Annotated in this window: 47 protein-coding genes and 1 pseudogene (1 of these 48 cut by a window edge); 19 read left to right on the top strand and 29 right to left on the bottom strand. The window is 73.4% G+C overall.

All coding sequences use genetic code 11. The features are described 5' to 3' along the window. Positions 1–87, top strand: the final stretch of a protein-coding gene (locus tag ACIP5M_RS18230; RefSeq protein ID WP_401198128.1) for a DUF6325 family protein. Its footprint begins 321 nt before the window's first position; the window shows 87 of its 408 coding nt (coding positions 322–408); its start codon lies beyond the left edge, outside the window; its stop codon occupies positions 85–87. Continuing rightward, positions 87–521, top strand: coding sequence for a hypothetical protein (locus ACIP5M_RS18225; protein WP_401198125.1), 435 nt, complete (start codon positions 87–89; stop codon positions 519–521). Before ACIP5M_RS18230 ends, ACIP5M_RS18225 begins: the two co-directional genes overlap by 1 nt. 34 nt (positions 522–555) lie before the next feature. Here the strand turns inward: ACIP5M_RS18225 and ACIP5M_RS18220 are convergent, their stop codons facing one another. The 5 genes from ACIP5M_RS18220 to ACIP5M_RS18200 all read right to left on the bottom strand — a co-directional run bounded on the left by ACIP5M_RS18220 (position 556) and on the right by ACIP5M_RS18200 (position 5,207). Next, on the bottom strand, positions 556–1,320 hold the full coding sequence (locus ACIP5M_RS18220) for an SDR family NAD(P)-dependent oxidoreductase (RefSeq protein WP_401198122.1): 765 nt from the start codon (positions 1,318–1,320) through the stop codon (positions 556–558). Further along, positions 1,317–2,687, bottom strand: a complete 1,371-nt coding sequence (locus ACIP5M_RS18215) for an MFS transporter (protein ID WP_401198120.1) — start codon at positions 2,685–2,687, stop codon at positions 1,317–1,319. Before ACIP5M_RS18215 ends, ACIP5M_RS18220 begins: the two co-directional genes overlap by 4 nt. Positions 2,688–2,794: 107 nt before the next feature. After that, positions 2,795–3,379 carry a TetR/AcrR family transcriptional regulator gene (locus ACIP5M_RS18210; RefSeq protein ID WP_401198117.1) on the bottom strand — a complete coding sequence of 195 codons (585 nt, stop codon included), beginning with the start codon at positions 3,377–3,379 and terminating at the stop codon, positions 2,795–2,797. Positions 3,380–3,411: 32 nt separating this feature from the next. Further along, positions 3,412–4,083, bottom strand: a complete 672-nt coding sequence (locus tag ACIP5M_RS18205) for a response regulator (RefSeq protein WP_401198114.1) — start codon at positions 4,081–4,083, stop codon at positions 3,412–3,414. Further along, positions 4,080–5,207: a sensor histidine kinase gene (locus tag ACIP5M_RS18200; protein WP_401198111.1), complete on the bottom strand. Its 1,128-nt coding sequence runs from the start codon at positions 5,205–5,207 to the stop codon at positions 4,080–4,082. Before ACIP5M_RS18200 ends, ACIP5M_RS18205 begins: the two co-directional genes overlap by 4 nt. Positions 5,208–5,402: 195 nt before the next feature. Here ACIP5M_RS18200 and ACIP5M_RS18195 point away from each other — a divergent pair, with 195 nt between their 5' ends. From ACIP5M_RS18195 to ACIP5M_RS18180, 4 genes are all read left to right on the top strand, one after another. Next, complete coding sequence (locus tag ACIP5M_RS18195) at positions 5,403–5,786, top strand: DUF6223 family protein (protein WP_401198108.1); 384 nt, start codon at positions 5,403–5,405, stop codon at positions 5,784–5,786. 92 nt (positions 5,787–5,878) lie between these two features. Next, complete coding sequence (locus ACIP5M_RS18190) at positions 5,879–6,472, top strand: TetR/AcrR family transcriptional regulator (RefSeq protein WP_401198106.1); 594 nt, start codon at positions 5,879–5,881, stop codon at positions 6,470–6,472. Beyond that, complete coding sequence (locus ACIP5M_RS18185; RefSeq protein ID WP_401198103.1) at positions 6,469–7,305, top strand: alpha/beta fold hydrolase; 837 nt, start codon at positions 6,469–6,471, stop codon at positions 7,303–7,305. Before ACIP5M_RS18190 ends, ACIP5M_RS18185 begins: the two co-directional genes overlap by 4 nt. 96 nt (positions 7,306–7,401) lie before the next feature. Beyond that, positions 7,402–8,667 (top strand): NlpC/P60 family protein, encoded by a 1,266-nt coding sequence (locus ACIP5M_RS18180; RefSeq protein WP_401198100.1) that lies wholly within the window; start codon positions 7,402–7,404, stop codon positions 8,665–8,667. Here ACIP5M_RS18180 and ACIP5M_RS18175 read toward each other — a convergent pair. The 5 genes from ACIP5M_RS18175 to ACIP5M_RS18155 are packed head-to-tail and all read right to left on the bottom strand — an operon-like array spanning position 8,580 to position 14,362. Further along, complete coding sequence (locus ACIP5M_RS18175; protein WP_401198098.1) at positions 8,580–9,878, bottom strand: styrene monooxygenase/indole monooxygenase family protein; 1,299 nt, start codon at positions 9,876–9,878, stop codon at positions 8,580–8,582. The two genes, ACIP5M_RS18180 and ACIP5M_RS18175, sit on opposite strands and share 88 nt — an antisense overlap. 6 nt (positions 9,879–9,884) lie before the next feature. Continuing rightward, entirely contained in the window at positions 9,885–10,514 is a 630-nt protein-coding gene (locus ACIP5M_RS18170; RefSeq protein WP_401198097.1) for a GTP-binding protein, read from the bottom strand. Next, positions 10,495–10,884 (bottom strand): DUF742 domain-containing protein, encoded by a 390-nt coding sequence (locus ACIP5M_RS18165; RefSeq protein ID WP_401198094.1) that lies wholly within the window; start codon positions 10,882–10,884, stop codon positions 10,495–10,497. The genes ACIP5M_RS18170 and ACIP5M_RS18165 overlap by 20 nt, the downstream gene beginning before the upstream one ends. Then, positions 10,881–11,357, bottom strand: coding sequence for a roadblock/LC7 domain-containing protein (locus ACIP5M_RS18160; protein WP_401198091.1), 477 nt, complete (start codon positions 11,355–11,357; stop codon positions 10,881–10,883). Before ACIP5M_RS18160 ends, ACIP5M_RS18165 begins: the two co-directional genes overlap by 4 nt. Then, positions 11,354–14,362 (bottom strand): nitrate- and nitrite sensing domain-containing protein, encoded by a 3,009-nt coding sequence (locus ACIP5M_RS18155; protein WP_401198090.1) that lies wholly within the window; start codon positions 14,360–14,362, stop codon positions 11,354–11,356. The genes ACIP5M_RS18160 and ACIP5M_RS18155 overlap by 4 nt, the downstream gene beginning before the upstream one ends. A gap of 401 nt (positions 14,363–14,763) precedes the next feature. Between ACIP5M_RS18155 and ACIP5M_RS18150 the strand changes: the two genes are divergently transcribed. Next, the gene (locus ACIP5M_RS18150; RefSeq protein WP_401198087.1) at positions 14,764–15,537 is read left to right on the top strand and encodes a protein phosphatase 2C domain-containing protein; all 774 of its coding nucleotides are present in this window, start codon (positions 14,764–14,766) and stop codon (positions 15,535–15,537) included. Between the two features lie 290 nt (positions 15,538–15,827). Here ACIP5M_RS18150 and ACIP5M_RS18145 read toward each other — a convergent pair whose 3' ends face one another. The 4 genes from ACIP5M_RS18145 to ACIP5M_RS18130 form a co-directional block, all read right to left on the bottom strand. Beyond that, the gene (locus tag ACIP5M_RS18145; RefSeq protein ID WP_401198085.1) at positions 15,828–16,268 is read right to left on the bottom strand and encodes a MarR family winged helix-turn-helix transcriptional regulator; all 441 of its coding nucleotides are present in this window, start codon (positions 16,266–16,268) and stop codon (positions 15,828–15,830) included. Between the two features lie 374 nt (positions 16,269–16,642). Beyond that, positions 16,643–19,039, bottom strand: a complete 2,397-nt coding sequence (gene lon, locus ACIP5M_RS18140; protein WP_401198083.1) for an endopeptidase La — start codon at positions 19,037–19,039, stop codon at positions 16,643–16,645. Between the two features lie 269 nt (positions 19,040–19,308). Further along, on the bottom strand, positions 19,309–20,187 hold the full coding sequence (locus ACIP5M_RS18135; protein WP_401198081.1) for a sulfurtransferase: 879 nt from the start codon (positions 20,185–20,187) through the stop codon (positions 19,309–19,311). Positions 20,188–20,389: 202 nt separating this feature from the next. Further along, a complete protein-coding gene (locus tag ACIP5M_RS18130) occupies positions 20,390–21,724 on the bottom strand; it encodes a hypothetical protein (protein WP_401198079.1) in 1,335 nt (444 codons plus the stop codon). Between the two features lie 103 nt (positions 21,725–21,827). Between ACIP5M_RS18130 and ACIP5M_RS18125 the strand changes: the two genes are divergently transcribed. Further along, positions 21,828–22,379 carry a hypothetical protein gene (locus ACIP5M_RS18125; protein WP_401198077.1) on the top strand — a complete coding sequence of 184 codons (552 nt, stop codon included), beginning with the start codon at positions 21,828–21,830 and terminating at the stop codon, positions 22,377–22,379. Here ACIP5M_RS18125 and ACIP5M_RS18120 read toward each other — a convergent pair. Further along, complete coding sequence (locus ACIP5M_RS18120; RefSeq protein ID WP_401198074.1) at positions 22,376–23,044, bottom strand: TetR/AcrR family transcriptional regulator; 669 nt, start codon at positions 23,042–23,044, stop codon at positions 22,376–22,378. The two genes, ACIP5M_RS18125 and ACIP5M_RS18120, sit on opposite strands and share 4 nt — an antisense overlap. Before the next feature lie 135 nt (positions 23,045–23,179). Between ACIP5M_RS18120 and ACIP5M_RS18115 the strand changes: the two genes are divergently transcribed. The 4 genes from ACIP5M_RS18115 to ACIP5M_RS18100 all read left to right on the top strand — a co-directional run bounded on the left by ACIP5M_RS18115 (position 23,180) and on the right by ACIP5M_RS18100 (position 31,161). After that, a complete protein-coding gene (locus tag ACIP5M_RS18115) occupies positions 23,180–24,949 on the top strand; it encodes a glycoside hydrolase family 3 protein (RefSeq protein WP_401198072.1) in 1,770 nt (589 codons plus the stop codon). 194 nt (positions 24,950–25,143) lie between these two features. Continuing rightward, complete coding sequence (locus ACIP5M_RS18110; protein ID WP_401198070.1) at positions 25,144–25,884, top strand: response regulator transcription factor; 741 nt, start codon at positions 25,144–25,146, stop codon at positions 25,882–25,884. A 92-nt stretch (positions 25,885–25,976) separates the two neighbouring features. After that, positions 25,977–27,029, top strand: coding sequence for an ATP-binding protein (locus ACIP5M_RS18105; protein ID WP_401198525.1), 1,053 nt, complete (start codon positions 25,977–25,979; stop codon positions 27,027–27,029). Between the two features lie 259 nt (positions 27,030–27,288). Continuing rightward, the gene (locus tag ACIP5M_RS18100; RefSeq protein ID WP_401198068.1) at positions 27,289–31,161 is read left to right on the top strand and encodes a multifunctional oxoglutarate decarboxylase/oxoglutarate dehydrogenase thiamine pyrophosphate-binding subunit/dihydrolipoyllysine-residue succinyltransferase subunit; all 3,873 of its coding nucleotides are present in this window, start codon (positions 27,289–27,291) and stop codon (positions 31,159–31,161) included. A 1,919-nt stretch (positions 31,162–33,080) separates the two neighbouring features. Here ACIP5M_RS18100 and fxsT read toward each other — a convergent pair. The 7 genes and pseudogenes from fxsT to ACIP5M_RS18065 form a co-directional block, all read right to left on the bottom strand. Continuing rightward, the gene (gene fxsT, locus ACIP5M_RS18095) at positions 33,081–36,083 is read right to left on the bottom strand and encodes an FxSxx-COOH system tetratricopeptide repeat protein (protein ID WP_401198066.1); all 3,003 of its coding nucleotides are present in this window, start codon (positions 36,081–36,083) and stop codon (positions 33,081–33,083) included. 63 nt (positions 36,084–36,146) lie between these two features. Next, a complete protein-coding gene (locus ACIP5M_RS18090; RefSeq protein WP_401198063.1) occupies positions 36,147–37,406 on the bottom strand; it encodes an HEXXH motif domain-containing protein in 1,260 nt (419 codons plus the stop codon). 242 nt (positions 37,407–37,648) lie between these two features. Then, positions 37,649–38,938 (bottom strand): annotated as a pseudogene (locus tag ACIP5M_RS18085) (FxsB family cyclophane-forming radical SAM/SPASM peptide maturase); the annotation flags it as partial. A gap of 117 nt (positions 38,939–39,055) precedes the next feature. Continuing rightward, positions 39,056–39,226 carry an FxSxx-COOH cyclophane-containing RiPP peptide gene (gene fxsA, locus ACIP5M_RS18080; RefSeq protein ID WP_401198060.1) on the bottom strand — a complete coding sequence of 57 codons (171 nt, stop codon included), beginning with the start codon at positions 39,224–39,226 and terminating at the stop codon, positions 39,056–39,058. Between the two features lie 146 nt (positions 39,227–39,372). Next, positions 39,373–42,645 (bottom strand): SAV_2336 N-terminal domain-related protein, encoded by a 3,273-nt coding sequence (locus tag ACIP5M_RS18075; RefSeq protein ID WP_401198059.1) that lies wholly within the window; start codon positions 42,643–42,645, stop codon positions 39,373–39,375. A gap of 6 nt (positions 42,646–42,651) precedes the next feature. Beyond that, complete coding sequence (locus ACIP5M_RS18070) at positions 42,652–43,734, bottom strand: AAA family ATPase (protein WP_401198057.1); 1,083 nt, start codon at positions 43,732–43,734, stop codon at positions 42,652–42,654. 22 nt (positions 43,735–43,756) lie between these two features. Further along, positions 43,757–45,814, bottom strand: a complete 2,058-nt coding sequence (locus tag ACIP5M_RS18065; RefSeq protein ID WP_401198054.1) for a trypsin-like peptidase domain-containing protein — start codon at positions 45,812–45,814, stop codon at positions 43,757–43,759. Between the two features lie 129 nt (positions 45,815–45,943). Between ACIP5M_RS18065 and ACIP5M_RS18060 the strand changes: the two genes are divergently transcribed. Further along, the gene (locus tag ACIP5M_RS18060; protein WP_030009408.1) at positions 45,944–46,132 is read left to right on the top strand and encodes a DUF6104 family protein; all 189 of its coding nucleotides are present in this window, start codon (positions 45,944–45,946) and stop codon (positions 46,130–46,132) included. 114 nt (positions 46,133–46,246) lie between these two features. Here ACIP5M_RS18060 and sodN read toward each other — a convergent pair whose 3' ends face one another. Beyond that, positions 46,247–46,642 carry a superoxide dismutase, Ni gene (gene sodN / locus ACIP5M_RS18055; protein ID WP_030709803.1) on the bottom strand — a complete coding sequence of 132 codons (396 nt, stop codon included), beginning with the start codon at positions 46,640–46,642 and terminating at the stop codon, positions 46,247–46,249. Between the two features lie 105 nt (positions 46,643–46,747). Between sodN and sodX the strand changes: the two genes are divergently transcribed. Then, the gene (gene sodX, locus ACIP5M_RS18050) at positions 46,748–47,236 is read left to right on the top strand and encodes a nickel-type superoxide dismutase maturation protease (protein WP_401198051.1); all 489 of its coding nucleotides are present in this window, start codon (positions 46,748–46,750) and stop codon (positions 47,234–47,236) included. Here sodX and ACIP5M_RS18045 read toward each other — a convergent pair. Further along, positions 47,140–47,769: a CGNR zinc finger domain-containing protein gene (locus ACIP5M_RS18045; protein ID WP_401198049.1), complete on the bottom strand. Its 630-nt coding sequence runs from the start codon at positions 47,767–47,769 to the stop codon at positions 47,140–47,142. The two genes, sodX and ACIP5M_RS18045, sit on opposite strands and share 97 nt — an antisense overlap. An 82-nt stretch (positions 47,770–47,851) precedes the next feature. Between ACIP5M_RS18045 and ACIP5M_RS18040 the strand changes: the two genes are divergently transcribed. Further along, a complete protein-coding gene (locus ACIP5M_RS18040; protein ID WP_401198046.1) occupies positions 47,852–48,634 on the top strand; it encodes a class I SAM-dependent methyltransferase in 783 nt (260 codons plus the stop codon). Positions 48,635–48,711: 77 nt separating this feature from the next. Here ACIP5M_RS18040 and ACIP5M_RS18035 read toward each other — a convergent pair whose 3' ends face one another. Genes ACIP5M_RS18035 through ACIP5M_RS18025 form a run of 3 tightly spaced genes read right to left on the bottom strand, consistent with a single transcriptional unit; the run spans position 48,712 to position 51,400 of the window. Further along, positions 48,712–49,464, bottom strand: coding sequence for an amino acid ABC transporter ATP-binding protein (locus ACIP5M_RS18035; protein WP_401198523.1), 753 nt, complete (start codon positions 49,462–49,464; stop codon positions 48,712–48,714). An 11-nt stretch (positions 49,465–49,475) separates the two neighbouring features. Beyond that, positions 49,476–50,426, bottom strand: coding sequence for an amino acid ABC transporter permease (locus ACIP5M_RS18030; protein ID WP_401198044.1), 951 nt, complete (start codon positions 50,424–50,426; stop codon positions 49,476–49,478). A 29-nt stretch (positions 50,427–50,455) separates the two neighbouring features. Beyond that, positions 50,456–51,400, bottom strand: coding sequence for an ABC transporter substrate-binding protein (locus ACIP5M_RS18025; RefSeq protein ID WP_401198041.1), 945 nt, complete (start codon positions 51,398–51,400; stop codon positions 50,456–50,458). 524 nt (positions 51,401–51,924) lie between these two features. Here ACIP5M_RS18025 and ACIP5M_RS18020 point away from each other — a divergent pair. The 4 genes from ACIP5M_RS18020 to ACIP5M_RS18005 all read left to right on the top strand — a co-directional run bounded on the left by ACIP5M_RS18020 (position 51,925) and on the right by ACIP5M_RS18005 (position 55,105). Further along, complete coding sequence (locus ACIP5M_RS18020) at positions 51,925–53,127, top strand: NADP-dependent malic enzyme (RefSeq protein ID WP_401198039.1); 1,203 nt, start codon at positions 51,925–51,927, stop codon at positions 53,125–53,127. Between the two features lie 154 nt (positions 53,128–53,281). Next, the gene (locus ACIP5M_RS18015; protein ID WP_215015212.1) at positions 53,282–54,244 is read left to right on the top strand and encodes a zinc-binding dehydrogenase; all 963 of its coding nucleotides are present in this window, start codon (positions 53,282–53,284) and stop codon (positions 54,242–54,244) included. A 79-nt stretch (positions 54,245–54,323) separates the two neighbouring features. Next, positions 54,324–54,533 (top strand): helix-turn-helix domain-containing protein, encoded by a 210-nt coding sequence (locus ACIP5M_RS18010; protein WP_319722791.1) that lies wholly within the window; start codon positions 54,324–54,326, stop codon positions 54,531–54,533. Beyond that, positions 54,533–55,105, top strand: a complete 573-nt coding sequence (locus ACIP5M_RS18005) for a Clp protease N-terminal domain-containing protein (RefSeq protein ID WP_401198036.1) — start codon at positions 54,533–54,535, stop codon at positions 55,103–55,105. Before ACIP5M_RS18010 ends, ACIP5M_RS18005 begins: the two co-directional genes overlap by 1 nt. 81 nt (positions 55,106–55,186) lie before the next feature. On the opposite strand, the gene ACIP5M_RS18000 is transcribed toward ACIP5M_RS18005, so the two are convergent. Both ACIP5M_RS18000 and ACIP5M_RS17995 read right to left on the bottom strand, forming a co-directional pair. Further along, a complete protein-coding gene (locus ACIP5M_RS18000) occupies positions 55,187–56,074 on the bottom strand; it encodes a helix-turn-helix transcriptional regulator (protein WP_401198034.1) in 888 nt (295 codons plus the stop codon). A gap of 1 nt (position 56,075) precedes the next feature. Continuing rightward, positions 56,076–57,002, bottom strand: a complete 927-nt coding sequence (locus ACIP5M_RS17995) for a DUF4097 family beta strand repeat-containing protein (RefSeq protein WP_401198032.1) — start codon at positions 57,000–57,002, stop codon at positions 56,076–56,078. Between the last annotated feature and the right edge of the window lie 266 nt (positions 57,003–57,268).

Genomic DNA, 57,268 nt, shown 5'->3' with positions numbered 1-57,268 from the left:
GTACGGGCGGCGGGCGGCCGGATCGTGGGCTCGGTCCGCATCCCGCCGGACCGGATCCCGGTGGACCCCCGGGCAGGGGTGGCCTGATGTTCATCCGGCCGGTCGGAGTAACGGTCCACGCGGCCCAGCGTCCGGCGGGCCGCCCCCTGCTGCGCGGCCTGCTGTCCCGCGCGGCGGGCGCGGCGGAGTCCACGGCGGGCGCGGTGCACCCCGACGAACCGCCCCGCCGGGGGCTGCTGGCCCGGGCGGTCCAGGCGGCGGAATACCACCCGGAGCCAGCCGCACTGGCGGAACCGGAGCCGGAGCCGGAGCCAGGTGAGGCAGCCCCGCCGGAACCGGAGCCGGTGCGACCACCGGCACCCGCCTCCCCGGACCGCCACGCGGAGCACCCGCACCCGGGCGAGCCCGTCGCCGCGGCGGACCTGGTGGCGGAACTCACCCAACTGGCCGACCTGGCGCGGGAAGGCCTGCTGACCCCCGAGGAGTTCACCGCGGCCAAGGCCCTCCTGCTGCACGGCTGACGGGGTCACCCCTGCCGGACGGGGTGCCGCTGGGTCAGGCAGCGGCGCCGCCGTCGACGACCAGGTCGCTGCCGACCAAGGCAGCGGCGTCCGGCGAGGCCAGGTACAGCACGGCAGCCGCGACCTCGGCGGTGGAGGCGACCCGCCCCAGCGGCAGTGCGGCCTTCATCCGGGCGGCGCGGTCGGCGTCGGACTCGCCCGGCAGCAGCGACATGGTGGTGTCAACCGGGCCGGGGCTGACGGCGTTGATACGGATCCCCTCGCCGATGTGGTCCAGGGCGGCGGCCCGGGTCAACGCCGAGACGGCCGCCTTGGTGGCGATGTACCCGGCCACGCCCGGGACACGGCGGTGCGCGCCGAGGTTGGAGGAGATGTTGACGATCACCCCGCCGGTGGGCTGGTCGCGCATCCGGGCCACTTCGGCCTGGAGGCTGAGGAGTACGCCGGTGACGTTGACGTCGAGCAGGGTGCGCCAGTCCTCCTCGGGCAGGTCGGCCACGGGCGCGCCGCCCCGGAAGACGCCCGCGTTGTTGACGGCGACGTCGAGGCTTCCGAAGTGTTCGACGGTACGGCGGACCAGGTCCCTGACGTCCTCGGAGCGGGTCACGTCCGCGGTGACGGCGACTGCCGTACCGCCCTCCTTCGCTATCAGGGCCACGGTTTCGTCGAGCGATGCGGCGGTACGTCCGGCCGCGACCACCGAGGCCCCTTCCGCGGCGAAGGCGAGGGCGACGGCCCGGCCGATGCCGGAGCCCGCTCCGGTGACGAGGACGCTCTTGCCGGTGAACCGTGCGGTCATGACGATGACTCCTTGGGTCGGTTGGTGCGGTGATTGAGGAACGCGGCGACGGCGAAGGCACCTGCCGCCGCGGCGAGTGAGGTGGCGTCGGAGCCGAGGGTGAGCAGGGCGGCGAGGACGACGGTCGGGCCCAGTTCCATCGCGGTGTTCATGACGCCGCCCGCGAGTCCGGCCTGCTGCGGTTCCACCCCGTCCGTCGCGAGGACGGCGGCCCCCGCGAAACCGGTGGCCCCGCCGGTCGCCAGCAGGAGCAGGCCGGGGAGGAGTCCGTACGCGTACGGGGTGTGCGGTGCCAGGCCGGTGAGTGCGAGCAGCGCGAGACCCGTCCCGGCGACCGCGAGCCCGAGGGTGGTGACGGCCGGCGCGCCGTAGCCGCTGACGAGCGGGCCGGCCGCGCGGCCGGAGACGAGCAGCGCCACCGCGAAGGGCACGAAGGCGGCGGAGGTCTGCAGCGCCGACCAGCCGCGGTCCTGCTGGAGGTGGAGCGAAAGCAGCACGAACACCGTGGCGGTCCCGGCGGCGGTCAGGCCGATGGCGGCGAGCGCGAGGCCCCGGCGGCGGTCGCGGAGGAACCCCGGCGGAAGCAGCGGATCGCGGGCGCGGCGCTCGGCGACCAGGAACCCGGCGAGGAGCGCGACCCCCGAGAGCAGGGGCACGAGAACAGCCGCCGAACCCCAGGGGCGCGCGTCGGTGAGGACGAGCCCATAGCCGGCCAGGGTGATGCCGGCCGTGGCGAGCAGCGCACCCGGCAGATCCAGCGAGCGGCCCGCTCCGGCCGGGGTGGCGGGCAACAGCCGCGGCGCGAGCCCGAGGGCGGCGCCCGCCACCACGACCGGCACGGCGAAGGCGAGCCGCCAGGACGCGAGCGCCGACACGACCCCGGAGAGCAGGTTCCCGGCGGTCGCGCCGAGGACCGAGAGCCCGCCCCAGGCGGCCATCGCCCTTCCGTACGCGGCGGGTCGGGGGAATACGGCACGCAGCACGGCCATGGCGGCGGGCGCGCTGAGGGCGGCGCCGGCCCCCTGCGCGAAACGCGCGGCGAGCAGGGCCCCCGGTCCCGGGGCGAACGGCGCGGCGAGGGACGCCGCGGCGAACACGAGCAGCCCGGCGGTGAGGGCGCGCCTCCCGCCCAACCGGTCGGCGACGCGACCGCCGAAGAGCAGCAGTCCGGAGAAGGTCAGCCCGTAGGCAGCGCTGAGAAGGATCAAGTCGTCCCGGCCCAGGGACAGTTCACGGCCGATCCGCGGCAGCGGCACGACGAGCGAGGTGAGCGCGAAGATCAGCGACACCTGCACGGCACCGAGAAGCACGAAGGCGGGCCCGGCCGCCGGCCTGGTGCGGGTCTCCCGACCCTGCGCAACAGTCATCTCTCCCCCTGATATTTGACCGAACGTTCCAAAATAACGTCACGCGAAAGCCGCCCCGGCAGCCGGTCATCCGGTCGACAACCCAGCCCACCATTCCGCCCAGCCGGTCAGTCCAGCAACTTCAGCGCCTGCTCGGCCGCGTCCCGCACCCGCGCCGGGTCCTCCGACGCTTTGCCCACCACCCGCAGGCCTTGCATCAGCACGAGCAGCATCCGCGCGAGCGCGCGCGGATCCCGGTCCGCGGGCAGTTCACCCTGCGCGCGGGCCCGTACGAGCGCCGAGTGCAGCAGGGTCTCGATGTGCCCCCAGCTGGCCTCGACCCGGCGGGCCGCCGCCGCGTCGTGCGCACCCAGCTCGGCGGCCGTGTTGGTGACGAAGCACCCGTTCAGCCGCCGCTCCTCGGACCCCGCCTCGGCGGCGAACCGCCGTACCACCGCCCGCACGGCCGGCAACGCCGGACCTGGCTGGGACAGTTCGCCCAACAGCGCCGGGTCACGGTTCTCGCCGTACCGGTCGAGCGCCTTCAGGTAGAGCTCGCGCTTGTTGCCGAAGGTGGCGTAGATGCTGGCGCGCCCGATGCCGAGGTGTTCCACGAGGTCCGCCATCGAGGTCGCCTCGTACCCGCGCCGCCAGAACAGCTCAAGAGCCGACTGCAGCGCGGCATCCGGATCGAATTCCTTGGTCCTGGCCACGCTCGAACCCTAAGCGATATTGAACCGATCGGTCAAATATTCTCTGCGATCCGTGGGACCACCAGGCCGGACTCGTAGGCGAGGACCACGAGCTGGGCCCGGTCGCGGGCACGGAGCTTGGCCATGGCGCGGTTGACGTGGGTCTTCGCGGTCGTGGGGCTGATCACCATACGACTCGCGATCTCGTCGTTCGACAGACCGTGCGCGACCAGAACGACCGCCTCGCGCTCGCGGCCGGTCAGCTCTTTCAGGCCCGTTCCGGTACCGGCGGTGAGCGGCTGGGTGACGTACCGGCCGATCAGCTTGCGCGTGATGGAGGGTGCCAGCAGGGCGTCCCCGCGCGACGCCACGCGCACGGCGTGCAGGAAGTCGTCCGGCAGGATGTCCTTGACGAGGAATCCGGCGGCGCCGGCGCGCAGCGCGTCGAAGACGTATTCGTCGAGGCCGTAGTTGGTCAGGATGACGACGTGCACCCCGGCCAGGGCCGGGTCGGCCGCGATGCGCCGCGTCGCCTCGATCCCGTCGACGACCGGCATCCGGATGTCGACGAGCGCGACGTCGGGCAGGTGCTCCCTGGCCAGGTCCACGCCCTCCTGCCCGTCGGCGGCCTCGGCCACCACCTCGATGTCGTCCTCGAGGTCGAGGAGGGCGCGGAATCCGCTGCGGATGAGCGGCTGGTCGTCGACCAGCAGGACACGGATCACGGCCTCTGCTCCACGGGGAGTTCGGCCTGGACGGTGAAGCCGCCCGCGGCGCGCGGTTCGGCGCGCAGTCGTCCGCCGAGGGCCGTCACCCGCTCGCGCATGCCGAGCAGCCCGAGGCCGGGTGTCGGGGCTGTGCCCGGCGTGGCCTTGCCGTCGTCGTCGATGCGCAGGACGAGGGCGTTCGCACGGCAGTCGATCCGCACGGACGCCGTGGCGGCGTCCGCGTGGCGGGCCACGTTGGTGAGCGACTCCTGAACGATCCGGTAGACGGTCCGCTGCACCGCGGCGGGCACGTCGTGCCGCCGCCCCTCGATCGTCAGCGTGGCGTCCAGGCCGAACCCGCGGGCCAAGTCCACGAGTTCGCCGACGTGATCGAGCCCGCGCGGCGGAATCGTGTCGTCGTCCCGCAGCGCCTCCAGGGTCGCTCGCAGCTCCCGGCTCGCCTCACGTCCGGCCTCCTGGATCGCCAGCAGCGCTTCCGGAACCTCCTCCCCCCGCCTGCGGGCCACGTGCACGGCGGCTTCGGCCTGCACCTTGATGACCGAGATCTGGTGGGTGAGCGAATCGTGCAGCTCCCGGGCGATACGGAGCCGTTCCTCGTCGGCGCGCCGCCGTGCGGTCTCCTCCCTGGTGCGCTCGGCCTCGTCCACCCGCCGCTCGGCCTGCCGCAGCGCCTCCCCCGCGGCGCCGGCGGCGATCAGCCAGGCCAGCTCCAAGGCGCCCCGGGCCTGGGCGAACGCCTCGCCCGTGTCGTGGAGGCCCGACACCAGGGCCGCGAGCGGGAGGACAGCCAGCAGGGCCACGCTCGCCACCGCCGTGACGGTGCGGCGTCCCGCACGTACGGCCGCGTACACCGCGAAGAGGTAAGCGACGGCGGGCACGTCAAATCCGGCCGCCTGGTACCCGGCCGCGCACAGCCCGGTGACGGCCAGCACGGCAACCGGAGCCCGTCGGCGCACGATCAGCGCCAGCCCGCCGGCCACCAGCAGCCCGTACCCGAGCAGGGCGGGGCCCGTGGCGGAATGCTGTCCGGACAGGCCGGTGATCAGCAGCGCCGTCGCCACGCCGGCGGCGATCAACAGGTCCACGACACGCGCCCGGACGCCGGGCTCACCTGCACTCATGCGCGAAACCTAGCCGGTCGCCCCCGTCGGCGAGTCCCCCTCCCGGACGAGCGGCCGGCTACCGCGCACGCAGTACGTTCGCGCCTCCTGCGGCATCGGCGGCAGTGCGAAGTGTCCGCGTCTGCAGGACGACCCGGGGTGGGTACGGCGGACATGCTCGAGCGACCGACACCCCGTCACAGGAGGAGCACCTCGATGTCCGTTCATCACCTGCTTGCCGCACCGGCAGCCGCACACGCCTCGTTCCAGCCCGTCGCCGCCCGCGTCTACGACCTCACCCCGGGACGGCTCGGGGCGAGCGCGGGGGCGCTGCTGGGGCTGGCCGCCGTGGTCATCGCCGGACTGGCGCTGGCCCGTCCCGCCGGTCGCTTCGGCGGCGCCACCGGATCGCCCTGGATCAGGGCGGCCATGGCGGCCGGACTGATCGGCATGGCCCTGGGCGGGCTGGTCGCGGCCACCGCCGACGGCGCCGTCGGCACCGGGAACGGGCTGGGCGGGGCCTACGTGGCCCTACTGGTGGGCCTGATCGGCACGGTCCTCGGCGGACTGGCGCAAGCCCGCTCGCGCCGCACCGGCTGAAGGGTCGGGCGCAGGACCGCCCCTCCGCCCGGTGGTTGCCTTCCTAGGATCCCTAGGTTAAAACTAGGGACCCTAGGAATGCGGGAGGGCACATGGTGCGGGCAGGGCTCACGGCGGAGCGGGTGACGGCCGCGGCCGCCGAGCTGGCGGACGAGATCGGGCTCGACCGGGTGACCATGTCGCAGGTGGCGCGGCGGCTCGGCGTGAAGGACGCGAGCCTCTACGCGCACGTGCGCAGCCTCGAGGACCTGCGCGGGCGGATCGCCCTGCTCGCGGCGGACGAGAAGACCCTCCGCATCGCGGAGGCCACCGCCGGGCGGGCGGGCAAGGACGCGCTGGTCGCGTTCGCCAACGCCTGGCGGGAGTACGCCCACAGGTACCCCGGCCGCTACACGGCCACTCAGGCCCCCCTCCGGATCGACCCCGAGTTGGCCGCCCGGGCGGCCGGTCCGCGGCGCGCGGTCGAGCTGACCTACGGCATGCTGCGCGGCTACGGACTGGCCGAGCCGGACCTGACCGACGCGGTCCGGCTGCTGCGCAGCACGTTCCACGGGTTCGTGTCCCTGGAGGCCTCGGGCGGTTTCGCGCACGAGCGTTCGTCACACGCCTCCTGGGTCCGCGCCCTCGACGCCCTGCACAGCCTCCTCGAACACTGGCCCCCCTCCCGGGACGGAGACTCCTCATGACCGAACCGACCACCGGCAGTCTGCGCGTGAGCGGCGCGACCCTGCACTACGAAGTGCGCGGCCGGGGCCCGCTCTTGCTGCTGATTCCCGGCGGGGCCGGCGGAGCGGCCTCCTTCGACGGCATCGCCGACGACCTGGCCGCCGAATACACCGTGGCGACCTACGACCCGCGCGGCATGTCCCGCAGCACGCTGGCCGACCCCGAGGCCGAGCAGCGCGTGGCCGAGCACGCCGACGACGCGTTGCGGGTGCTGGACCTGCTGTCGCCCGGTGAGCCCGCCCGGGTGTTCGGCACCAGCTCGGGCGCGATCACCGCCGTCCACCTGCTGACCGCCCGTCCCGAACGCGTCGAACGCCTGGTGGCGCACGAACCGCCGCTGGTGGAGGTCCTTCCGGACGCCCCCGAACACCGGGAGCTCCTCGCGCGCGTGCAGGAGACGCTGCGCACCCAGGGGCTCATGCCGGCCATGGCCGTGTTCGCCGCGGGCCTGAAGAAGGACGGCGACACCACCGCACCGGAGGCCGCGCTCGAGCTTCCGCCCCAGGCGGCGGCCCGCGCCGAGCGGACGATGGCCAACCTGCCCTACTTCGTGGGGCGCATCGTGCCCGGCTTCATGTCCTACGCCCCGGACATCCACCGCCTGGAGGCCCTGTCCGACCGGCTCGTGCTCGCCTGCGGCCAGGACTCGCGCGGCGAACTGCCGTACCGTCCGGCCGCGTTCCTTGCCGAGCGTCTCGGCAAGGAACTCCTGCACTTCCCCGGCGGCCACACCGGCCTCACCACGCACCCGGCCGGGTTCGGCGAACTCGTCCGCAAGGCCTTGCGCGCGTAGAGCCGGATCCATCCGGGTGAGCCCGTCGGCCCCGCCGACCCCGTTGGGCGATTTGTCATACCGGGCGTGGCAGCATCGGCGGTCGGAGGTGATCACATGTCACATCGGCTGCTTCGTGCTGTTTGTATCGCCGCGGTACTGGCCGTGGCCGCGCCCACTCCCGGCGTCCACGCCGAACCCGCGGCGCCGGGGCCGGCGGCGCCGGCGGTCCCGGCAGCACCCGCCGCCCCCGCGGCGCCCACCGAGAACGTCGGCGTGCTGCTCACCCGCCTCCAAGGGCTCTACCAGAAGGCCGAGGAGGCCGCCGAGGCCTACAACGCCACCGAGGAAGCGCTCACGTCCCGGCAGCGCGAGGAGCGGCGGCTCAATGCCGAGCTCGGCAAGGCACGCAGCGCCCTCGGATCCGAGAAGGCCCTCCTCGGGCGGCTGGCCCGGGAGCAGTACCAGGGCGGCCGCGGCTTCTCCCCGTACGCCCGGATGCTGCTCGCCAAAGACCCTCAGGCCGCGCTGGACCAGCGCCGCCTCGCCGCCCGCGAGGGCGCCCGGCGGGCCGGTGTGCTCCACCGTCTCGCGCGCGGCGAGAAGCGGGCCGACGCGCTCGCCACCCGGGCCCGCAGGGCGCTGGACTCCCAGCAGACCCTGGCCGCGCAGCAGAAGCGGTACAAGGAAGAGGTGGGCCTCCAGCTCAAGGAGGTGGAACGGGTGCTGTCCTCGCTCACCGCCGAACAGCTCGAGCGGCTCGGCGCCCGCGAGGCCGCGGACACCGCCTCGGCGCAGCGCGCGCTGGTGGCCTCCGGCCGGCTCCCCACCCGCACCGGTACGCCCACGGCCGCCGGCGGCGCGGCCCTCACCTACGCGGCGGCCCAGATCGGCAAGCCGTACCTCTGGGGCGCCGAGGGACCGGGGTCCTTCGACTGCTCCGGGCTGACCTCGCAGGCCTGGGCGCACGCCGGCCGCAGCATCCCGCGGACCAGCCAGGAGCAGTGGGCGCAGCTGCCGAAGGTGCCGCTGGACCAGCTGCGCCCCGGGGACCTCGTGGTCTACTTCCCCAAGGCCACCCACGTCGCCCTGTACGTCGGCGAGGGCAAGGTGATCCAGGCACCCCGCCCGGGAGCCCGGATCAAGGTCTCGCCCCTCGCCGCCAATCCGCTCCTCGGCGCCGTACGCCCGGACCCCGCCGGCACCCCGCTCCCGCGGTTCACTCCCCCGCCGCTGCCCGAGGCGGAGCCGACGGGCAGGGCAGCGGACGACGACGGCGCCGCCGACGATGCCGGCTACTCCTCCGAGGAGGCCCCGGAAACCGGGGAAGCCGACGAAGCCCCCGAAGCCGCCGACACAGACGCCGCCGCCTCCGCCAGGTAGTCCGCCGCGTCCTCGGGGTCGTAGAAGTACGCGTCGAAGTCGGCCGGGTTGTCGAAGCCGTTGGCGAAACGATCCGCCACCGGCTGGAGCTGCCCGGCCGCGCCGATCAGGTTCAGCACGTGCTCCGGGGGAACCCCCAGCATCGCGTTCGTCCACTGGGTCACCGGCTTGCCGGTGGTGAACCAGTACTTGTCGAAGGTGGCCCTCATCCACGCCTCGTCGAACGGGTTGTCCCCGTGCATCAGGATCGAGGACAGGTACGAGGCCGCGCACTTCGCGGCGGAGTTCGAGCCCTGCCCCGTGATCGGGTCGTTGGCGACGACCACGTCCGCGACACCGAGGACGAGCCCACCGCCCGGGAGCCGTCCGATCGGCTTGCGGACCACCGGCGCGTAACGGCCCGCGAGGGTGCCGCCCGCGTCCGTGAGCTCCACCTTCGTCGCCCGCGCGTACTCCCACGGCGTGAACTTCTCCATGAGCTCCAGCGTGAGCGCCAGGTGCTCGGACGGGTCGTTCACGCCCTTGAAGACGTCCAGCGGGCCGCCCGGGAGGCCCTCCCAGAACAGGATGTCCGCACGCCCCGAGGTGGTGAGGGTCGGCATGACGAACAGCTCGCCGACGCCCGGGACCAGGTTGCAGCGGACGGCCTCCGTCTGCGGGTGCTCGGGGCGCGGGCCGAGCCCGTGCACGTACGAGACCGCGAGCGCGCGCTGCGGGGCGTCGTAGGGGGAACGCGCCGCGTCCCGCTCGAACATCGACACCAGCTCGCCCTTGCCGGCGGCGACGAGCACCAGGTCGTACGTACGGGAGAAGTAGTCCAGGTCGGCGACCGACGCGCCGTGGATGACCAGCTGCCCGCCGCGCTGCGCGAAGGTGTCCAGCCAGCCCGCCATCTTCACGCGCTGGTCCACGGACTGGGCGTGGCCCTTGAGGCGGCCCAGCCAGTCGACGGCCCGGCCGGCGTCGGGGGCGGCGACGGACACGCCGACGCCCTCGATCTTCGGGGCCTGCTGCTCCCAGAAGTTGATCCCGAGGTCGCGCTCGTGCTGGAGGGCCGTGTCGAACATGCACTGCGTGGACATCACCCGCCCGGCGCGGATCTCGTCCGCCGTCCGGTTGGACATGAGGGTGACCTCGTACCCCTTCGCCTGGAGTCCGAGGGAGAGCTGGAGCCCGGACTGGCCGGCTCCGACGACGAGTATCTTGCGCATGCGGGTCTACTCCGGTGTGGTGTCGAGGGCGTGCCCCACCAGGGTCAGCAGGGCTTCGATGACCGTGTGGCGGCTGCGGGCGTCCATGATCACGACGGGGACCTCCGGCGGAATGGTGAGCGCCTCGCGCACGTCCTCGGGTTCGTAGGAGGCGGAGCCCTCGAAGTGGTTGACGGCAACCGCGTACGGCAGCCCGCAGCTCTCGAAGTAGTCGAGGGCCGGGAAGCAGTCGCGCAGCCGCCGCGTGTCGGCCAGCACGATGCCGCCGATGGCGCCGCGCACGAGGTCGTCCCACATGAACCAGAACCGCTCCTGGCCCGGGGTCCCGTACACGTAGAGGACGAGGTCGTCGTCGAGGGTGACGCGGCCGAAGTCCATGGCGACGGTGGTGGTGTTCTTGTCCGGGGTCCCGGTGAGGTCGTCGGTCGGGACGCTCGCCTCCGTCATCACCGCCTCGGTGCGCAGCGGGGTGATCTCGGAGAGGGAGGAGACGAAGGTGGTCTTGCCGACGCCGAAGCCGCCCGCGACCAGCACCTTGACGGCGACGGGCGCGCGGGAACGGTCGTACTGCCAGGGCTGGACGGGCTCGTCGTCCACGGCCGACGGCACCGGACGGTCAGAGACGGCGAAGGCCACCGAGCACCCTTTCGAGCAGCGCGCGTTCGGGGCGGCCCGTGCCCTGGCCCGTCCCGTAGACGCGGATCCTTCCCTGATCGGCGAGGTCGCTGACGAGGACGCGGACCACGCCGAGCGGCAGCTTCAGCAGCGCCGCGATCTCGGCGATCGTGCGCATGCGACGGCAGACCTCGACGATGGCCGGCATCTCGGGCATGCGGTCGGGCTTCTGCGGCTGCGAGGCCTTCGTGTCCAGGGCGGCGACGAAGGTCTCGACGTGCAGGACCTGCGTGAAGCGGGTCCGGCCGCCCGTGAGGGAGTACGGGCGGACGCGGGCGGGGCGGCGCTCGGCGCCGCGTATCGGCAGCCGGTCGGAGGCCGGACTCCTCACGGGGTTTTCTCCATCGACTGGCGCAGCTCGCTGCGGACTTCGGGGGTCAGGACGTGGCCGGCGCGGCCGACGAACAGGGCCATGTGGTAGGCGACGACGCTCATGTCGCAGTCGGGGGTGGCGTGCACGCCCAGCAGTGAGCCGTCGCTGATGGCCATGACGAAGACGGAGCCGTGCTCCATCGCCACCATGGTCTGTTTGACGGAGCCGCCGTCCATGAGGGCGGCCGCGCCGGTGGTGAGGCTGCCGAGGCCGGAGACGATGGTGGCCAGGTCGGCCGATGCGCCCCGGGGGCCCTTGGTGCGGGGCTCCTTGGGGGAATCCGCTCCGGGGTCGGAGGACAGGAGCAGCAGCCCGTCCGAGGAGACGACGGCGACGGAGTTGACGCCGGGTACCTCCTCGACCAGGTCGGTCAGCAGCCACTGCAGGTTGCGGGCCTGGGTGCTCAGTCCGTACGTACTGGGCGCGGTCATGTGCGTGCCTCCTGTGCGGTGTCCCCCTGGTCGGTGTTCCCCTGCCCCCGGTCCTGCGCGTGGTCCTGGTCGCGGTCCGGCCCGTGCTCCCGGTCCCGCTCGAGCTCGGCGGCGACGACGCGCCGGCCGTCCTGGGCCCCCTGGTAGAAACCGCCGAGGCGGCGCCGCAGTTCGTCGGCGTCGACGCGGCGCGGCGGCTCGGCCGGTGCCGGTGCCGCGTCCGCGCGGCCGGCGGGGGCGGCGGCCACGGAGCGCGGGGTCCGCTTGGGCAGGCCCTTGGCGGTGACGGCTTCGGCGGGGTCGGCGGGGTGGCTGCCCTGGCGGGGGAGCCAGTTCCCCTCGGCGGCCGCGTGGGTGTGCGGCTCCGGCTCCGGCCGGGGCTCTGTTTCCCGTACGTCGGCCACGGGCGCGGCACCGGACACCTCGTCCGCGTCCGCCGGGGCGGGGTCAGGTGCCGCGAAGGTCTCGGGTTCGGCGTCGGGGACGACCCGCGCGAGGAGCTGCTGGTCGGGCCCGGGCCCGCCCGGGGCCTCCGCCGCCGGGGCCGGCACGGTGAAGATCTGCTCGACGGGCGGCAACGGCCCGTCCGCCGGCGCGGCATCCGGCACCTCGGGCACCACCCGGGCGAGCAGCTCGGCGGCCGGCTCCTCGGCGGGGGCCGCGTGCGGCTCGGCCGCGGGCTCGGCGGGCTCGGCGGGCTCCGTGGCCTCAGCCCACTCAGCCCACTCGGCGGACTCAACCGCCTCAGCGGACTCGGCAGGCTCGGCGGACTCGGCAGACTCAACCGGCTCCGCAGCCTCAGCGGCCTCAACAGCCCCTGCGGTCACCGCCTCCGCTCCCGGAAGCAGAAGCCCGCCCTCCGCCGCCAGACGCCCGGCTCCGCGCAAGCGGCTCGGCAGGGTGTTCTCGTTGGCCTCCGCGACCACGCCGGGCAGGTGCAGCGCGGGCACGCCCGGCGAGCCCGGCGCGCCGAGGGTGTGCACCGGCGAGGCCGGCGCAGTGGCGGGCAGAAGGGCCGCCGGGATGACGACGAGCGCCTCGGTGCCGCCGTGCCGCGGGGCGCGCAGCTCGGCGGTGACCCCGTGCCGCGCCGCGAGCCGCCCGGCCACGTACAGGCCCAGACCCAGGCCGTGCTCCGCCTCGGGCTCCTCGTCGTAGGCCTCGGGCGTGGACAGCCGGGCGTTCAGCGATTCCAGCCGGTCCTCGGTGACCCCGATGCCCTCGTCCACGACGGACAGCACGACGTCGCCGGAGTCCAGGAGCCATCCGGAGACCTTGACCTTGGCCTCCGGCGGCGAGAACGTCGTCGCGTTCTCCAGCAGCTCGGCGAGGACGTGCGAGATGTCGTCGGCCGCGTGCCCCGCCACCTGTGTGGAGGAGGGCAGCGCCGCGAGCTCGACCCGCTCGTAGCGCTCGATCTCGCTGACGGCGGCCCGCATCACGTCGACGAGCGGAACCGGCAGGCCCTGCCCGTGGCCGTGTTCCTGGCCGGCCAGGACCAGCAGGTTCTCGTTGTGGCGGCGCATGACGGTCGCCAGGTGGTCCAGCTTGAAGAGGGTCGCGAGCCGGTCCGGGTCCTGTTCCTTGGACTCCAGCTCCTCGATGACCGCGAGCTGCCGCTCCACCAGGCCCAGGGTCCGCAGGGACAGCGACACCGAGGTGGTCGACATGATGCGGCGGTGCTCTTCCAGCCCGGCCCGCAGGTTCGTCAGCTCCTCCTCCAGCACCTCACGGCTGGAGTTGAGCGCCTCGTTGCGGCCGATGATCCGGCGCCGGTCGGCGTCGAGTCCGGCGATCCGGGTGTGGAGGGAGACGGTCTGGTCCCGCACCGCGTTCAGGTGGCGTACGACCTCGGCGAACTCGTCGTTGCGGCCGGTGAACCGCACCGGCTCCACCGAGCCCTCCGGCGTCGCCAGCCGCTCTGCACCGCGGCGCAGGACGGACAGCGGCCGGGTGAGCGAGCGCGCCACGGCGGTCGAGAACCCGACGGCCACGAGGAACAGCACGCCCATCAGGGCGACCATCATCTCGAGCCGGGTCACGTCGTCGTCGCGCTGCGCGGCGAGCGCGGTGGCCCGCTGGCCGGCGAGGGTGGCTTCGACGGACCGCATGCGGTCGAGGCGGGCGGTGAGCGCGGAGCCCACGGCGGCCCCGTCGGTCTTGCGGTCGGCCGCCGACAGCGTGGGCCGGTCGGTGAGCCGCTTGAGGTAGTCGTCGGCCGCCTTGACCTCGGGGCCGGTGACGGTCGCGGCGAGGGTCTGGCGTACGTCGGGGCGCGCTGCCCGGGCAAAGTCGTCGAGGGCTGCCTGTTCCCGTACGCGAGCGCGCTGGGCGGCGGTGGTGAGCTCGTCGACCACGGCGGAGTTGGGGGCCTGGTCGCCGCGGGGGACGGCCAGCGCGGCGACCAGCAGTCCGCGGGTGGCGGAGGCCTGGTCCACGGCCTGGCCCAGCGGGGCCAGCGGACGGGTGGTGGCGAGGGCGGCCTCGGCGCGCGGCGGGGTCAGCTCGGCGAGCCGGTCGCCGGGGGCGAGGAGTTCGGCGATGAGGCCGGCGTAGGCCTGGTGGGCGGCGAGGGCACTGCCCTTGCCGTCGACGGCCTCGGTGCGGACGGCCTGGATGCGGCCGAGGGCGCGGGCGGTCTCCTCGTCGGCCACGGCCTGGACGTCGGCGAGCTGCCGGTCCGTGCGCGCGGCGCGCTCCTGGACGGCGGCCCTGGCCGCGCCGGGACGGCCCTTGGCGGCGTACTCGACGGCGGCGTCGCGCTCGTCACCGAGGAGGTGGGCGAGGGTGAGGGTCTGGCTGTTCTGCTCCGCGAGGGTGACCAGGCGCTGGGAGTCGCTCAGTTCCCGTGTCGCGGAGACGACGGCGGGGGCGCCTGCCGCGAGGACGGTGAGGCCGGCGACGGCGACGCCGACGACCAGCCTGCGGCGCACGCGGACGCGGCGTCCTGCGGGGGCCGGGCCGTCGGTGGCGGTGCCGTTCTTCCGAGACCGCTTCTTCTGCACCGGTGCTCGCAATCCTGTACGTGTGCTCTTGCTCGTCTACTCGTGTGGCCGAGGTAACGGCCGGTCAACAAGTAAACGCCCCCTGCCCCCTCGTACCGCCATCGACCTTTGCAGTGTGATGGGGAGAGAGCCGCACATCGCCCACCCGGCCACTCGAACGAGTGAACATCACGGATGAGTTGGCGACCAACTCGGACACCACGTGTCAGATGCACATCCGTGGACAGGCGGTTGAAAGATCGATGCGGGCTTTGGCAGGATGCCCGCCCACATTCCGCCCGGCGCCCGGGCGGCGCTCGAACGGCCCCCCGGGTCCCGGCGGGCGGACCGGGCCGCCTCCCCCTCTCCCATTGGTACGGACCTGCCCGCGTGCGGCGGGCTCCGCCCGGCAGAATGCCCGTATGCGCATTGACCTCGCCTCGGCCCCCGGCAACCCGGAACGCCCCAATGAGGACTGGCTGTCGGCGGCGATCCCCGCTTCCGGCGGAGGCGTGCTGGTCGCCCTGGACGGGGTCACGCCGCCGCGCGGCGAGGACGGGTGCGTCCACGGCGTGCCGTGGTTCGCGGGCCGGCTCGGCGGCCGATTGACCGAACTGTCCGGATCCCGGCGGGACATGCCGCTGGACCGGATCCTGGCGGAGGCCGTCCGCGCGACGGCCGACGCCCACCGGGAGACGTGTGACCTTTCTCACGTGCGTACGCCGCAGGCGACGGTGGTCGTGGTCCGGTGGGACGAGGCGTACGTGGAACACCTCGTGCTCTCGGACTCCGTCCTGCTGCTGGAAGGGCCCGGGGGCGAGGTGACGGCGGTGCTCGACGACCGGCTGGACCGGATCCCGCGGCAGGTGCTGGGGTCGGTGGCCGAGACGGACGCCCTGCGGAACGCGGAGGGCGGCTTCTTCACGGCGGCCGCGGACCCGGCGGTGGCGGCGCGGGCGGTGACGGGGCGGACGCCGCGCGAGCGGGTCCGGGCGGTGGCCGCGCTCACGGACGGAGCGAGCCGGTGGACGGACACCTTCGGGGAGGGTGACTGGGCGCAGTGCCTGGCGGTGCTCCGCAAGGAGGGCGCGGAGGGGCTGATCGGCCGGGTCCGAGCCCTGGAATCCGATCCGGACCGGCCGCCGGCCCGGCACAAACGGCACGACGACGCGTCGGCGGCCTACGCGGAGCTGTAGCGCGGGGTCCGGGCGGGGGCCGGGGTTTCCGGGGCTGCGGCGCAGGGAGCGTCGGCACCGACGGGCCGGGGTGTGCCGGGGCGCCTCCTTGGGAGCCGTGCCGGGGGCGGCGTTTCCGGGGCTGCGGCCCCGGGGGGGCGTCGGCACCGACGGGGCCGGGCGCGCGCCGGGGCACCTCCTCGGGCGCCGAACGTGGCAAGGGGCCGGACAGTGGGAGCGGGACAGTGTTCGGCACCCTGCGGGGGCGCCCCGCCGCACACCCGGCCCCGCCGGCACCGACGCCGGGTGGGCTACTCGGCTCCGGCGTTCAATTGGTGGAGCAGCCGTGCCAGTTCCGCGACCTCGCCGCGGTCCCAGTCGGCGAGCTTGCGCATGTACTGCTCGCGCCGGGCGTCCCGCACGCGCAGGAACCGCTCGCGGCCCTCGTCGGTGAGGCCGACCAGGAAGGCCCGGCCGTCGGCGGGGTCCGGCTCGCGGGCGACCAGGCCCAGGACCTCCAGGGCCCGCAGCTGGCGGCTCATGGTGGCCTTGCCGACGCCGAAGTAGGCGGCGAGTTCGGTGGCCCGCTGCCGACCGGCGGCCTCCAGGCGGGTCAGAAGCCCGTAGGCGGCGGGTTCCAGCTCGGGGTGGAGCTCGCGGGCCATCTCGCCGGAGGAGGCCCTGGCGCGCCGGAGGAAGACGGACAGCTCCCGCTCCAGGGCAAGGAACTCCTGGTCTTCGCTCACGTGCACGTCCCGCTCCTTCAATGGCCTGTGTGGTGGGGCCAGTATTTCGCAGCGGGCCCGCCGACACCCCAGGACCCCGCCGGAGCACAATCCCGAGCCGTGGCCCCTGCCCGCCACCACCGAGAACCGTCCCCCCGCCCGCCGGTTCCGCCACGTACTGAGGCGCCGGAAACCCCCGCCGCCGGTTCCGGTGGGGTCGGGTGTGGGGCGGGGCGCCCCCGCAGGGTGCCGAACACTGTCCCGCAGAACTGCCCACCCCCTGGCCACGTTCGGCGCCCGAGGAGGTGCCCCCGGCACGCGCCCGACCCCACCGGAACCGGCGAACGCACCCGTCGCCGGTTCCGGCGAGCCGGGAATCCCCCACCGGCCGGCGCCCGGGGTTACGCCGCCGCCGGGACGGCCACCTCCGCCTCGGACAGGGCCAGCTCCAGCACCTGCCGCACATCCGTCACCGGGTGCACCTCCAGCCCCTCCAGCACCTCCGCCGGGACGTCGTCCAGGTCGGCCTCGTTGCGCTTGGGGATGATGACGGTGGTCAGCCCGGCCCGGTGCGCGGCGAGCAGCTTCTGCTTGACCCCGCCGATCGGCAGGACGCGCCCGGTCAGCGACACCTCCCCCGTCATCGCCACATCCGTACGCACCTGCCGCCCGGACAGCAGCGAGGCGAGGGCCGTCGTCATGGTGATGCCCGCGCTCGGGCCGTCCTTCGGCACCGCGCCCGCCGGGAAGTGGATGTGCACGCCCCGGTCCTTCAGGTCGGCGACCGGGAGTTCCAGTTCGGCGCCGTGCGAGCGCAGGAAGCTGAGCGCGATCTGCGCCGATTCCTTCATGACGTCGCCGAGCTGCCCGGTGAGCGTGAGCCCGGCGGCCCCGGTCTCCGGGTCGGCCAGGGAGGCCTCGACGAAGAGCACGTCTCCGCCCGCGCCGGTGACCGCGAGGCCGGTGGCCACGCCGGGGACGGCGGTGCGCCGCTCGGCCGGGTCCTGGGCGGACTCCGGCACGTGGTGCGGCCGGCCGATCAGCCCCCGCAGGTCGCCGGCGCCGATCCGGAAGGGCAGCTCCCGCTCTCCCAGCTCGTGCTGGGAGGCCACCTTGCGCAGCAGCCGCGCGATGGACCGCTCGAGGGTGCGTACGCCCGCCTCCCGCGTGTACTCCCCCGCCAGCCGGCGCAGGGCGTCCTCCTCCAGCACCACCTCGTCGGTGCCGAGGCCGGCACGCTCCAGCTGGCGCGGCAGCAGGTGGTCCCGCGCGATCACGACCTTCTCGTCCTCCGTGTACCCGTCGAGGCGTACGAGCTCCATCCGGTCGGCGAGCGCCTCCGGAATGGCCTCCAGCACATTGGCGGTGGCCAGGAAGACGACGTCGCTCAGGTCCAGCTCCACCTCCAGGTAGTGGTCCCGGAAGGTGTGGTTCTGCGCCGGGTCCAGGACCTCCAGCAGCGCGGCCGCCGGGTCCCCGCGGAAGTCGGAGCCCACCTTGTCGATCTCGTCGAGCAGCACCACCGGGTTCATCGACCCGGCCTCCTTGATGGCCCGTACGATCCGCCCGGGCAGCGCGCCGACGTAGGTCCGGCGGTGTCCGCGTACCTCCGCCTCGTCCCGTACGCCGCCGAGCGCGACCCGGACGAACTTGCGTCCCATGGCGTGCGCGACGGACTCGCCGAGCGAGGTCTTGCCCACGCCGGGCGGGCCGACCAGCGCGAGCACGGCCCCGCCGCGCCGACCGCCGATGACGCCCATGCCCCGCTCGGAACGCCGCTTGCGCACGGCGAGGTACTCCGTAATACGGTCCTTCACATCGCTCAGCCCGGCGTGCTCCGCGTCGAGGACGGCGCGCGCGCCGCGGATGTCGTACCGGTCCTCGGTGCGCTCGTTCCAGGGCAGTTCCAGCACGGTGTCCAGCCAGGTCCGGATCCAGGACCCCTCCGGGCTCTGGTCGCTGGCCCGCTCCAGCTTGTCGACCTCCTTGAGCGCGGCCTCCCGTACCTTCTCGGGCAGGTCGGCGGCCTCGACGCGGGAGCGGTAGTCGTCGGACTCCTCGCCGTCCTTCTCCCCGTTCAGCTCGCGCAGTTCCTTGCGCACGGCCTCCAGCTGACGCCGGAGCAGGAACTCGCGCTGCTGCTTGTCGACGCCGTCCTGGACGTCCTTGGCGATGGACTCGGCGACGTCCTGCTCGGCGAGGTGCTCGCCGAGCCACTGGATGGCGAGCTTGAGCCGGGCGACCGGATCGGCGGTCTCCAGCAGCTCGACCTTCTGGGTCACCGTCAGGAAGGGCGAGTAGCCGGAGTTGTCGGCGAGCGCCGCCACCCCGTCGATCTGCTGGACCCGGTCCACGACCTGCCAGGCCCCGCGCTTCTTGAGCCAGCTGGTGGCGAGCGCCTTGTATTCCTTGACGAGTTCGGTGACGGCCCCGGGCAGCGGATCGGGAACCTTCTCGTCCACGGTCTCGCCCTCGACCCAGAGCGCGGCCCCGGGCCCGGTCGTCCCCGCGCCGATCCGGACCCGCCCGCGACCGCGGATGAGCGCCCCGGGGTCCCCGTCGGAGAGCCGACCCACCTGTTCGACGGTCCCGAGCACTCCGGTCCCGGTGTACTTCCCGTCGACCCGCGGCACGAGCAGCACCCGGGGCTTCCCGCTCCCCGCCGCAGCCTGCGCCGCCTCGACGGCCGCGCGCACCTCGGCGTCGGACAGGTCCAGCGGTACGACCATCCCAGGCAGCACGACCTCGTCGTCGAGCGGCAACACGGGCAGAGTGAGCGTTACGGACGTCGAAGCCATGATCTTCCCTCCGGCAGTGAAGTTGAGCTATGCCGACTCAATGCACATGCGCGGCTCAATGTTCCCCAACCCCCGTTCGCCCGGGGCGAACAGCCGGGGCGCAGCACACCGACCCCGAGGGCGGTGACGGCGGTACCGGCGACACGAACTGAGGCCGCGTAAGAGGTCATGGGCCGCTCCTCCCGCCGCGGCCCCGGCCGGCCGATGGTGCCGGCACCCGAGCTCCTGGTGGGGCTACCCCAGGCCTCGGCGCGACAGGCCGCAGCCCGTCAGGAGGGGGCGGGGGCCGGGACGGCCGGTCCGGTGACGACGGGGCGCACCGGCGAAGGGAGGCCCCACTCGCTCCAGGAGCCGTCGTACACGGCCGGGTCGGGATAGCCGGCAAGGGTGGCGGCCAGGGCAAGGACGCAGGCCGTCACTCCGGATCCGCAGCTGAGGTAGAGCCGTTCGCGGGCGCCGGCCAGGGCCTCGAAGGCGTCGCGGAGTTCGGCGGGCGACCGCATCAGGCCGTCGGGCCCCTGGAGTTCACCGAAGGGGAGGTTGAGCGCGCCCGGCATGTGGCCGCCGCGCAGGCCCGGGCGGGGTTCGGGGGCGGTGCCGGCGAAGCGCTCGCGGGTGCGGGCGTCGAGGACCGCGGCGGCCGGGTCGGCCAGGGCGGTGGTGACGGCCGCGGCGTCGACCAGGAGCCCGGTGCGAGGGCGGGCGGTGAAGGAGCCGCGGGGGCCCTCGTACGCCGGGGCGGTGGATTCCACGGGCCGTCCGGCGGCGGTCCAGGCGGGCAGGCCCCCGTCGAGGACGGCGGCCCGGTCGAAGCCCATGGCGCGCAGCATCCACCAGGCGCGGGCGCTGGAGTAGATGCCGGCGCCGTCGTAGACGACGACGGTGGAGGTGTCGTCCACCCCCAGGTCCCGCATCGCCTCGGTGAACTCCGCGGTCCCGGGCATGGTGTGCGGGGCGGGGGCCGTGTGGTCGGACAGCTCCCCGTCGAGGTCGAAGGGGCGGGCGCCCGGTATGCGGCGGCCGGCGCCGCGGTGGGCGCCCACGGAGGCGTCGAAGACGACCAGTCCGGGCTCCCCGAGCCGCTCCGCCAGCCAGTCGGCTCCGACCAGCGGGCCGGGCGGGAGGGCGGCGGTCGCGGGCGTGTTCATTCGGCACCTCCGGAAGGGTGCGGCGGCCGCTCCGCCGGGCGGCGGGGCCCGCCGCCTGCGCGGCACGGGTCCCCCATCTTCCTCCGCCCGCAGCCGGCCGGAGCCCGGGGGCCGCCCGCCGGCAGGCACGAGGCGCGGCCGGGGGCGTGGCGGCGCACTGCCGGGCGCGCTGCCGGGACCCGCGCCGCCGCCCATCCGCCGGTCACCCGCCGGGAGGCCAAGGGCAGGTGTCCGGTCTGGCGTACACCGCCACCCGGGCGCCGCGGACCTCGGCGATCGAGCACAGGTCGAACCAGGCCGCCAGCGTCTGCCGCTTGACCGCCTCGCGCGGGTACGGGTCCACGGGCTGCCCCGCCGGGTCCAGGAGGGCGATGATCCGCGGGGAGGCGATCAGTGCCTCGCGGATCCGCGCCGAGGGCAGTTCGGTGCCCTGGAGGCTGCGGGAAGCGGCCGGGGAGCGGTCCAGCGCCACATCGCGCAGGCCCTCGTACACCCGCGGCGAGGACAGCAGCCACTCGCGCCGCCGCGACGGCAGGAAGACCACCGCGTCCCCGGGCCGGGCCCGCTCCCGGACGGCGGCGGCCACCGCGAGGGCGTCGTCCTTGCGGCTCTCCGGCGTACGCAGCCACGCGGACCAGAAGACGCACGGCACGAGCAGCACCCCGACCAGCAGCCAGGGCCACCAGCCGCGGGCGGCCGCGAGCCGGGCCCCCGCCAGGAGGGCGAGCCCGGCCAGTGCGTAGAGCACGTACCGGTCGACGTACCAGGGGTGCAGCAGCGAGACCGCCATCAGCAGCCCGGGCGGCAGCAGTGCGAGGGGCACGGCCACCCGTACGAGGTCCCGGTCCCCGGCGCCGCGCGCGAGCAGCAGCACCACGCCGGCGAGCACCCCGTACGCCGCCCAGTCCTGCCATCCCGGTCGCCCGAGCCAGCCGAGCTGCTGCGCGGCCTGGCGGGCGCTCACCAGGGCCAGCGGCAGCAGCAGGGCGGTGACGGCCCCGGCGGCGATCCGCCAGCCGCGCGAGCGCCACGCGGTGAAGGCGTGGGCGAGCAGGGCCAGTGCCGCGAACTCGTGGAGCCAGCAGCCGAGCGCCAGCACCACCGCGTACGCCGCCCACCGCTCGCGCAGCATCAGGTACGTCGCCCACACCACGGCCGCGGCGACCAGGGCGTACGAGCGCCCCTCCTGGGCGTACATCTGCACGGGCGGCAGGACGGCGTACCCCAGCCCGGCGAGCAGCGCGGCCCGCTCCCCCGCGAGGCGGTGGGCGATGGCGGCCACCCCGGCGGCGGCGAGGGCGGTGGCGGCGACGGAGGGCAGGCGCAGCGCCCACGTGCCGCCGTCCCAGACCAGGAACACGCCGTGCATCAGGAGGTAGTACAGGCCGTGCACGGCGTCCACCCGGCCCAGCAGCTCCCCCAGCGCGCCGAGCGGCCGGTGGGCGACCTGCCAGGTGACGGATTCGTCGCGCCACATGCTGCCGCCGCGCTCCAGGCCCCAGAGGCCGAGGAGGACGGCGAGCAGCGGGGGCAGCACGCGCCAGGGGGTGATGCGGCGGCGGATGGCGGTCTCCTGGCTGTCGTGACGGGGGTGGGCACTCCATACTCGGGGTTCGGGCCGAGTACCTGCGGAGGTGGGTGTGCGAGCGTTCCGGATGGTGGCGGTGACGGTGGCCGCGGTGGTGGGTGCGGCGGTCCTGGCGGGCTGCGGCCCGTCCGGCCCGGGATCGGGCTCGGGTCCGGGCGGCGAGGGCGACGCGCCCCGGGCCACCTCGGCGCCCCCGGCGGCCCCCACGGCATCGGCGGCCCCCACCGCACCCACGGCATCGGCGGCCGCCTCGAAGCCCCCCTCCGCGGAGGAGACCCTGCTCCGGGTCAGCCGCAGCGGCGGCTTCGCCGGCGAGACGCACACCCTCATCGTCAAGGGCGACGGGGCGTGGACCCGGCTGGATGGCAAGGCGCAGGAGGAAGGCTCCGGCAGGCTGAAGCCCGAGGACCTCGACGCCCTGCGCGCCGCCCTCGAGGAGGCGGACTTCGCCCGTCTGCCGCGCCTGGCGACGAGCAGCCCCGCGATCTACGACGGTTTCTTCTACGCCTTCGTGCACGGCGGGTACGAGGTCGCCGCCGATCAGGGCTCCCTGTCGCCGGCCCTCGAAAAGGTGCTGGCCCCGCTGCCCCCCTTCACGAACTAGGAAGCCGGGCGGCTGTCGGCGATCTCCCGCAGCTGCCGGTCCAGGTACGCCCGCAGCCGCGCCGGCATGTCCACGCTTCCGGGGTCCAGCAGCCACTGGATCTGCAGGCCGTCCATGACGGCGAGGACCTCCCGGCCCACGGCCTCGCAGTCGGTGCCGTCCCGCAGCTCGCCGCGCGCGACGCCGGCCTCCAGCAGCTCGACGGTGTGGCGGAGCACGCGGGCGTAGCGCTGCCGGAAGTGGTCGTGGGCGGGGTGCCCGGGGTTGGCGGACTCGCCGACCAGCGTGTTGAACATGCGGACGAGGCCGGGCCGCCGCTCGTTGTCGGCGGCGAGGGCGACGAGGGTGTCGAAGTGCGCGGCGACCGAGGCGGCCGGCTCGCTGAACAGGCGCTCCTCGTCGTGCCGCTCGCTCTGCGCGAGCACCGACAGCAGCAGGTCCTCCTTGCTGCGGAAGTGGTGCAGCAGCCCGCCCTGGGTGATGCCGCAGCCGGCCGCGATCCGGGCCAGCGAGGAGGCATGGAAGCCCCACTGCGCGAAGTGCTCGACCGCGGTGTCGAGGATCTTCTGCCGGCGGGCGTCGCCCACCGCGTAGGTCCCCCGGCCCGCGCCCGCGCTCCTCGGGGCGGTGGCCCTCGGGGCCGTTCGCGCCTTGTCCTGTGCCATGCCGACCACCCTAGACCGCCGATTTCGGCCACCCACGGGGAGTGATCCACCTCACATTTTGAAAACCTAGTGGGCGCAAGGTTTTCGCGCCTACCCTGGGCGCCCTCGCCTCCCCTCGCTCCCAGGAGTCCGGCCGTGAACGCCACCCCCGCCTACAAGGACGCCGCGCTCCCCGTGGACCGGCGCGTCGAGGACCTGCTCTCCCGGATGACGCTGGAGGAGAAGGCCGGCCAGCTCTTCCACTCCATGCTGATGATGAATCCGGACGGCACCCCGGTCACCGAGACCGACGGCTCGATGCTTCCCTTCACCACGCCCGAGCTGATCGAGGGCCGCCTCCTCACCCACTTCAACCTCCTGGGCACCTACGGCGCCCGCGAGATGGCCCGGTGGCAGAACGCCGTCCAGGAGATGGCCGCGTCCACCCGCCTCGGCATCCCGGTCACCCTCTCCACCGACCCGCGCCACGCCTTCACCGACAACATCGGCGCCTCCTTCAACTCCGGCGCCTTCTCCGCCTGGCCCGAGGCCCTCGGCCTGGCCGCCGTCGGCGACCCCGAGCTGGTCCACCGCTTCGCGGACACCGTCCGCCGCGAGTACCTGGCCGTCGGCTTCCGCGTCGCCCTGCACCCGCAGATCGACCTGGCCACCGAGCCGCGCTGGGCCCGCCAGTCCGGCACCTTCGGCTCCGACGCCCGCCTGACGGGTGAGCTCGTACGGGCCTACGTACGCGGCCTCCAGGGCCCGGAACCCGGCCCCGCATCGGTCTCCGCCATGGTCAAGCACTTCCCGGGCGGCGGCCCCCAGAAGGACGGCGAGGACCCGCACTTCGCGCACGGCAAGGAGCAGGTCTATCCCGGCGGCATGCGGGAGCACCACCTGGAGCCCTTCAAGGCCGCCATCGCCGCGGGCTGCGCGCAGATGATGCCGTACTACGGCCAGCCGGTGGGGACGGATTGGGAGGAGGTCGGCTTCGGCTTCAACAAGGGCGTGGTCACCGGGCTGCTGCGCGAGGAGCTCGGCTTCGACGGGATCGTGTGCACCGACTGGGGACTGCTCACCGATGCGGCGATCTTCGGCCAGATGCACCCCGCCCGCGCCTGGGGCGTGGAACACCTGAGCGTCGCCGAGCGCGCCGCCCGCGCCCTGGACGCCGGCTGCGACCAGTTCGGCGGCGAACAGTGCCCCGAGGTCGTCGTGGAGCTGGTCCGCTCCGGGCGCATCGCGGAGTCCCGGATCGACGACTCCGTACGCAGGCTGCTGCGCGAGAAGTTCCGGCTCGGCCTGTTCGAGAACCCGTACGTCGATCCGGACGCGGCGGCCGAGACGGTGGGCCGGTCCGATTTCGCGGCCATGGGCGCCGCGGCCCAGCGCCGCTCGCTCACCGTCCTGACCAACCCCCGGGGACTGCTGCCCCTTCCGCACGGGCGGACGCCGAAGCCGAAGCTGTACCTGCGGGGGGTGGACGAGGCCGTCGCCGCCGCGCACGGGGAGGTCGTGGCCGATCCGGCCGCCGCCGACCTGGCCGTTCTGCGCCTGCGTACCCCCCACGAGCCCCGCGAGAACCTCTTCGAGTCCTTCTTCCACTCGGGCTCCCTGGCCTTCCCCGCGCCCGAGCTGGCCGAGATCCTGGCCCTCCTGGACGCGGTCCCGACCCTGGTCTGCATCAACCTGGAGCGGCCCGCCGTGATCCCGGAGATCGCCGAGCGCGCCGCGGCCCTGATCGCCGACTACGGCGCCTCGGACGACGCCCTGCTGGACGTGGCCTTCGGCCGCGCCGTCCCCGAGGGCCGGCTCCCCTTCGAGCTCCCGCGCTCGATGGCGGCCGTGGCCGCGTCCCGCCCGGACGTGCCGAACGACACGGAGGACCCGGTCTTCGCGCACGGCCACGGGCTGCCCTTGTAGGGCCCGCACAACGCGAGGCGCCTGACCGCCTCGCCCGCCGGGTGCCGTTCCCGTGGGGGGTGCGGCACCCGGTACATCACCCGCTCTACCAGGGCGTTCCGTACAAATACCCTGTCTGAACCCGACATAGCCGCAGGCCGGTGCCTCCTCTACGCTGCACCCCACCACGCAGATCTTCAGGGGCGGACCGGGACATGGAACAGACGCACACCACCCACAACAACACCTCGGCGACCCCCGGCGCCCAGCGGCGGGTACTCGTCGTCGAGGACGACCACACCATCGCCGAGGCGATCGCCGCGCGGCTGCGCGCCGAGGGCTTCCAGGTGCAGACGGCCTCCGACGGGCCTGCCGCCGTCGCCGCGGCCGAGAGCTGGCTGCCCGAGCTGCTGGTCCTGGACGTGATGCTGCCCGGCTTCGACGGACTGGAGGTCTGCCGCCGGGTCCAGGCTCAGCGGCCGGTGCCGGTGCTGATGCTCACCGCCCGTGACGACGAGACCGACCTGCTGGTCGGGCTGGGGGTCGGCGCGGACGACTACATGACGAAGCCGTTCTCGATGCGCGAGCTGGCCGCTCGGGTCCACGTACTGCTGCGGCGCGTGGAGCGGGCCGCGCTGGCCGCCCACACCCCGCGCGGGGCCACGCTGCGGCTGGGCGATCTGGAGATCGACCACGCGCAGCGCCGGGTCCGGGTCCAGGCCGAGGACGTGCACCTGACGCCGACCGAGTTCGACCTGCTGGTGTGCCTGGCCGGGACCCCGCGGGCGGTGCTCTCGCGCGAGCAGCTGCTGGCCGAGGTGTGGGACTGGGCCGACGCGTCCGGGACCCGTACGGTCGACAGCCACATCAAGGCCCTGCGGCGCAAGATCGGCGCGGAGCGGATCCGTACGGTCCACGGCGTCGGGTACGCCCTGGAGACCCCGGCCCAGTCGTGAGCACCCCGTCGGCGCGGCAGCGGGAGCAGGACCGGCAGAAGCTGCGGGGCGAGCGGCAGCGGGACCGGCAGCGGCACCGGCCCGCCGGGGGGCTGCAGACCTTCTCGCCGTTCTCGATCAAGACCAAGCTGGGCACCCTCGTGGTGGTCTCGGTCTTCATCACGACGGGCCTGCTGCTGGTGGCCCTGCGCACCGACACCGAGCTGCGGTTCATCACCGTCTTCTCGGTCATCGCCTCGATGCTGATCACCCAGTTCGTGGCGCACAGCCTGACCTCGCCGCTGGACGAGATGACCCGGGTGGCCCGGGGGATCTCCCAGGGGGACTACACGCGCCGGGTGCGCGGGGCGGGGCGCCGCGACGAGCTCGGCGACCTGGCCGCCACGATCAACCTGATGGCGGACGACCTGGAGGCGGTGGACCGGCACCGCAAGGAGCTCGTCGCCAACGTCTCGCACGAACTGCGCACACCGATCGCCGCGCTGCGGGCGGTCCTGGAGAACGTGGTCGACGGAGTCTCGGCCGCCGATCCGGAGACCATGCGCACGATGCTGAAGCAGACCGAGCGCCTGGGCCGCCTGGTGGAGACCCTGCTGGACCTGTCCCGGGTGGACAACGGGGTGGTCCCGCTGAAGGCCCGCGGCTTCGAGGTGTGGCCGTACCTGTCGGGCGTGCTGAAGGAGTCGGGGCTGGCGGCCGCCGGCCGCCCGGGGCTGCTGTCCGGTTCGGGCGGGCACACCCGCAACGACGTACACCTGCACCTGGACGTCTTCCCGTCCGAGCTGACGGCGTACGCGGACGCCGAGCGCCTGCACCAGGTCGTGGCGAACCTGATCGACAACGCGGTCAAGCACAGCCCCCCGCACGGGCGGGTCACCGTCCGCGCCCGGGCCGGCGACGCGCCCGGGAGCCTGGCGCTGGAAGTACGGGACGAGGGCCCCGGCATCCCGGAGGCGGAGCGGCACCGGGTCTTCGAGCGGTTCAACCGGGGCAGCGCGCGCGGCGGCGACGGCGGCACGGGCCTGGGCCTGGCCATCGCCCGCTGGGCCGTGGAGCTGCACGGCGGGCGGATCGGAGTGGCCGAATCGTCACGGGGCTGCCGCATCCTCGTCACCCTTCCGGGCAGTTCACCGGTGGCTGGTTGACGTAGGGTTCGACTGGGAAGGACATGATCTCGGCCACACGTGCCCGGGGTCCGTCAGGGGTGCGAAGCCATGGGGGCCGCAACCTCGGTGCCCCCTACCCGAACCACGCTTGTTTCCCGCCATTCAAGGCGGCGAAACCCGCCGTTCGATGTGACCTGCATGACGGAAGTCCCGCCCGGTCTGCATCACACCCCCCAGGAGGCGTAGCCTTTATTCCCGCTGTCCATACCTTGTGAAGCGGAAGAGGGCGGTTGCCGCCGTGTCGCCACAGTCCCCCAGTAACCCGAGCACCACGACCGAAGCAGCAGAGGGCGGGAAGACCCCTGCCTCAGGCTTCGGCGCCAATGAGTGGCTCGTCGACGAGATCTATCAGCAGTACCTCCAGGACCCGAATTCGGTCGACCGGGCCTGGTGGGACTTCTTCGCCGACTACAAGCCGGGGGGCGCAGCCGCTCCCGCTCCGGTGAAGGCCGAGGAGCCCAAGAAGTCCCCGACGACGGACGGCGCCTCCGCACAGGCCGCCGGCACCGCCGCCGCAGCACCGCAGGTCTCCGACGCCGCCGCCACGGGGGCGGCGCGCGCCGCCGCCGCGCCGCCGACCTCTCCGCCTGTGTCAGCTCCTGCCCCTGCTCCTGCCACCCCCTCTGGTGCCCCTGCTGTGACTGTCACCTCCCAGGCCCCGGCCGCCGCACCGGCCGCGCCCGCCTCCCCCGCCGTAGCCCCGCAGAAGGCCGCGCCCACCACCGAGGCCCCCGCGGGCCCCGAGCTGGTGACGCTCCGCGGCCCGGCGGCTGCCGTCGCCAAGAACATGAACGCCTCCCTCGACGTCCCGACGGCCACGTCCGTCCGCGCCGTCCCGGTGAAGCTGCTGTTCGACAACCGCATCGTCATCAACAACCACCTCAAGCGCGCCCGGGGCGGGAAGATCTCCTTCACGCACCTGATCGGCTACGCGATGGTGCAGGCCATCAAGGCCATGCCGTCGATGAACTACTCCTTCGCGGAGAAGGACGGCAAGCCGACCCTGGTCAAGCCCGACCACGTGAACTTCGGCCTCGCCATCGACCTGGTGAAGCCCAACGGCGACCGCCAGCTCGTCGTCGCCGGCATCAAGAAGGCCGAGACCCTCAACTTCTTCGAGTTCTGGCAGGCCTACGAGGACATCGTCCGCCGCGCCCGCGTCGGCAAGCTGACGATGGACGACTTCACCGGCGTGACCTGCTCCCTCACCAACCCCGGCGGCCTGGGCACCGTGCACTCCGTGCCCCGCCTGATGCCCGGACAGTCCGTCATCATGGGCGTCGGCTCCATGGACTACCCCGCCGAGTTCCAGGGCACCTCGCAGGACACCCTGAACAAGCTGGGCATCTCCAAGGTCATGACCCTGACCTCGACCTACGACCACCGGGTCATCCAGGGCGCGGCCTCCGGCGAGTTCCTGCGCATCGTCGCGAACCTGCTGCTCGGCGAGGACGGCTTCTACGACTCCGTCTTCGAGTCGCTGCGCATCCCGTACGAGCCGGTCCGCTGGAACCGCGACATCGACGCCTCGCACGACGACGACGTCACCAAGGCCGCCCGCGTCTTCGAGCTGATCCACTCCTACCGGGTCCGCGGCCACGTCATGGCCGACACCGACCCGCTGGAGTACAAGCAGCGCAAGCACCCCGACCTCGACATCACCGAGCACGGCCTCACCCTGTGGGACCTGGAGCGCGAGTTCGCGGTCGGCGGCTTCTCCGGCAAGTCGATGATGAAGCTGCGCGACATCCTCGGCGTGCTGCGCGACTCGTACTGCCGCACCACCGGCGTCGAGTTCATGCACATCCAGGACCCGAAGCAGCGCCGCTGGATCCAGGACCGCATCGAGCGCCCGCACACCAAGCCGGAGCGCGAGGAGCAGCTGCGCATCCTGCGCCGCCTGAACGCGGCGGAGGCCTTCGAGACCTTCCTGCAGACGAAGTACGTCGGCCAGAAGCGCTTCTCCCTGGAGGGCGGCGAGTCCGTCATCCCGCTGCTCGACGCCGTCATCGACTCGGCCGCCGAGGCCCGCCTCGAAGAGGTCGTCATCGGCATGGCCCACCGCGGCCGCCTGAACGTGCTGGCGAACATCGTCGGCAAGTCGTACGCGCAGATCTTCCGCGAGTTCGAGGGCAACCTCGACCCGAAGTCCATGCACGGCTCCGGCGACGTGAAGTACCACCTCGGCGCCGAGGGCACCTTCACCGGCCTGGACGGCGAGCAGATCAAGGTCTCGCTCGTCGCCAACCCCTCCCACCTGGAGGCCGTCGACCCGGTCCTCGAGGGTGTCGCCCGCGCCAAGCAGGACATCATCAACAAGGGCGGCACGGACTTCACCGTCCTGCCCGTCGCCCTGCACGGTGACGCGGCCTTCGCCGGCCAGGGCGTCGTCGCCGAGACGCTGAACATGTCGCAGCTGCGCGGTTACCGCACCGGCGGCACCGTGCACGTGGTCATCAACAACCAGGTCGGCTTCACCGCCGCCCCGGAATCCTCGCGTTCCTCGATGTACGCGACCGACGTGGCCCGCATGATCGAGGCGCCGATCTTCCACGTGAACGGCGACGACCCGGAAGCGGTCGTCCGCGTGGCCCGTCTGGCCTTCGAGTTCCGCCAGGCGTTCAACAAGGACGTGGTCATCGACCTCATCTGCTACCGCCGCCGCGGCCACAACGAGTCCGACAACCCGGCCTTCACGCAGCCGCTGATGTACGACCTCATCGACAAGAAGCGCTCGGTGCGCAAGCTGTACACCGAGTCCCTCATCGGTCGCGGCGACATCACGCTGGAAGAGGCCGAGCAGGCGCTCCAGGACTTCCAGGGCCAGCTGGAGAAGGTCTTCGCGGAGGTCCGCGAGGCCGCGACGGCTCCGGCCGCCGGCGCCCCGGCAACGCCCGCGCAGACCGCGCAGGAGTTCCCGGTCAAGGTGAACACCGCCATCTCCCAGGACGTCGTCAAGCGCATCGCCGAGTCCCAGGTCAACATCCCCGAGGGCGTCACCGTCCACCCGCGCCTGCTGCCGCAGCTGCAGCGCCGCGCGGCGATGATCGACGAGGGCACCATCGACTGGGGCATGGGCGAGACCCTGGCCTTCGGTTCGCTGCTGATGGAGGGCACCCCGGTCCGGCTGTCCGGCCAGGACTCCCGCCGCGGCACCTTCGGCCAGCGCCACGCGGTCCTCATCGACCGGGAGACGGGCGAGGACTACACCCCGCTGCTCTACCTGTCGGACGACCAGGCGCGCTACAACGTCTACGACTCGCTGCTCTCCGAGTACGCGGCCATGGGCTTCGAGTACGGCTACTCGCTGGCCCGTCCCGACGCGCTGGTCCTCTGGGAGGCCCAGTTCGGTGACTTCGTCAACGGCGCTCAGACCGTCGTCGACGAGTTCATCTCCTCGGCCGAGCAGAAGTGGGGCCAGACCTCCGGCGTCACGCTGCTCCTCCCGCACGGCTACGAGGGCCAGGGCCCGGACCACTCGTCCGCCCGCCCGGAGCGCTTCCTCCAGATGTGCGCGCAGGACAACATGACGGTGGCCATGCCCACCCTGCCGTCGAACTACTTCCACCTGCTGCGCTGGCAGGTCCACAACCCGCACCACAAGCCGCTGATCGTCTTCACCCCGAAGTCGATGCTGCGTCTGAAGGCTGCGGCGTCGAAGGCGGAGGAGTTCACGACCGGTTCGTTCCGCCCGGTCATCGGCGACTCCACGGTGGACGCGAACGCGGTCCGCAAGGTCGTCTTCTGCGCCGGCAAGGTCTACTACGACCTGGAGGCCGAGCGCGAGAAGCGCGGCATCACCGACACCGCCATCATCCGCATCGAGCGCCTGTACCCGCTCCCGGGTGCGGAACTCCAGGCGGAGATCGCCAAGTTCCCGAACGCGGCGAAGTACATCTGGGCCCAGGAAGAGCCGGCGAACCAGGGCGCGTGGCCGTTCATCGCGCTGAACCTGATCGACCACCTCGACCTGGCGGTCGGCGCGGACGTCCCGGCCGGCGAGCGCCTGCGCCGCATCTCCCGCCCGCACGGCTCGTCCCCGGCGGTCGGCTCGGCCAAGCGCCACCAGGCGGAGCAGCAGCTCCTCCTGAACGAGGTCTTCGAGGCCTGATCGCTGCGCTGAGCTCAGCACCACGGAAGGCCCGGCTCCCCGAAGGGGGGTCGGGCCTTCGGGGTTGGGGGGTGGGGGGTGGGGGTTTGGGGGGTACGGGGCTTGCGCTTGGGCGGGGCCTTCGCCCCCCTCTCACCCCCCTGCTGAGCGGCGGCTGCCCACCCACCGCGCGCGGCGGCACGGCGGACCGGTACCCGAACACGAGTCGGGAGCTTCGCCTACCGGCACCCACTTACCCGGAATCAGTAAGGGTTTGGGGGTTTCCCGTCAGTCCCATCGTCTCTCCGGTTCGGGCCGGTCCCTCAAGGGCGCTCCCTGCGGTCGCGTCGCTTCGCGATGGCCTGCGGCCACCCTTGACCGACCGACCCGAACCGGAAAGCCGAAAGACTGCCGGGAAGCCCCCAAAAGAACGATCCACGGGTCCAAGCCCATATACGGGCCCGCCAGGGAGCAGACGACCCCGCTCCCCCAATCCGGCCAAGGCCACCGGGGAGGGCTAGACGGCGCCGAGCCCCGGGCAGAGAGCCTCCGCCCGGGCCAGCAGGCAGGCATGTTCCGGGCCGGGGGCAGCCGAAGCGTCACCAGACAGCGGTCAGACGGGCATCGGGGCAGGTCAGACGGGCGGTGCGCGTCAGATCGCTACGCGCTTCTCGCGGCTTGGCGTTCGGCGCCCGTCTGGGGCTGGACATAAGCCGCCCAAGATCGCTACAAGCGTCTCCGAGACCGCGACAGCGGGTAGTTTGTCCCTATTTGGTGGCTGGTTGGGGGCTGTGAAGCGTCTTGGCGGAGTGAGAGGTTGAGACATCCGCTCTCACGCTCCGTCTGACCCTTTCTTCGTGAGAAAACGACCCCAAGAGGCTCCCCAAGGGCTTCATTTGTGTCGCTGGGGGCTTCCGAATGGCAGTCGGCTGGCTGTGCATGGCAGTCGGCCGACCGCAGCCGCCAGCCCACGGGCACATGTGACGTCGTGGGCGCCGCCCACTTCCCCTGAAGCCCCAAGGAGCCCATTCCTGCCGCCGGGTGCCATCCACTTCCCGCAGGCGCCTGCCGGCCCAACTTCTTCCCCTGGTAGGCGCGCCCGGTGGCCCGCAGGCGCCCGTCCACCGCGGGCCTACTCGCCGTGGGCGGCTTATGAGCAGCCCATGACGGGCCGATCGCCGCCTGATCACCTCAGCCGTGTAGCGATTTGTGGCGGCTTATGAGGAACCCATGGCGGGCTGATCGCCGCCAGGTCACCTCAGCTGTGTAGCGATTTGTGGCGGCATATTCCCAGCCCCAGACGGCCGCCGGACGCCGATAAATGAGGAGCGCGTAGCGATTTGACGCGCTGGTGGGCGCGGAGGGGCTTCTCGCCGCCGTTTCGTGCAGGTAGAGCCGCCCCCGGCCCGGAATGTGCATGCTTGCGGGCCCGGGCTTGGGGCCGCATGGGTGCCCGGGCCTGGGCGCCGTCCAGCCCTCCAGGTGGGCCTTGGCCGGATTGGGGGAGCGGGCTCGCGCATCCCTGGCGGGCCCGCATATGGGCATGGACCCGTGGATCGTTCTTTTGGGGGCTTCCCGGCAGTCTTTCGGCTTTCCGGTTCGGGTCGGTCGGTCAAGGGTGGCCGTAGGCCATCGCGAAGCGACGCGACCGCAGGGAGCGCCCTTGAGGGACCGGCCCGAACCGGAGAGACGATGGGACTGACGGGAAACCCCCAAACCCACACTGATTCCGGGCAAGTGGGTGCCGACCATTGGGTGCCGCTTCACCTCCCCGTCCCGCCCCGCACGCTTCCGCCCTCCCCTCCCCCGCCGCACCTGTCACCCCGTCCCGCTCCCACCGCCGCGCGCGGTGGGTGGGCAGCCGCCGCTCGGCAGGGGGGTGAGAGGGGGGCGAAGGCCCCGCCCGAGCGCAAGCCCCGTACCCCCCAACCCCCACCCCCCTACGGCTGCGGTTCGAAGTCCCAGTACGGCCTCGTCTGTTGCTTGGCCGAGACCGTGTGGACGTGTTGGGGGCCCAGGGTGCGGGTCAGGGACCTGATACCCGCTTCCTCGTGTTTGCCCGCCTCCGCGTCCTGGCGGACCGAGCGGAGGTCCGCCGCCAGGGCGATCTGGGCGCTCAGTGTCATCGGGTGGTCCGGGCCCAGTACCTGTTCGCAGGTGCGCAGGGTCTCCCGGCTCAGGTCCAGCGCGTCCTCCAGGCGGCCCGTGATGTTGCGGTGTCCGGTGGCGTTCAGGGCGCAGCCCAGGGTCCAGGGGTGGCGGTCGCCGAGGGCGCCGCGCATGCCGACCAGCGCTTGTTCGGCGAGGTTCAGTGCCTCCAGCCGTTCGCCCTGGGCGCGCAGCACCAGGCCGAGGTTGCCGACCGTGCCGATGCTGTACGGGTGGGCGAGGCCGAGCTGGGACTGGTAGCCGCGGACCACGTCCTCGGAGATCCGGCGGGCTTCGCTGAGGTCTCCGTACTCCCTGAGGTAGGTGGCGTAGTCGGAGGCGACCATGAGGGTCCACGGGTAGTCGACGCCGAAGACCCTCGTGGCGCGTTCCCAGACGGTCCGCAGCCGCTGGCCCGCGCCGGGGATGTCACCGGAGCGGCGCAGGCACAGCCCGAGGTTGTGCTCGGCGCGCAGGGTCTGCGGGTGGCTGGGGCCGAGGACCTGGGTGTTGAGCTTGACGCCCTGCTCCTGGCGGGTCTGGGCCTCCCGGTAGCGGCCCATGAGCCGCAGGCCCATGGCGCAGGCGATGCCGGAGGACAGGGTGGAGATGTGCTGGGCCCGCAGGACGCGTTCGCGGCGGCGCAGGGTGTCCAGGTCGAGGTCGTAGGAGTCCTGGTAGCGGCCGAGGAGGCGGTAGGTGGCGGCCAGGTTGTTCTGGGCGGCGAGGGTGGTGGAGTCGTCCTCGCCGAGCAGTTCCCGGTAGGTGGCGAGGCCGTGTTCGAAGATCTCCTTGGCCTGCTCGAACCGGGCGATGCACAGCAAGACGCCGCCGTACGAGCTGGTGGCGCGCAGGGTTTCCAGGTCGCGTGGGCCGCGCTCCTGCATGAGCTGGTCGGCGCGGGCCCGGGTGAGGGCTTCGGCGCGGCGGAAGAGGCCGAGGTTGCGCAGGGCTTCGCCGTACTGGTAGCTGAGCTCGCGGACCTTGGGGTGGTCCTCGCCGAGGCCGGCCCGCCAGATCTGGTCGGCTTCTTCGCTGAGCCGCAGGCAGGTGCGGTACTCCCCGGCGAGGATCAGGTAGCGCAGGCAGTGCAGCAGGAAGTTCTGGATCCGCGGGTTGCTGCTGCTCAGCACCCCGGAGGGGGTCAGGTGCGGGATGAGTTCCGCGTAGCGGGGCCACAGCCGGGAGTCGGAGGGCCGGCCGGGGTCGGCGGCGGCGAGGACCTGGCGGACGGCGCGGGCGAGCGGTTCGGCCTCGTCTTCGGAGAGGTTCTCGCGGACGATGCCGTGGACCATGCGGTGCAGCTGTACGGTCTCCAGCCCGCCGCCGCCCTCCTCCACGGGCAGGTCGGAGTACTCCAGGCGGACGACGGAGAACTGGACGAGCTTGTTGAGGGCGGCGTTCCACCGGATCTGGTCGTTGATGAGCCCGGCGAGCTGTTCGGGCACGTCGTCGGCGGGGAATTCGCGCAGCAGCCTCAGCGGCACCGGGCCGGGCGCGAAGAAGACGAACAGGCGCAGCAGGGCGAGGGCGTCGGGGAAGTTCTCCCGGACGTTGTTGAGCAGTATGGCGAGGGCGGTCGGGAAGGGCAGCGGGTAGTCGTCGGAGACGGTGACGGCCTCGCGGGAGTCCAGGCGGCGCTGGAGCAGCGCCAGGTAGTCGCCGACCGTCAGCGGGGAGTCGGCGAGCCAGCCGGCGGTCTGGTCGAGGGCAAGCGGGTAGTCCTCCAGGGCCTCGGCGAGCTGGTCGGCCTCCTCGGCGGTCAGCCGCAGGGCCCGGCGCCGGATGAAGGTGATGGACTCGGGGCGGGCGTAGAGGGGGACTTCGACGAGGTTGGTGTGGCGGGAAGCCCACTCGCGGTTGCGGGAGGTGATGATGACGTCGCCGGCACCGGAGGGCAGCAGGTCGGTGAGGTCGTCGGGGTTGTCGCAGCCGTCGAAGACGAGCAGCCAGCGGCCGTAGGGGGAGCCGCGCCGCAGCGCTTCCAGGACGGCCCGGATCTGTTCGCCGTAGCTGCCGGCGCCGCGCGGCAGCCCGAGGGCGGGGGCCAGGTCGGCGAGGCGTTCGCGCAGGGTGGGCCGGTCCTCGGCGGGGACCCACCACACGATGTCGTACTCGGAGGCGAAGCGGTAGGCGTACTCGGTGGCCACCTGGGTCTTGCCGACGCCCGACAGCCCCAGCAGGGTGACGGTGGAGGCGCCGGGCGGGGCCTCGGCAAGGGCCGCGCGCAGGGTGCCGATGACGTCGTTGCGGCCGGTGAAGCGGGGGTTGCGGCGCGGGACGCGGCCCCAGATCTCGGGCGGGTCGTTGGGGAAGCGGGGGCCGCGGCGGCCGGAATCGGTGCCGATCCGGTCGGTGGGCAGCTCCAGGCGGCGCAGCACGCGGTACTCCGCCTCGTACGCGTCGAGGCCCCACAGGTCGGTCTGCTCCAGTACGGCGACGGCGCTGGGCAGCGGGGCGTCCGTAAGGCAGACGGCCGCGTACCGGTCGGGGTGGCGGTCGGTGACCGTGCGCAGGGCGGTGTTCCACTCTTCGTCGGTGTGGGTGCCGGCGGAGAAGTAGCGTTCGCTGAGGACGAGCAGGACGCGGCTGCCGGAGCGGGCGAGGTCGTCGAGGGCCTGGGCGAGGCCGGGACTGTTCTGCGGGTCCCAGCGCTGGAGCGAGACGCGGTGGCCGTGCTCCTCCAGTCGGTGGGCGATCCACACGGCCCAGGGGCGGTTGAATCCCGCGAAGCTGATGACGAAGCGCTGCGGGTGCGGGGCAACGCCTGGGTCTTGCCGGCTACCGGTGGTCATTCGGCCGTCTCCCTGGAATCCGGGCGTGGACGGGTTTGAAAAGGTACCGCAGCGGACGCCCCGTCAGACCGCCGCGAACGGTGCGAGTTCGGGGTGTTCCTCGCACCAGGCGCGGCGCTCGCGGTCGACTGCCCTGCGGGCGGCGGCGTGCTGGTCGCCGGGCGGCGGCAGGTCGTCCATGGCCCGCTCGGCGGCGGCCATGGCGTCGGTGAACTCGCGGCCGGCGGCGGTCAGCCGGTCGTGCCCGCGCAGGACGGGCAGGACGGCCGCGACCTGGGCCCGGATCCGGGCGTGCTGGGCCCAGGCGCCGCGGGCGCCGTAGAGGGCGGCGCGCTGCCAGTATCCGGCCAGGGCCAAGTGGGCGTAGGCGCCGTGCAGGAGTCCCTCCAGCGGGCGGGGGTCGCTGCGCCAGGGGGCCCAGTGCCGGGGGGTGTGGTCGGCGGTGTGCAGGGTCAGGACGTCGGCGAGCGCGGTGAGTTTGCCGTGCTGCACCTCGTGGACGAGGGTGGCGGCCAGCGCGGGCGGGGCCTGGGCGCGGGCCAGTACGGAGCCGGCGGCCGCGGGCAGGGTGGCGCCGCTGGAGCGGGAGCCGCCGGCCAGCGGTACGACGGAGCGCAGCAGCTGGACGGTCTCCTCGGCGCGGGCGGTGTCGTACCGCTGGAGCAGGGTGAGCGCGCCGGACCACTGGGTGTCCCAGCGCTTGTGCCCCTTGGGGGTGAGGCGGCGGGCGGGGCGTACGGGTGCCGGCCGGCCGGGGCCGGGTGCCCGGTAGGGGTCGAGGTCGTCGAGCGCGGTCCTGCCGCCGGGGAGGGTGTGCAGGGGCAGTGTGGCGGGGTCCTGGGGGTCCCAGGAGCGTTCGGTGACGGTGAGCCGGCCGGGGCGTTGCGGGCGGAGCAGTCCGAGGGTGGGCAGGACGAGCCGGCCGTGGAGGGGCCGCAGGGTCTGGGTGAAGGCGATCCCGGCGCGCAGGGCGGCGGCGACGGCGAGGGCCCCGAGGTGGCCGAGGTCGGGCGGGGGGCCGTACGGGGCGTGCAGTCGGCGCAGTGTCTCCTCGGCCCACACCCCGGTGGCCGGGTAGTGGAGTACGTCGTGCACGGCGCCGGGGTCGTGCCGTTCGGCCTCCTCCAGCAGGGCCCAGTGGTCGGCGGTCTCCCCGGACCGGCCGCCGGGGGCGCCGTCGAGGACCGCGCGCAGCAGGACCAGGCGCTTGGACCGGCGTACGTCGCGCACCAGGCGGGTGCCGTCGGCGGAGGGTTCGGTCGAGGCGAGGGCCCGCAGGGTGCGGGAGGGCACGGTGAACGCGGCGAGCGCGGCGGCGGTCACGAGGCGACCGCCGGCCGTGCGGGGCCGCCAGCGCGAGCGGGGCCGGCGGGCCGCGCGGGCGCGGGCACGCCGGTGACCGCAGCCGCGCGGGCGGCGGGAGGGCGACGGGACGGGACGGCCTTGCCGGGCGGGGACGGCGGGGCGGCCTTGCCGGGCGGAACGGGCGTGGCGGACTGGGCGGACTGGGCGAGCGGAACGGGCGGGCCGGGCGGGGCAGGCGGGGTGGCCTCGGTCGGCGGGGTGGCCTCGGTCGGCGGGCCGGTTTGGCGGGTCGCGGTGGCGAGGGCCGCCGCGATGTGCCGGATCAGGACCTGGAGGTCGGCGCAGTAGACGGACGGGCGGTGGAAGCCCTCGCCGGCGCGGTAGCGGTGCGGGTAGTGGCCGCCGCCGCACACCTCCACCAGCTCGCAGGCCCGGCATCCGGCGGCGAGCGCGTCCCGGCCGAGCTGGCGGGCGGCGAGCCCGGGGTGGTCCAGGAGCTGGTCGAAACTGTGGGTGGCGAGGGTCATCCCGGTGTCGGCCGCGCCCTCGTAGGCGGACTTGAGGGAGTCGGCCTGTTCGATGGAGCCGTCGGTCTCGACGACGGCGGTGGCGGCGGGTGCGAGCCCGAGGGTTTCGGTGGCGGCGGGCAGGCCGAGCAGCAGGGCGATGATCTCCTCGAAGGTCCGGATCCGGGTGCGCCGCACCCCGTCGTGCCACCAGCGTTCGAAGACGGCGACGAGCCAGTCGGCGTACGGGGTGGCGCCGGGCGGCCGGTGGCCGGGCGGCGGTGAGCTCCAGTTGGCGAGCGGCAGCAGGAGGCCGATGCTGGGCGGGGCGAAGGTGAGCAGGGACTCGTACGTCTCCACCGGGTCCTGTTCGAGGTCGATGACGCAGAGGACTCCGGCGTAGCTGTCCGGGTGCCGGGCCAGAAGCCGCAGGCCCCGGGCGGCGGCGTCGAATCCGGGGCGTCCGGCGTGGTCCACGCGCCGGGCGTTGTGCGCGGGCAGTCCTCCGTCGAGGCTGACGCCGACGCGTATCCCGGCGGCGGCGAGCGCGGCGAGGCGGCCGGGGGTGAGCAGGGTGCCGTTGGTCTGGACGGTGGCGGTGATCCGGGTGTGCGGGGCTGCCAGGGTCACGGCGGCCCGGACGGCCTCGACGGGTTCCGCCAGCCGGGCGGGGGCGGTGAGCAGGGGTTCGCCGCCGTGCAGGACGAGGTCGACGCGGGGCAGGGAGTGGGCGGCGGCGTGCTCGGCGATCCGCTCGGCGGCGCGGGCCGCGGTGGCCGGGGCCATGACGGCGGGCCGGCCGCGCCAGCTCTGGTCGGCCATCTCGTAGACGTAGCAGTAGGTGCAGGCGAGGTTGCAGCGGCTGCGCGTCTTGAGCACGAACTGGCGTATGGGATGGGGCCGGTGTCCGGCGGCGCGCAGTGCGGCGACGTCGAGCCGGGTGTAGGGCCAGGGGGCGTGGCGGGCGTGCCGGTCGTGGACGGACTGCGGCGGCTCGGGGGGGTGCGCGGGCAGCACGGCGTCGCTCGTGTGCGTGTGCCTCATCGCCCCACCTCCACCCTCCCCTGCGGACGGTCCATCCCTGCCCTGCGGACGGTCCCGGCTAACGGCGGAAAGTGGTCAACTCCAGGCGCACCGGGAGGGGTCAGGCACGGCGCCCGGTCAAGCGACACCGGAGTCGAAGGCGTTGAGGATCTCGGCCGGGTGGGTGACCCGCTCCACCATGCCTTCGATGACCTGCGCGAGCACGGGATGGTCGATCCCGCGCAGCGCGGCCAGGTCGAGCCCGGACAGGTCCGGGAGTCGTGCGGGGCACGCGGGGCTCTGTGCCACACGTGCGGGGCACGCGGGGCTCTGTGCCACCACGTCCTGATGTTTCGTCACCATGAGCGGTTTGCCCCCCTGTTGCTTCCCGAGTTCGATGGTCCACTGCCCTTTCCCTCCGGCCGGTACGCGGAAACAAGCGCGCCGGGCCGCCGTCAGAGCCCTGCCTCCAGGGCCCGGACCCGTGCGCGGAGCGCTTCGGACCGTTCGCCGGCCCGTCTTCCGCCGGCCCGTCTCCCGCCGCCCCCTCTCCCGCCGCCCTCGTCGCCTTCGGTGTCCGCGGCGCCCTCCCCGCCCACGCCGTCCTCCTCCGACAGCCGCGCCCACAGCTCCAGCGCCGAGCGGTACGCGTCCAGGGCGGCGCGGGGCCGGGCCAGGCGTTCCAGTACCTCCCCGCGCAGTTCCTGTACGCGGGCGGCCAGGTGGAGGGCGGTGCCGGTGGCCCGCCGCTCCCCGCTGTCGGCCTCCAGGGCGGCCCGCCAGGCCCGCCGGTAGGAGTCCACCGCCCGGTCGAGGCGGTCGGGGGCCCGGGTGTGGCGGTGGATCTCCTGTTGTACGTCGCCGTGGTCCCGCCAGGCCCGGGCCCGTTCCAGCGGGTCGCTGCTGTGCCGGACGGCCAGTTCCAGCAGGTACTCCGCCTCCCGCAGGTCCACCGGGTCGCCCTCGTAGGCGTGCCTCAGCCGCAGCCCGGTGGCCAGCCTCAGCAGCCGGCGCGCCGACCCGGGGTCGGACTGCGGTACGGCGGCCCGGCTCTCGCGCAGGACGCGTACGGCGGCTCCGGTGAACCGCCGCCCCTCGGCGGCCCGCGCCCGGTCCAGGAGTACGTCGCCCCACTCGGGCAGCAGTTCCCCGAAGGCCTCCCCGTCGCGGGGGATCAGCCGCCGGGCCCGCCCGTAGGCCTCGGCGGCGTCCTCCAGGGCGGCCGGGTCGGCGTCCCGCGCGTACCGTGCCCGGTGGACGCGGGCCAGGCACACCAGGGCGGCCACCCGCAGCTCGGCGTCCCCGCCGGCTTCGGCGAGGGCCTCCTCCAGCTGCGCGGCGGCCTCCTCCAGCCGTCCGGGCAGGTGGCGCAGGGCGCCGGCCAGTTCCACCCGCGCCCGCGCCCGGGCCGTGCGTCCGGCGGCGGGGTCCAGGGCCAGGCGGGCCGCGGCCTGTTCGGCGAGGGCGGTGCGCTCGGCCGGGTCGGGGGTGCGGGGCAGCAGGGCCAGGAGCACGCGGCCGAGGGCCCGTCCGGGCTCGGGGTGGGAGGCGGTCCCGTCGGCGGGGCCGGCCAGCGGCTCCAGGGCGGCCCGCGCCTCGCGCAGCGGGCCGGGGTCGTCGCGCAGCGCGCTCAGCCGGATCAGGGTCTCGGCCCTCCGCACGGCGCAGTCCTGCCGCAGCCCGGGGCCGGCGGCGGCGCCCGCCGCGGCGAACTCCCGGTCGGCCGCGGCCAGCAGTCCCGCGTCGGGCTCCGCCACCAGGGCGCGCTCGTAGTACACCCGGCCGAGCAGCGCCCGCGCCGGGGCGGTTGCGAGGCCGGTGAGGGCCCGCTCGGCCTCGGCGAGGAGTTCGGGGTCGCGTTGCGCCGTCCACAGCCGCAGCAGTGCCCCCGCCAGCTCGGTCTCGGCCTCCTCGGGCGGGTCTGCCGGGCCGGCGGGCGAGGCCACGGCCCGGCGCAGCACCGCCACGGCCTCGTACAGGGCCCGGGCGTCGCCGTCCCCGTCTCCCTCCCCGTCGGCAAGCCGGTCCCGGGCCGCCTGGACCGCACCGGCCCTGCCGGGTGCCGAAGCCGCGGGCTCGGGGGCCGCCGGGCCCTCGTCCGGCATCCCGGGCAGATAGCGCCGCACGACTTTGGCCGAGACCTGCGCGAAGGCCTGCGGGAGCCGCCCGGCGGGGGCCCGCTCGGGGTCGCCGGGCGCGGGGCCGGCCTGCGCCGGGGGCTTTCCGGTCAGCTGTGACACGGCGAGTGCGGGGAAGTTGCGTACGCCCCGGCCGAAGTGGGCCAGTACGTATTCGGAGCAGTGCTTGAGCACCAGCGCGGCCTCGTCCCGCCCCAGCGGTCCCAGCAGGACGTCCTGCACCCCGGGTACGAACTCGTACCACTGGCCGGGTACTTCGGTGCTGCGCCGCAGCAGCCCGCCGAGCAGCACTTCCGCCAGGTCCGAGGGCTCGGAGTCGGGCAGCATCGTGCGCTGCACGAGCCGCATCACGGGCAGCGTCAGGGGGGCCGCCGACAGGTACACCGCCAGTTGCACGGCGCGGGGCGCGGCCGAGGAACGGAACCGGGCCACCAGCTCGCGCGGCGGGCGTACGGCGCGCGGCGGGGGCGGCGGCGCGCCCGGGTGGTCGGCCAGGACCCTGCCCACCTCGGCCGGTACGGGCCCGGTGCCGAGGCCGGCGACGAGCCGCGCCCAGGCCCCGAGCGCGGTGGCGCTCGGCGGCAGTACCGGTACGGTCAGCCCTCCCGTGGGCCGCCCGGGCTGCGGTCGCCGGTCCGCGCGGAATTCCAGCTTCGCCCCGCTGCCGCCGATGCCGCCCTCGGCCCGGGAGAGCGTGCCCCGCTCGGTCGGCAGCCAGCTGCGGCCCCACAGCCGCTGGGGCAGCGGCTGGACGACCACGCACGGGGTGCACTCGGCCCAGCGGTACAGCAGACGCTGGGCCGTGCCCTCGCGCCACAGCGGTCCGGCGCAGTCGGAGACCACCATGGTCAGGGCCCGTCCGGTGGGGTCGCGCAGCTGGTCCCCCGAGCGCAGTCCGGGGCCGGGGACCGGGCCGCGCCCGAGTGCGGCCGTACCGTCCGCGAGCCGGTGGAGGTGGTGCACCTGGACGTCCCGGAAGGCGCCGAGCCGCTCGCACACGGACCGCAGTTCCTCGAACATGTCCTGCCACACGGCCATCGACGGCGACGCGTCCATCACCAGCCGTACGGTCGCCTCGCGCCGGCTCTCCGGCCGGAGTACCGGGACGACCGTTCCGAGGGCTCGGGCGCTCGCCTCGGCGGTGGCCTCCTCGTCGAGCACCATGCGGGTGGGCGGACCGGGCGGCCGGTGCCGTTGCAGGGCGCGCAGGGCCCGCTGGATGTCCAGGATGCGGGGCAGCGCGGCCGCCGCGGGCACCCGTACGGGCACCGCGCGCTCGGCGGGCGCCTCGCCGGCCGGTTCGGCCTCGGCCTCGCCGGCGCGGCGCGCTCCCGGGACGTGGAGCCTGACCGGGTCCTCCGGCTCCGGCCCGGGCCGCACGGGCGCCACGGGCGGGCCGATCGGATCCTCGGCCTCCGGTTCCGCGGGCGGCTCGCGCGTACCGGGCTCTGCGGGCCCCGGGCGCCGGATGCGCCCGGCCAGCCACAGCGCGTCGGCGAGCTCCTCGGCGGACGGGTCGAGCCCGGCGGCGCGCAGCAGCGCCGCCAGGTCACGGATGCCGGGGGGTACCGGCGGCCGGTCGGGGGTCACGGCCCGTCACCTCGGGCGGTCGAGGCGCTGGATGAGCAGGTCCGCGAGGTCCTCCCGGGTGGGCGGGGCGGCGTAGTGGGTCAGGTAGAGGGCGTTGAGCAGCTGGTCGGCGGCGACGAGCTCGGACTGGGAGCGGCTGAGGAACTCCCGGATGAGGTCGGCCCCGAGCCTGGCGGCCTCCTCGCCGAGGTGGGCGCGGACCATCGTGGCGAGCCGTTTCTCGCCGGGCTGGCCCAGCTTGAGCTGGATGCAGCGGCGCAGCAGGGCGGCGGGGAAGTCCCGTTCCCCGTTGCTGGTCAGGATGATGAAGGGGAAGGCCCGGCAGCGCACCCGGCCGCCCCGGACGGTCACCTTCGTCCCGTCGTCGGTGAGGACCTGCACCTCGGGCTCGGTGTCGGCGACGCGTTCCAGTTCGGGGAGGGCGAACTCCCCTTCCTCCAGCACGTTCAGCAGATCGTTGGGCAGGTCGATGTCGCTCTTGTCGAGCTCGTCGATGAGCAGGACGCGGGGCCGCCCGGTGGGCAGCAGGGCGGTGCCGAGCGGTCCGAGCCGGATGTACTTCCCGATGCCGGGCACCCCGCCGGGTGCCCCGGCCCGCGCCCCGCGGGGAGCGCCCGCAGCCGACGCGTCCGCCCCCGTCCTGCCCGGGAAGCCGCCGCTCGCCGCGAGCTGCACGTCCTGGAGGCGGGCCAGGGCGTCGTAGCGGTACAGCCCGTCCTGCAGCACGGTCCGCGACACCACCGGCCAGCGCAGTACCCGCCCGAGCTTCAGCTCGTGGGCGACGGCGTGCGCGAGGGTGGACTTCCCCGTCCCGGGGAAGCCGGTCACCAGCAGCGGCCGCCGCAGGTACAGCGCGGCGTTGATGGCCTCCAGCTCCTCCGGTTCGGGCCGGTGCAGCTCCGCGGCCTGCCGGTGCGCGCCGAGCCGCCGGGCGATGTTGCCGTCGGCCACCGGGGCGGCCGCGGCCGGGCCGCCCTCCTCTCCCACCGGGCCGCCGTCGAAGTCCCGCCAGGGCGGCGGATCGGGCAGGGCGTCTATCCCGTCGTGGGGTTCGCCGACACCGCGGTAGATGAGCCATTCGTCGTTCACGGGTGCTGCTCCCTCCTGCCGGTCACAGGTCCCCCTGCAGCGGCTCGTCCTCGGGCAGAGCACGTGCGGGGTCGTCCCAGACGAGGGCGATCCCGGCCGCCCAGTACGCGTCCGGGTCCGCCCCGAACGCCCGGCCGCGCAGCGTCTGCAGCCGCAGGGGCAGCGCCTCGCCCCGGCCGGCCTCGGCCAGCTCCTCGCGCAGCCCGCGGTGGAACGGAGCGCACGAGACCCCCGGATCGGCCGGGGGCCGTCTGCACACCAGCACCCCGTAGCCGGCGTCGCGCACCGCGTGCAGGGCCCCGCGCGTGGGCTCCAGCCCGGGCGCCCGGCAGTGCACCGGCACGGTGTTGTCCGGGAGCGCGGCGAGCCACGGCGCCGACGGGCTGCGCGGGCGCCCCCGCACGCAGTCGGACCGGTGGTCCAGCAGGGGGCCGGCCTGGACGCGCGCCCAGCGGGCGGCCGCATGGGGACTCGCCGTCCCGCGGGCGTGGCGCAGCACGACCGGCCGCTGCACGCCCAGCGGCGCCCCGCCGGCCAGCACCCACTCGTCGACCGCGACCCCGAACAGCTCGGGTTCGACGGCCACTTCCAGCAGGGCCGCCGTCTCGTGGGTGTCGCAGCGCCTGAACCCCTCGGCGAGCGGGGCCCCGAGCGCCTCGCGCAGCCCGCGCGGGGGGACCCGTACACCCGAGTCCACCGGGGTCAGCCGGCCGGGGTGGGCCGGGCCGGCCAGTACGGAGACCGCCCAGTCGTAGACGTCCTCCCAGCCGTGGGGCCATAACTCCAGCAGCACCGACGCCCCGGTGGGCAGTCGGCCCGCCGGCCGGGCCGGGCCGCGGACCGCCCGCCCGGCCGCGGCCCGCCGGCGCCGCTCCCGGTCGGCCAGGCCCCGCTCGTGGCGCTCGCCGAGCTCGCGGCGCAGCGGCCGCCACAGCCGCTCGGCGGTGGCCCGCACCCAGTCCCACAGGTCCTCGTCGGCGCCCGGGGCGGGGGGCTCGCGGTAGTCGGCCACGCTCACGTCCGTCGCGTAGCGGAGCATCGCCGCGGCCTCCCCCGTCCCGCCCGGCGGGTCGTGCAGCAGCCCGAGCCCGTCGCGCCAGCTCAGCGGGGCGAGCGGATGGGGGTCCGGCTCCTCGCCGCGGGCCGACTCGACGAGGGCCCGTACGACCTCCGAGGAGCCCGGCGGGGGCAGTTCGGCGAGCAGCCCGTACAGGGTGGTGCGTTCGCCCGGGGTGAGCCGGCCGCGCCCGTCGAGCGGGTCGGCTTCGACGGGGAGTTCGCCGTGCACGTCGGTCCAGGTCCGGCGGCTGTCGAGATCGCTCAGATGCTGGTCGTAGTGGTGCCGGTCGTGGGCCTGCATGACCCGGCGGTAGAGCCCGATCTGGCCGCGCGGGGCCGTGGGCAGGGTGCGCAGCTGGACGACGGAGACGGCGAGCCCGCCGCCGCCCGTGTGCCGCCGGGCCTTGACCACGCCGACGACCTCGCCGCGGGCCAGGTCCACCACGGGTCCGCCGGACATCCCGGGCTCGATCTCGTCGTCGTCGCCGAGCCGGATGGCGGCGCCGTGGCCGGCGGTGCCGCGCAGCCGGGTGGTGCGGCCGGTGATCTCGGGGGTGCCGAGGTCCTCGGTGCAGCCGAAGTAGGCGACCTCGTCGAAGCGGGGCTTGGAGCGGTCGGTCAGCCAGACGCAGGCGTGGGAGACGGGGGCCAGGACCCGTATGAGCGCGAGGTCGGGCAGGTCCCACAGGGCCCGCCGGCCGGGCCGCCGTTCCTCCAGCCGCTCGGGCAGTACGCATTCCACGCGTCCGGTGACGGTCCCCGTGCCGCCGTTGCCGCCGGAGGAGAAGGTGATGCCGACCTCGCGCCCCGTCAGACGCACCGCAGCACCCCCTTCGCCGACCACGTGCGCGCACGTCAGGACCCAGCCGGGGGCGATGAAGAACCCGCTGCCCCAGGTGGGTCCGGTCCCGGGAGTCTCATACCCGGCGGACGGGGCGTGAACGCGTACGGTCGCCGCCTGGACGAGGGGCTCGAGAAGCTCGAAGGCGCGCGCGGAGCCGACCGTGCGCCCGTCCGTCATCCGCGCCCCCCGCTCGTGAGGCATCCAGGCTACCGCTCGGTCACCTCGGGCGGCAGGTGTCTTCGCGTCGGCGGATTATCCTGGCGGGAAACGCCCCCTGAACACCCTCATCACGGCACGGAGCCCGACTTGTACTTCACCGATCGCGGCATCGAGGAGCTGGAGAAGCGGCGCGGCGAGGAGGAGGTCACCTTCGAGTGGCTGGCCGAGCAGCTGCGCACCTTCGTCGACCTGAACCCGGACTTCGAGGTCCCGGTGGAACGCCTGGCCACCTGGCTGGCCCGGCTGGACGACGACGAGGACGCGGACGACGAGTGAGCGGAAGAGGACGAGGAAGAGGAAGACGAATGTGAGAACGGCCCGGCTGCGGGGAGCAGTCGGGCCGTTCTCGTGCGCGCTCTGACCAGCGCGACGGGGTTGCGAGGCGCCGGATCAGGCGGCCTTGGTCTCCCAGAAGATGCGGTCGATCTCGGCGATCAGCTCAAGGGCCTTCGCGCCGGTCGCCGGGTCGTTCGACGCCTTGGCGGCCGAGAGGGCCTTCAGGGTGTCGTTGACCAGGGTGTGCAGCTGCGGGTACTTCTCGAAGTGCGGGGGCTTGAAGTAGTCGCTCCACAGCACCGAGACGTGGTGCTTGGCGAGCTCGGCGCGCTGCTCCTTGATGGTGATGGCGCGCGCACGGAAGTCGGCGTCGTCGTTGGCCTGGTACTTCTCCTGCACGGCCTTGACGGACTCGGCCTCGATGCGGGCCTGGGCAGGGTCGTACACGCCGCACGGCAGGTCGCAGTGGGCGGAGACCTTCGCCTTGGGGGCGAAGAGGCGGGAAAGCATGGAGTGTGTCCTCCTCGTGATCGTCTTCTCAAGGGGGAGATTACTCGCTCGGAATCCGGATTTCGCGGGCGCCCCCGTGGGCTTGGGACAAAAGTCCAGGGTCGGGTGCGGACCGGTGAGCGAATGTACGGAACCGTACGGCAGCATGCGGGGGTGACGAGGAGGACGCGCATGGTGGAGAACAGGCGCCCGCGGAAGCAGTTCGGGGTGGTGGAGGTGTCGGGGCCGTCGATGACGCCCACTCTCAACCACGGGGACCAGGTGCTGGTCCGGTACGGGGCCGGCGTCCGGCCGGGTGACGTGGTGGTACTGCGCCACCCCTTCCAGCAGGACCTGCTGGTGATCAAGCGGGCGGTGGAGCGGCGGCCGGGCGGCTGTTGGTGGGTGCTCGGCGACAACCCGTACAACGAGACCGGCGACAGCACCGTCTACGGGCCCGTCCCCGACGAGCTGGTGCTGGCGACGGCGGTCCTGCGCTTCCGGCCGCGCGAGGAGCATCAGCGCTCGCTGAGGGCCCGGCTGTCCTGGGCGGCTTCGGCGCTGCGCCCGCTGTGGGCGGACGCCTCGGCCTCGAGCCGCTTGCGGGCGCGGTAGGCCGCCACGTTGGCGCGGGTGGCGCAGCGGTCGGAGCAGTAGCGCCGGGAGCGGTTGGTGGAGGTGTCGAGGTAGGCGTTGCGGCAGGGCGCGGCCTGGCACAGGCCGAGGCGGTCGGGGCCGTGCTCGGTGAGGGCGAAGGCCAGGCCCATGGAGGCCATGGCGGCGTAGCCCGCGGAGGCGTTCGAGGGGTGCTCGGCGAGGTGGATGTGCCAGTCGGGGCGCCCGTCGTCGCCGAGGGTCTCGTGGCCGGAGACCTGGGGGCTGACGGGGAACTCCATGAGGAGCGAGTTCAGCAGGTCGACGGCGAGGACCTCGTCTCCGCCGTCGGCGGCTTCGAAGACGGCGCGCAGCCGCCCGCGTACGTTGCGGAAGCGGGTGACGTCGGTGTCGGTGACGCGGCGTGCCATCTGTTCGCTGGCGCCGAACAGGGCGCGGACGGCGTCCACCGAGGTGAGCGAGTCCTTGTTGCGGGCCGGCTCCTCGGTGTTGACCAGGCGCACGGCGAAGTCCGAGTAATGGGCCAGTTCCACTTGTAGTCCTTACGGCTGCGGATTATCGTCTCCGGTAACGGCTGAGACGTCTTCGAGGGTATTACGTATGAAGGGGTTGGGGATGACCGGTACGACAGGAACGACGGGAACGGCGCAAACCCGTGCCTACTGGCAGGCCTGGCAGGACAGCTGGGACCGTCAGCAGGAGTGGTACATGCCCGACCGCGAGGAGCGGTTCCGGGTGATGCTGGACATGGTCGAGGCGCTGGTGGGCCCCGCCCCCCGGGTCCTGGACCTCGCGTGCGGTACGGGAAGTATCACGGACCGCGTCCTCAAGCGGTTCCCGGAAGCCACTGCCACGGGCGTCGATCTCGACCCGGCCCTGCTGGCCATCGCCCGGGGGCATTTCGCGGGTGACGGGCGGGTCTCGTTCGTGACCGCGGACCTGAAGGACCCGCACTGGCGCGCGGCCCTTCCCCACGACACGTACGACGCGGTGCTGACGGCCACGGCCCTGCACTGGCTGCACAGCGAGGACCTCGCCGTCCTGTACGGGCAGCTCGCGCCGCTGGTCCGCCCCGGCGGGGTGTTCATGAACGCCGACCACATGCCCGATCCGGCCACCCCGCGGATCGACGCCGCCGAGCACGCGCACCGGCACGCCGCAATGGACCGGGCCAAGGCCTCGGGGGCGGTGGACTGGCGCGAGTGGTGGGCCCTGGCGGCCGCGGACCCGGTGCTGGCCGAGCCGGTGAAGCGGCGCTTCGAGATCTACGGGGAGCACGCCGACGGCGACACGCCCTCCGAGGCCTGGCACACCGGCACCCTCCTCGACGCGGGCTTCGCGGAGGCCCGTACGGTCTGGCGCTCGCCCTCGGACGCGCTGGTCCTGGGCCTGAAGTAGCCACGTGCGGTAGGCGCGGGCCGGACGACGAAGGGCGGTACGGGAGACCCGTACCGCCCTTCCGCCCTCCGCGGCGCTTACAGCACCTTGGAGAGGAACGCCTTCGTCCGGTCGTGCTGCGGGTTCCCCAGCACGTCACGCGGATTGCCGGACTCGACGACCACGCCGCCGTCCATGAAGACGAGGTTGTCGCCGACCTCGCGGGCGAAGCCCATCTCGTGGGTGACCACGATCATGGTCATGCCCGACTCGGCGAGGTCGCGCATGACGTCGAGGACGTCACCGACCAGCTCCGGGTCGAGGGCCGAGGTGGGCTCGTCGAAGAGCATCAGCTTCGGCTCCATGGCGAGCGCGCGGGCGATGGCCACGCGCTGCTGCTGGCCGCCGGAGAGCTGGGAGGGGTAGTTCCCGCCCTTCTCGCCGAGGCCGACCCGGTCCAGGAGGCGCACGGCGCGCTCGCGCGCCACCGCCTTGGACTCGCCCTTGACCATGACCGGTGCTTCCATGACGTTCTCTATGGCCGTCATGTGCGGGAAGAGGTTGAAGCGCTGGAAGACCATGCCGATGTCCCGGCGCTGGGCCGCGACCTCGCTGTCCTTCAGCTCGTAGAGCTTGTCGCCCTTCTGCTTGTACCCCACCAGCTCGCCGTCGACCGACAGCCGCCCGGAGTTGATGCGCTCCAGGTGGTTGATGCAGCGCAGGAAGGTCGACTTGCCGGAGCCGGACGGGCCGACCAGGCAGAAGACCTCACGGGGCGCGACCTCCAGGTCGATCCCGCGCAGGATGTGGGCGGCGCCGTACGACTTGTGGACGCCTTCTGCCTTGACCATCGGCTGGGCGGTCACTTCGCCACCTCCGTACGGCGGAACATGTTCAGGTTGGCCTTCAGCCGCTGGAACGGCGTGGGCGGCAGGCTGCGCAGCGAACCGCGGGCGTAGCGGCGCTCCAGGTAGTACTGGCCGACGCTGAAGACGCTCGTCAGGGCCAGGTACCAGATGGACGCGACGAAGTACATCTCGATGACCGCGCCGGCCGTGGTGCCGATGTTGGAGCTGGCCCGCAGGAGTTCGGTGTACTGCACGGCCGAGACCAGGGACGAGGTCTTCAGCATGTTGATGAACTCGTTGCCGGTCGGCGGGATGATCACGCGCATCGCCTGCGGGAGCACGACCCGGCGCATGGTCTGCGTCTGGGTCATGCCGAGCGCGTGCGAGGCCTCGCTCTGGCCCTCGTCGACGGACTGGATGCCGGCCCGGACGATCTCCGCCATGTAGGCGCCCTCGTTCAGGCCGAGGCCCAGGAGGGCGACCATGAACGGCGTCATGACGTCGACGGTCTCGTTCTTGTAGATCGGGCCCAGGTTGATGTACTGGAAGATCAGCGGGAGGCTGAACCAGACCAGCAGCTGCACGTAGACCGGGGTGCCGCGGAAGAACCAGATGTACAGCCAGGCCACGAAGCTGGTGACCGGGTTCTTCGAGAGCCGCATGACCGCGAAGAGGATGCCGAGCACGAGGCCCAGCGCCATGGCGGTGATGCTGATGAGCACCGTGTTGCCGAGGCCGGAGATGACGGAGGGGTCGAACAGCTTGTCGCCGACCGTCCCCCAGATGATCTTGCCCTGGGAGAAGGCGTAGACGAGCCACGCGAGGAGTACGGCGACGACCACGGCGCTGATCCAGCGGCCGTAGTGCCGTACGGGGATGGCCTTGATGGCCTCGTAGGGGGTACCCGAGGCGCCGGGTCCGGCCGGCGGAGTCGCGGCCGGACCCTTGTCGATCTTGTCAGTCACAATGACTGCCCTTCAGTGGAGCTCTCGGATCACTTGCCGGCGTTGACCGTGGCGGACGGCACGGCGCTGTCCTTCACGTTCCACTTCTCCAGGACCTTGGCGTAGGAGCCGTCCTTGATGATGGCGTCGAGGGCTTCCTTGAGGGCGTCGCGGAGCTGGGTGTTCTCCTTGGAGACCGCGATGCCGAAGAGGCCGACGTCGGCCTGCTGGCCGCCGACCTCGAAGTCGTTGCCGCCGCCGGAGGTCTTCGCGGTGTACGCGGTGACCGGGAAGTCGTTCAGGTCGGCCACGGCGCCGCCGGCCTTGACGCGGGTCTGGGCCTCGGCGTCGGTGTCGAAGGCCTCGATGGTGAGCTTCTTGTCACCGCACTTCTCGGCCTGGGCCTTGAAGGTGTCCTCGTACGTGGTGCCGCGCTGGACGGCGACCGTCTTGCCGCACAGGTCGTCGAGGGACTTGATGTTCTCCGGGTTGCCCTTCTTGACGAGGAGCGAGACACCGGAGGAGAAGTAGTCGACGAAGTCGACGCCCTTGCCGATCTTGGCGCCCTTGTCGTCCAGGCCCTCCTGGCGCTTCTTGTTGTCGGTGATCGACGACATGGCGATGTCCTGGCGGCCGGTCTCCAGCGAGGTGATCAGGCCGTCGAAGGTGCCGGAGGTGAACTGGAACTTCACACCGAGCTGCTTGCCGAGCGCTTCGGCGATGTCGGGGTCGACACCGACGATCTTGGCGCCCTCGGTGAACTCCATCGGGGCGTAGGCGGCGTCCGTGCCGACCTTGATGACGCCGGCGTCCTGGATCTTCTTCGGCAGCTTGGAGAACAGCGGGGCGTCGCTGGTCTTCTCCTTGGTCGCGGAACCGCCCTCGGTCTGGTCGCCACAGCCGGTCAGGATCAGGGCGCCGGCGACCGCGATCGCGCCGACCGCGGCGATCCGGGACCGGGCGGCGGTCGTACGACGGGTGATGCTTGCGGTCATGAGCTGGTTCCTCCGGCTGGTGGAAAAGCACCGAAAAACGGTCGGGCACGCACCTTCGCGTGTCGCGACCTTGTGTGATTACGGCATCTTGCCATTCGGACTGGCGCATTCAGGCTGCCCATCAGGTCAAAATCAGATAACGGACACCCTGGATCACCCAACAGGACTGCGGGCAAGGTCCCTCAAGACCGCAGGAACCGCCGCGATCAGGCCTTTCTTGCTCAGTTCTTGCGGTGCGTCTCGCCCATTGGACAGAGAGGTTTGGACTTTTAGCCAAAACCAGGACAAGCAGCCTATGGTCGAGCAGGAATCGACTCGTCTGGGTGAGTGTTCTTCGGGTAGAACAGATCCTTACACCCCTCATCCGGGGCTCAGGGCGCGCGTGCGGCGCGCCCGCGCGTACGAACCTCCCCTTCGCGGAGACGGGCCAACCGTCGATGCGGAGTACGGACGCGGTGCCCGCCCACCCCTTAACCAGGAGTGGCCACCCTCAATGAACAAAAGGACCTAAGGGGTCACACGAAGTGGCAGCGGAGATCGTCAACCCTCGCAGTGACAGTGCGACGGACAACAACCCCGATGCGGTGTTCGCACTGCACCGGGGCGGCAAGATGGCCATCCAGGCCACGGTGCCGGTCAACGACAAGGACGACCTGTCCCTGGCGTACACGCCCGGCGTGGCGAAGGTGTGCACCGCCATCGCCGAGCAGCCCGACCTGGTGAACGAGTACACCTGGAAGTCGAACGTGGTCGCGGTCGTCACCGACGGCACGGCCGTGCTCGGACTCGGTGACATCGGTCCCGAGGCCTCCCTCCCCGTGATGGAGGGCAAGGCCATCCTCTTCAAGCAGTTCGGCGGTGTCGACGCGGTCCCGATCGCGCTCGCCACCAAGGACACGGACGAGATCATCGAGACGGTCATCCGCCTCGCCCCGTCCTTCGGCGGGGTGAACCTGGAGGACATCTCCGCCCCCCGCTGCTTCGAGATCGAGCGGCGCCTCCAGGAGGCGCTGGACATCCCGATCTTCCACGACGACCAGCACGGCACCGCCATCGTGACGCTGGCCGCCCTGCGCAACGCCGCGAAGCTCACCGGTCGCACCCTCGGCGACCTGCGCGCCGTGATCGCGGGCGCGGGCGCGGCGGGCATCGCCATCGCCAAGATCCTCGTGGACGCGGGCATCGGCGACGTGTGCGTCACCGACCGCAAGGGCGTCGTGTCCGCCGACCGCACCGACCTGACGGACGTCAAGGCGGAGATCGCGGGCCTGACCAACAAGACCAACCAGACCGGCTCGCTGGAGCAGGCCCTGGCGGGTGCGGACGTGTTCATCGGCGTCTCCGGCGGCTCCGTCGCCGAGGAGGCCGTGGCCACGATGGCGAAGGACGCGTTCGTCTTCGCCATGGCCAACCCGAACCCGGAGGTGCACCCGGACGTCGCGCACAAGTACGCGGCGGTCGTGGCCACCGGCCGTTCGGACTTCCCGAACCAGATCAACAACGTGCTGGCGTTCCCGGGCATCTTCGCGGGTGCCTTCAAGGTGCGCGCCACCCGGATCACCGAGGGCATGAAGATCGCCGCCGCCGACGCCATCGCCGGTGTCGTGGGTGACGAGCTCGCCGCCGACTACGTGATCCCGTCGCCGTTCGACGAGCGCGTCGCGGAGGCCGTCGCCGCGGCCGTCGCCGCCGCCGCCAAGGCCGACGGCGTGGCCCGCCTGGCCTGATCGCCGCGCTGAGCTGTACGGGTAGAGGCCCGGCCGGAACCCTCCGGCCGGGCCTCCGCGTTTCCCGGAAGGGGGCGCCAGTGCGGCGAACGCCTCACCATCGTGTTGCCGGAAGGGCTGGAACCCGTCGGCTACCCGGCGGTAGCGTCGCGGCATGTTCGCTGCCTATGCCGCCCGAATCGACCGTGACCAGCCGCTGACCGGCCTTGAACTGGGCGAGCGCCCAGCGCCCGAGGCCCGTCCCGGCTGGGTGACCGTGAACGTCAAGGCCGCCTCCCTCAACCACCACGACCTGTGGTCGCTGCGCGGGGTCGGTCTCGGCGAGGAGAAACTCCCCATGATCCTCGGCTGCGACGCCGCCGGGATCGACCAGGACGGCAACGAGGTCGTCCTGCACTCCGTCATCGGCCAGAGCGGCCACGGGGTCGGCCCCGACGAGCCCCGCTCGATCCTGACCGAGCGCTACCAGGGGACCTTCGCCGAGCAGGTGTCCGTCCCCGCCTGGAACGTCCTGCGCAAGCCCGCCGAGCTCTCCTTCGAGGAGGCCGCCTGCCTGCCCACGGCCTGGCTGACGGCCTACCGGATGCTGTTCACCAACGCCGGGGTGCGCCCGGGGGACTCCGTCCTCGTCCAGGGCGCCGGCGGTGGGGTCGCGACCGCCGCCATCGTCCTCGGCAAGGCGGCGGGCCTGCGCGTCTTCGCGACCAGCCGGGACGAGGCCAAGCGCAAGCGGGCCGTGGAGCTGGGCGCGGTGGAGGCGTACGAGCCGGGCGCGCGGCTGCCGCAGCGCGTGGACGCGGTGATCGAGACGGTGGGCGCGGCCACGTGGTCGCACTCGGTGAAGTCGCTGCGCCCGGGCGGCACCCTGGTGATCTCCGGCGCGACCAGCGGGGACCGGCCGGCGCACGCCGAGCTGACCCGGATCTTCTTCCTGGAGCTGAAGGTCGTCGGCTCGACGATGGGCTCGAAGGACGAGCTGGAGGACCTGCTGTCCTTCTGCGCGGCGACCGGGGTGCGTCCGGTCATCGACGAGGTGCTGCCGCTGGACCGGGCCCGCGAGGGCTTCGAGAAGCTCCAGTCCGGCGACCTGTTCGGGAAGGTCGTCCTGACCGTCTGATCACCGACCGCCTGACGGCCCGACAGTCGATGTCAATCAGGGTTGACAACCCCTCCCGCGTCAACCTAAATTGACATGCATGACGGAAGCAACCGATCTCGCCGAACGGGCCGGTGACCGCGACCCGCGCGTGGGCCTGCGTGCCGTTGCCGCCCTCCGAAGGCTGCTGGAGCAGCTGGAGGCCGTACAGGTACGCAGTGCCCGCGCGCAGGGGTGGTCCTGGCAGGACATCGCGGCCGAGCTGGGCGTCAGCCGGCAGGCCGTGCACAAGAAGTACGGGAGGCTCTGATGTTCGAACGATTCACCCGGGACGCCCGGTCGACCGTGACCGGCGCCATGACCGAGGCCCGGAAGACCGGGGCCGCCACGGTCACCGAGGAGCACCTGCTGCTCGCCCTGCTGACCCAAGGGGCCCTGGACCCCCTGGGCGTGGACCGCAGGGCGGTGACCGCCGACCTCGCGGCGGCCCGCCGCCGGGGCGGCATGTCCAGGGCGGACGAGGAAGCGCTGGCCGGACTCGGCATCGACCTCACGGAGATCGTCTCCCGCATCGAGGAGACCCACGGCGAGGGCGTCCTCTCGGCCCCGGCGCCGCGCAGGCGGTCCCTGGGCGCCTCGCTCCGCTCGACCCTGGGACGCGAGGAGCCGGACGACCGCACCGGCAGCTACCGGGTGCCCTTCACCGCGGGCTCGAAGAAGGTCCTGGAACAGTCCCTCCGGATCGCTCTGGGCCGCAAGGACAACCACATCGGCACCCTGCACCTGCTCCTGGCCCTGACGTCCCGGCCCGGGACGGCCGCCGAGGTCCTGGCGGACCACGGGGTCACCTACGCCACGGCCGAGGCGGGCCTGGCAGCCTGACGGCCGGCCCCGATCCGGCCCCGCCGGCGGCTGAGGCGCGCGGTCCGGGGCGGGGCCCCGGGCAGCGGCCCTGCGGCCGGGCTACTGCAGGGCCCGCAAGGTCGCCGTCAGCCGGGCGGCCGCCGCCCCGAGATCGGCACGGGCCCGGGCCAGTTGGCCCGCCGACACCCCGTGGTCCCGGGCCGCGTCGCGCACGTCGTCGCGGAACCGGTCCAGCAGCCGGTCCAGGTCGCGCGCCGGGTCCCCGGTGGGCATCAGGTCACCGGCCCAGTCGGTGTCCGCCGGCGCGGTGGCGGTGGCGGCGGTCGTCGCGGACGGGGCGCTGCCGCCGAGCCAGGCTCCGGCGAGGCTGCCCAGGACCCCGCCGGACTTGGCGAACTGCTCCTGGAGCTGGCCCGCGATCCGCTGGACCTCCTCGCGCGCCCGCTCCTGGGCCTCCTTGGCCTGGCGGCGGGCCTGCTGGGCCTCCTCGCGGGCGCGGCGGCTCTCGTCCTTCGCCCGGCGCGCCTGCTCCTTCCACTCCTGCCTGGCCTTGCGCAGCTCCTCCTTGGCCGCCTTCCAGGACTCGTCCTCGACCCGGGTCTGCGACGCGGAGGCCGCCGCCCGCATCTCGCGGCGCAGGTCGCCCGCCGCTCCCCGGACGTCGTCGCGCATCTCGGCGGCGAGTTCGGTGACCGAGTCGCGGATCTCCAGTTCCAGGTCGGCGAGTTCACCGCTGCGGTCGGCCAGTTCGGCGCGGCCCGCCTCGGTGATCGAGTACACCTTGCGCCCGCCCTCGGTGGCGTGCGTGACCAGACCCTCGGCCTCCAGCTTGGCCAGGCGCGGGTACACGGTGCCCGCGGAGGGCGCGTACAGGCCCTGGAAGCGTTCCTCCAGCAGGCGGATCACCTCGTACCCGTGGCGCGGGGCCTCGTCCAGCAGTTTCAGGAGGTAGAGGCGGAGGCGGCCGTGGGCGAAGACGGGCGGCATGTCAGAGCACCTTCTTGTCGAGCACGAGCGGGGCGGCGGGGGTGTCGGCGTCGGCCTGCGGGCGGCGCAGCAGCGCGATCGAGCCGGAGACCGTGGTGGCCCGCAGGGTGCCGGTGCCGGAGCCGAGGGTTCCGGTGATCCGCTTGGCCCCCATCTGGCCGGACACCCGCAGGTCCTCGAAGGCGTTGGAGACGCCGCCGGTGGCGGTATTGGCCTCCACGCGGGCGTCGGCGGGGTGCGGGAGGCGGATCGCGACCTGGCCTGAGACGGAGTTCAGCGCGATGTCGACGGGGCGCGGGGCGGCCGGGTCGAGGTCCAGGTCGATGAGCATGTCACCGCTGACCGAGTCGGCCCGTACGCTCACGCCCGCGCCGTCGACGACGGTGAGGCCGCCGGACACCGAGTGGAAACCGAGGTCGCCGGTGACGGACTGGGCCTCGACGCTGCCGGAGACGGTGTGCGCCTTGACCCGGCCGGACAGGCCGACCAGCGTGGCGTCGCCGGAGACCCCGTTGACGTCGGTGCCGCCGGAGATGCCGGAGACGAAGGAGACGGCGTCGACCGCGGCCAGCTGCACGCGGGTGGCGGCGGGGACGGTGAGGGTGACGGCGGCGCTGCGCTCCCAGGCCTTGCGGCCGGAACCCGACCAGGCCTTCCACGGCTTGGCTTCGAACCACTTCTTGAAGCCCTGGGCGCCGTTCCAGGGCAGGTCCTCGTACGAAACGGTGAGGATGCCGCCCTCCTGCACGACGTACAGCGGCGGTCCGTCGACCTCGGTCACCTCGAGGCGGGCCGGGCCCTCCTCGGCGGCGACGACGTTCACCGTGCCGCCCACGAGGCGGACGCGGAGCTCGGCCACCGGCTCCTCGAAGGCGAGCTTCTGCGGTTCGGCGATGTGCCACGTCGACGGTGACGACTGCTCTGCCATGGGGCTGATCCTCCTCGTGCGTTCACGGACGGGCTCGACGAAGCACGCAACATATCGCGTCTTCTGAGTAACACGATATATCGCGGCCGTTCGAAGTCAACCCACCGGCCCCGCCGCGCACTGGCCGCCACCGCTCCGGGGACTCCGCCCCCGCGCCTCAAACGCCGGCGAGGCTGGGGTGGTGTCCCCGGACGGGAGCGGTTTGCCGGTCGGGGTCGCGGGGTCCCTCCGGGACGTCTCCTCGGCTCGCGCACTAAGGCCCGCTT

The sequence above is a fragment of the Streptomyces sp. NPDC088762 genome (assembly GCF_044750905.1).
Taxonomy (GTDB): Bacteria; Actinomycetota; Actinomycetes; order Streptomycetales; family Streptomycetaceae; genus Streptomyces.
Note: the sequence above shows the minus strand (reverse complement) of the source record. Positions and strands in the feature narration are given on the sequence as shown.

Bases quoted from the DNA above. Each gene is read 5' to 3' on its own strand.
- ACIP5M_RS18185 (WP_401198103.1), top strand. From the start codon at position 6,469: ATGACCGAACCGACCACCGGCAGTCTGCGCGTGAGCGGCGCGACCCTG.
- ACIP5M_RS18110 (WP_401198070.1), top strand. From the start codon at position 25,144: ATGGAACAGACGCACACCACCCACAACAACACCTCGGCGACCCCCGGC.
- ACIP5M_RS18215 (WP_401198120.1), bottom strand. From the start codon at position 2,687: ATGACTGTTGCGCAGGGTCGGGAGACCCGCACCAGGCCGGCGGCCGGG.
- ACIP5M_RS18015 (WP_215015212.1), top strand. From the start codon at position 53,282: ATGTTCGCTGCCTATGCCGCCCGAATCGACCGTGACCAGCCGCTGACC.
- sodN (WP_030709803.1), bottom strand. From the start codon at position 46,642: ATGCTTTCCCGCCTCTTCGCCCCCAAGGCGAAGGTCTCCGCCCACTGC.
- ACIP5M_RS18035 (WP_401198523.1), bottom strand. From the start codon at position 49,464: ATGGTCAAGGCAGAAGGCGTCCACAAGTCGTACGGCGCCGCCCACATC.
- ACIP5M_RS18120 (WP_401198074.1), bottom strand. From the start codon at position 23,044: ATGGCACAGGACAAGGCGCGAACGGCCCCGAGGGCCACCGCCCCGAGG.
- ACIP5M_RS18190 (WP_401198106.1), top strand. From the start codon at position 5,879: ATGGTGCGGGCAGGGCTCACGGCGGAGCGGGTGACGGCCGCGGCCGCC.
- fxsT (WP_401198066.1), bottom strand. From the start codon at position 36,083: ATGACCACCGGTAGCCGGCAAGACCCAGGCGTTGCCCCGCACCCGCAG.
- ACIP5M_RS18160 (WP_401198091.1), bottom strand. From the start codon at position 11,357: ATGACCGCGCCCAGTACGTACGGACTGAGCACCCAGGCCCGCAACCTG.
- ACIP5M_RS18220 (WP_401198122.1), bottom strand. From the start codon at position 1,320: ATGACCGCACGGTTCACCGGCAAGAGCGTCCTCGTCACCGGAGCGGGC.
- ACIP5M_RS18005 (WP_401198036.1), top strand. From the start codon at position 54,533: ATGTTCGAACGATTCACCCGGGACGCCCGGTCGACCGTGACCGGCGCC.
- ACIP5M_RS18150 (WP_401198087.1), top strand. From the start codon at position 14,764: ATGCGCATTGACCTCGCCTCGGCCCCCGGCAACCCGGAACGCCCCAAT.
- ACIP5M_RS18000 (WP_401198034.1), bottom strand. From the start codon at position 56,074: ATGCCGCCCGTCTTCGCCCACGGCCGCCTCCGCCTCTACCTCCTGAAA.
- ACIP5M_RS18025 (WP_401198041.1), bottom strand. From the start codon at position 51,400: ATGACCGCAAGCATCACCCGTCGTACGACCGCCGCCCGGTCCCGGATC.
- lon (WP_401198083.1), bottom strand. From the start codon at position 19,039: ATGGCTTCGACGTCCGTAACGCTCACTCTGCCCGTGTTGCCGCTCGAC.
- ACIP5M_RS18175 (WP_401198098.1), bottom strand. From the start codon at position 9,878: ATGCGCAAGATACTCGTCGTCGGAGCCGGCCAGTCCGGGCTCCAGCTC.
- ACIP5M_RS18195 (WP_401198108.1), top strand. From the start codon at position 5,403: ATGTCCGTTCATCACCTGCTTGCCGCACCGGCAGCCGCACACGCCTCG.
- ACIP5M_RS18040 (WP_401198046.1), top strand. From the start codon at position 47,852: ATGACCGGTACGACAGGAACGACGGGAACGGCGCAAACCCGTGCCTAC.
- ACIP5M_RS18065 (WP_401198054.1), bottom strand. From the start codon at position 45,814: ATGACGGACGGGCGCACGGTCGGCTCCGCGCGCGCCTTCGAGCTTCTC.
- ACIP5M_RS17995 (WP_401198032.1), bottom strand. From the start codon at position 57,002: ATGGCAGAGCAGTCGTCACCGTCGACGTGGCACATCGCCGAACCGCAG.
- ACIP5M_RS18180 (WP_401198100.1), top strand. From the start codon at position 7,402: ATGTCACATCGGCTGCTTCGTGCTGTTTGTATCGCCGCGGTACTGGCC.
- ACIP5M_RS18135 (WP_401198081.1), bottom strand. From the start codon at position 20,187: ATGAACACGCCCGCGACCGCCGCCCTCCCGCCCGGCCCGCTGGTCGGA.
- ACIP5M_RS18225 (WP_401198125.1), top strand. From the start codon at position 87: ATGTTCATCCGGCCGGTCGGAGTAACGGTCCACGCGGCCCAGCGTCCG.
- ACIP5M_RS18010 (WP_319722791.1), top strand. From the start codon at position 54,324: ATGACGGAAGCAACCGATCTCGCCGAACGGGCCGGTGACCGCGACCCG.
- ACIP5M_RS18200 (WP_401198111.1), bottom strand. From the start codon at position 5,207: ATGAGTGCAGGTGAGCCCGGCGTCCGGGCGCGTGTCGTGGACCTGTTG.